Annotated in this window: 59 protein-coding genes and 2 pseudogenes (1 of these 61 only partly in view); 30 read left to right on the top strand and 31 right to left on the bottom strand. The window is 62.5% G+C overall.

Going from position 1 to position 52,902, the window contains the following annotated elements; genetic code table 11:
• Positions 1-1,697, bottom strand: partial view of an LTA synthase family protein gene (locus E8E75_RS21450; protein ID WP_120652144.1) — the 5' portion only. It extends 637 nt beyond the left edge of the window; the window shows 1,697 of its 2,334 coding nt (coding positions 1-1,697); it begins with the start codon at positions 1,695-1,697; its stop codon lies off the left edge, out of view.
• Between the two features lie 268 nt (positions 1,698-1,965).
• Between E8E75_RS21450 and E8E75_RS21445 the strand changes: the two genes are divergently transcribed.
• A complete protein-coding gene (locus tag E8E75_RS21445) occupies positions 1,966-2,802 on the top strand; it encodes a S1-like domain-containing RNA-binding protein (protein WP_120652142.1) in 837 nt (278 codons plus the stop codon).
• Positions 2,803-3,058: 256 nt separating this feature from the next.
• Complete coding sequence (locus E8E75_RS21440; RefSeq protein ID WP_120652140.1) at positions 3,059-3,319, top strand: DUF3509 domain-containing protein; 261 nt, start codon at positions 3,059-3,061, stop codon at positions 3,317-3,319.
• A gap of 46 nt (positions 3,320-3,365) precedes the next feature.
• Here the strand turns inward: E8E75_RS21440 and E8E75_RS21435 are convergent, their stop codons facing one another.
• A complete protein-coding gene (locus tag E8E75_RS21435) occupies positions 3,366-3,689 on the bottom strand; it encodes a hypothetical protein (protein WP_120652138.1) in 324 nt (107 codons plus the stop codon).
• A 284-nt stretch (positions 3,690-3,973) separates the two neighbouring features.
• On the opposite strand from E8E75_RS21435, the gene E8E75_RS21430 reads away from it, so the two are divergent.
• Complete coding sequence (locus tag E8E75_RS21430; RefSeq protein WP_120652135.1) at positions 3,974-4,888, top strand: c-type cytochrome domain-containing protein; 915 nt, start codon at positions 3,974-3,976, stop codon at positions 4,886-4,888.
• 32 nt (positions 4,889-4,920) lie between these two features.
• Here the strand turns inward: E8E75_RS21430 and E8E75_RS21425 are convergent, their stop codons facing one another.
• Positions 4,921-5,856, bottom strand: a complete 936-nt coding sequence (locus tag E8E75_RS21425) for a DMT family transporter (protein ID WP_120652134.1) — start codon at positions 5,854-5,856, stop codon at positions 4,921-4,923.
• A gap of 127 nt (positions 5,857-5,983) precedes the next feature.
• Between E8E75_RS21425 and E8E75_RS21420 the strand changes: the two genes are divergently transcribed.
• The gene (locus E8E75_RS21420) at positions 5,984-6,907 is read left to right on the top strand and encodes a LysR substrate-binding domain-containing protein (RefSeq protein ID WP_153917816.1); all 924 of its coding nucleotides are present in this window, start codon (positions 5,984-5,986) and stop codon (positions 6,905-6,907) included.
• 61 nt (positions 6,908-6,968) lie between these two features.
• On the opposite strand, the gene E8E75_RS21415 is transcribed toward E8E75_RS21420, so the two are convergent.
• The 4 genes from E8E75_RS21415 to E8E75_RS21400 all read right to left on the bottom strand — a co-directional run bounded on the left by E8E75_RS21415 (position 6,969) and on the right by E8E75_RS21400 (position 8,977).
• A complete protein-coding gene (locus E8E75_RS21415) occupies positions 6,969-7,523 on the bottom strand; it encodes a magnesium transporter (RefSeq protein WP_120652130.1) in 555 nt (184 codons plus the stop codon).
• Positions 7,524-7,709: 186 nt separating this feature from the next.
• On the bottom strand, positions 7,710-7,889 hold the full coding sequence (locus E8E75_RS21410; RefSeq protein WP_028626729.1) for a hypothetical protein: 180 nt from the start codon (positions 7,887-7,889) through the stop codon (positions 7,710-7,712).
• A gap of 94 nt (positions 7,890-7,983) precedes the next feature.
• Entirely contained in the window at positions 7,984-8,193 is a 210-nt protein-coding gene (locus E8E75_RS21405; RefSeq protein ID WP_120652128.1) for a cold-shock protein, read from the bottom strand.
• Positions 8,194-8,470: 277 nt separating this feature from the next.
• The gene (locus E8E75_RS21400; RefSeq protein ID WP_256672686.1) at positions 8,471-8,977 is read right to left on the bottom strand and encodes a cytochrome C; all 507 of its coding nucleotides are present in this window, start codon (positions 8,975-8,977) and stop codon (positions 8,471-8,473) included.
• Between the two features lie 177 nt (positions 8,978-9,154).
• Between E8E75_RS21400 and E8E75_RS21395 the strand changes: the two genes are divergently transcribed.
• Positions 9,155-9,481 carry a diguanylate cyclase gene (locus tag E8E75_RS21395; protein WP_280359752.1) on the top strand — a complete coding sequence of 109 codons (327 nt, stop codon included), beginning with the start codon at positions 9,155-9,157 and terminating at the stop codon, positions 9,479-9,481.
• On the opposite strand, the gene E8E75_RS21390 is transcribed toward E8E75_RS21395, so the two are convergent.
• Entirely contained in the window at positions 9,469-10,377 is a 909-nt protein-coding gene (locus tag E8E75_RS21390) for a LysR family transcriptional regulator (protein ID WP_153917820.1), read from the bottom strand. The genes E8E75_RS21395 and E8E75_RS21390 overlap by 13 nt on opposite strands.
• 129 nt (positions 10,378-10,506) lie before the next feature.
• Here E8E75_RS21390 and E8E75_RS21385 point away from each other — a divergent pair, with 129 nt between their 5' ends.
• Positions 10,507-11,265, top strand: coding sequence for an SDR family oxidoreductase (locus E8E75_RS21385; protein WP_120652124.1), 759 nt, complete (start codon positions 10,507-10,509; stop codon positions 11,263-11,265).
• Positions 11,266-11,528: 263 nt separating this feature from the next.
• A complete protein-coding gene (locus E8E75_RS21380) occupies positions 11,529-12,398 on the top strand; it encodes a universal stress protein (protein ID WP_153917822.1) in 870 nt (289 codons plus the stop codon).
• Between the two features lie 57 nt (positions 12,399-12,455).
• On the opposite strand, the gene E8E75_RS21375 is transcribed toward E8E75_RS21380, so the two are convergent.
• On the bottom strand, positions 12,456-12,587 hold the full coding sequence (locus tag E8E75_RS21375; RefSeq protein ID WP_256660989.1) for a hypothetical protein: 132 nt from the start codon (positions 12,585-12,587) through the stop codon (positions 12,456-12,458).
• 251 nt (positions 12,588-12,838) lie between these two features.
• Here E8E75_RS21375 and E8E75_RS21370 point away from each other — a divergent pair, with 251 nt between their 5' ends.
• The 3 genes from E8E75_RS21370 (at position 12,839) to E8E75_RS21360 (ending at position 16,056) form a co-directional block, all read left to right on the top strand.
• Positions 12,839-13,606 (top strand): protein phosphatase 2C domain-containing protein, encoded by a 768-nt coding sequence (locus E8E75_RS21370; RefSeq protein WP_120652120.1) that lies wholly within the window; start codon positions 12,839-12,841, stop codon positions 13,604-13,606.
• Between the two features lie 2 nt (positions 13,607-13,608).
• Positions 13,609-15,138 carry a serine/threonine-protein kinase gene (locus E8E75_RS21365; protein ID WP_153917824.1) on the top strand — a complete coding sequence of 510 codons (1,530 nt, stop codon included), beginning with the start codon at positions 13,609-13,611 and terminating at the stop codon, positions 15,136-15,138.
• 75 nt (positions 15,139-15,213) lie between these two features.
• The gene (locus E8E75_RS21360) at positions 15,214-16,056 is read left to right on the top strand and encodes an FHA domain-containing protein (protein WP_120652116.1); all 843 of its coding nucleotides are present in this window, start codon (positions 15,214-15,216) and stop codon (positions 16,054-16,056) included.
• A gap of 136 nt (positions 16,057-16,192) precedes the next feature.
• Here E8E75_RS21360 and E8E75_RS21355 read toward each other — a convergent pair whose 3' ends face one another.
• Positions 16,193-16,783 carry an NAD(P)H-dependent oxidoreductase gene (locus tag E8E75_RS21355; RefSeq protein WP_153917826.1) on the bottom strand — a complete coding sequence of 197 codons (591 nt, stop codon included), beginning with the start codon at positions 16,781-16,783 and terminating at the stop codon, positions 16,193-16,195.
• A 160-nt stretch (positions 16,784-16,943) separates the two neighbouring features.
• Between E8E75_RS21355 and E8E75_RS21350 the strand changes: the two genes are divergently transcribed.
• Positions 16,944-17,258 (top strand): putative quinol monooxygenase, encoded by a 315-nt coding sequence (locus E8E75_RS21350; RefSeq protein ID WP_153917828.1) that lies wholly within the window; start codon positions 16,944-16,946, stop codon positions 17,256-17,258.
• Here E8E75_RS21350 and E8E75_RS21345 read toward each other — a convergent pair.
• Complete coding sequence (locus tag E8E75_RS21345) at positions 17,255-18,019, bottom strand: alpha/beta fold hydrolase (RefSeq protein ID WP_153917830.1); 765 nt, start codon at positions 18,017-18,019, stop codon at positions 17,255-17,257. The two genes, E8E75_RS21350 and E8E75_RS21345, sit on opposite strands and share 4 nt — an antisense overlap.
• Positions 18,020-18,154: 135 nt before the next feature.
• Between E8E75_RS21345 and E8E75_RS21340 the strand changes: the two genes are divergently transcribed.
• Positions 18,155-18,478: a carboxymuconolactone decarboxylase family protein gene (locus E8E75_RS21340; RefSeq protein WP_120652110.1), complete on the top strand. Its 324-nt coding sequence runs from the start codon at positions 18,155-18,157 to the stop codon at positions 18,476-18,478.
• Between the two features lie 77 nt (positions 18,479-18,555).
• Here the strand turns inward: E8E75_RS21340 and E8E75_RS21335 are convergent, their stop codons facing one another.
• Entirely contained in the window at positions 18,556-20,403 is a 1,848-nt protein-coding gene (locus E8E75_RS21335) for an ABC transporter ATP-binding protein/permease (protein ID WP_153917832.1), read from the bottom strand.
• Between the two features lie 75 nt (positions 20,404-20,478).
• Positions 20,479-21,396, bottom strand: a complete 918-nt coding sequence (locus E8E75_RS21330) for a LysR substrate-binding domain-containing protein (RefSeq protein ID WP_120652106.1) — start codon at positions 21,394-21,396, stop codon at positions 20,479-20,481.
• A 95-nt stretch (positions 21,397-21,491) separates the two neighbouring features.
• On the opposite strand from E8E75_RS21330, the gene E8E75_RS21325 reads away from it, so the two are divergent.
• Both E8E75_RS21325 and E8E75_RS21320 read left to right on the top strand, forming a co-directional pair.
• Positions 21,492-21,797: a putative quinol monooxygenase gene (locus tag E8E75_RS21325; RefSeq protein WP_120652103.1), complete on the top strand. Its 306-nt coding sequence runs from the start codon at positions 21,492-21,494 to the stop codon at positions 21,795-21,797.
• A gap of 14 nt (positions 21,798-21,811) precedes the next feature.
• A complete protein-coding gene (locus tag E8E75_RS21320; RefSeq protein ID WP_120652101.1) occupies positions 21,812-22,660 on the top strand; it encodes a type 1 glutamine amidotransferase domain-containing protein in 849 nt (282 codons plus the stop codon).
• 97 nt (positions 22,661-22,757) lie between these two features.
• Here the strand turns inward: E8E75_RS21320 and E8E75_RS21315 are convergent, their stop codons facing one another.
• Positions 22,758-23,195 (bottom strand): Lrp/AsnC family transcriptional regulator, encoded by a 438-nt coding sequence (locus E8E75_RS21315; protein WP_028630156.1) that lies wholly within the window; start codon positions 23,193-23,195, stop codon positions 22,758-22,760.
• Positions 23,196-23,325: 130 nt separating this feature from the next.
• On the opposite strand from E8E75_RS21315, the gene E8E75_RS21310 reads away from it, so the two are divergent.
• Positions 23,326-24,225: a DMT family transporter gene (locus E8E75_RS21310; protein WP_120652099.1), complete on the top strand. Its 900-nt coding sequence runs from the start codon at positions 23,326-23,328 to the stop codon at positions 24,223-24,225.
• A 54-nt stretch (positions 24,226-24,279) separates the two neighbouring features.
• On the opposite strand, the gene E8E75_RS21305 is transcribed toward E8E75_RS21310, so the two are convergent.
• Positions 24,280-24,531 (bottom strand): hypothetical protein, encoded by a 252-nt coding sequence (locus E8E75_RS21305; protein WP_120652097.1) that lies wholly within the window; start codon positions 24,529-24,531, stop codon positions 24,280-24,282.
• Positions 24,509-25,213, bottom strand: coding sequence for a YebC/PmpR family DNA-binding transcriptional regulator (locus tag E8E75_RS21300; RefSeq protein ID WP_120652095.1), 705 nt, complete (start codon positions 25,211-25,213; stop codon positions 24,509-24,511). Before E8E75_RS21300 ends, E8E75_RS21305 begins: the two co-directional genes overlap by 23 nt.
• A gap of 195 nt (positions 25,214-25,408) precedes the next feature.
• Here E8E75_RS21300 and E8E75_RS21295 point away from each other — a divergent pair, with 195 nt between their 5' ends.
• Entirely contained in the window at positions 25,409-27,169 is a 1,761-nt protein-coding gene (locus E8E75_RS21295; RefSeq protein WP_153917834.1) for a diguanylate cyclase, read from the top strand.
• A gap of 340 nt (positions 27,170-27,509) precedes the next feature.
• Entirely contained in the window at positions 27,510-28,361 is an 852-nt protein-coding gene (locus tag E8E75_RS21290; protein WP_120652092.1) for a CAP domain-containing protein, read from the top strand.
• A gap of 15 nt (positions 28,362-28,376) precedes the next feature.
• Here the strand turns inward: E8E75_RS21290 and E8E75_RS21285 are convergent, their stop codons facing one another.
• Both E8E75_RS21285 and E8E75_RS21280 read right to left on the bottom strand, forming a co-directional pair.
• Positions 28,377-29,759 (bottom strand): hypothetical protein, encoded by a 1,383-nt coding sequence (locus tag E8E75_RS21285; protein WP_153917836.1) that lies wholly within the window; start codon positions 29,757-29,759, stop codon positions 28,377-28,379.
• Between the two features lie 107 nt (positions 29,760-29,866).
• Complete coding sequence (locus tag E8E75_RS21280) at positions 29,867-30,649, bottom strand: NAD(P)H-dependent oxidoreductase (RefSeq protein WP_153917838.1); 783 nt, start codon at positions 30,647-30,649, stop codon at positions 29,867-29,869.
• A gap of 86 nt (positions 30,650-30,735) precedes the next feature.
• Between E8E75_RS21280 and E8E75_RS21275 the strand changes: the two genes are divergently transcribed.
• The gene (locus E8E75_RS21275; protein WP_120652087.1) at positions 30,736-31,629 is read left to right on the top strand and encodes a LysR family transcriptional regulator; all 894 of its coding nucleotides are present in this window, start codon (positions 30,736-30,738) and stop codon (positions 31,627-31,629) included.
• Between the two features lie 142 nt (positions 31,630-31,771).
• Here the strand turns inward: E8E75_RS21275 and E8E75_RS21270 are convergent, their stop codons facing one another.
• From E8E75_RS21270 to E8E75_RS21260, 3 genes are all read right to left on the bottom strand, one after another.
• Positions 31,772-32,608, bottom strand: coding sequence for a bifunctional allantoicase/(S)-ureidoglycine aminohydrolase (locus E8E75_RS21270; RefSeq protein ID WP_120652085.1), 837 nt, complete (start codon positions 32,606-32,608; stop codon positions 31,772-31,774).
• Positions 32,609-32,797: 189 nt separating this feature from the next.
• Positions 32,798-33,682 (bottom strand): LysR family transcriptional regulator, encoded by an 885-nt coding sequence (locus E8E75_RS21265; RefSeq protein WP_120652081.1) that lies wholly within the window; start codon positions 33,680-33,682, stop codon positions 32,798-32,800.
• 166 nt (positions 33,683-33,848) lie between these two features.
• Entirely contained in the window at positions 33,849-34,358 is a 510-nt protein-coding gene (locus tag E8E75_RS21260; RefSeq protein WP_120652080.1) for a DUF417 family protein, read from the bottom strand.
• 409 nt (positions 34,359-34,767) lie between these two features.
• On the opposite strand from E8E75_RS21260, the gene E8E75_RS21255 reads away from it, so the two are divergent.
• The gene (locus E8E75_RS21255) at positions 34,768-35,499 is read left to right on the top strand and encodes a hypothetical protein (RefSeq protein WP_153917840.1); all 732 of its coding nucleotides are present in this window, start codon (positions 34,768-34,770) and stop codon (positions 35,497-35,499) included.
• On the opposite strand, the gene E8E75_RS21250 is transcribed toward E8E75_RS21255, so the two are convergent.
• Both E8E75_RS21250 and E8E75_RS21245 read right to left on the bottom strand, forming a co-directional pair.
• Complete coding sequence (locus E8E75_RS21250) at positions 35,494-35,730, bottom strand: hypothetical protein (RefSeq protein WP_153917842.1); 237 nt, start codon at positions 35,728-35,730, stop codon at positions 35,494-35,496. The two genes, E8E75_RS21255 and E8E75_RS21250, sit on opposite strands and share 6 nt — an antisense overlap.
• 116 nt (positions 35,731-35,846) lie before the next feature.
• Positions 35,847-36,893 (bottom strand): GGDEF domain-containing protein, encoded by a 1,047-nt coding sequence (locus tag E8E75_RS21245; RefSeq protein ID WP_153917844.1) that lies wholly within the window; start codon positions 36,891-36,893, stop codon positions 35,847-35,849.
• A gap of 213 nt (positions 36,894-37,106) precedes the next feature.
• Here E8E75_RS21245 and E8E75_RS21240 point away from each other — a divergent pair, with 213 nt between their 5' ends.
• Positions 37,107-37,766, top strand: a complete 660-nt coding sequence (locus E8E75_RS21240; RefSeq protein WP_120652073.1) for a twin-arginine translocation pathway signal protein — start codon at positions 37,107-37,109, stop codon at positions 37,764-37,766.
• A 31-nt stretch (positions 37,767-37,797) separates the two neighbouring features.
• Here the strand turns inward: E8E75_RS21240 and E8E75_RS21235 are convergent, their stop codons facing one another.
• Complete coding sequence (locus E8E75_RS21235; protein WP_120652071.1) at positions 37,798-38,757, bottom strand: hypothetical protein; 960 nt, start codon at positions 38,755-38,757, stop codon at positions 37,798-37,800.
• Between the two features lie 296 nt (positions 38,758-39,053).
• Here E8E75_RS21235 and tenA point away from each other — a divergent pair, with 296 nt between their 5' ends.
• Positions 39,054-39,719 (top strand): thiaminase II, encoded by a 666-nt coding sequence (gene tenA, locus E8E75_RS21230; protein ID WP_120652069.1) that lies wholly within the window; start codon positions 39,054-39,056, stop codon positions 39,717-39,719.
• A 67-nt stretch (positions 39,720-39,786) separates the two neighbouring features.
• On the opposite strand, the gene E8E75_RS21225 is transcribed toward tenA, so the two are convergent.
• A complete protein-coding gene (locus E8E75_RS21225; RefSeq protein ID WP_153917846.1) occupies positions 39,787-40,230 on the bottom strand; it encodes a BRO family protein in 444 nt (147 codons plus the stop codon).
• 291 nt (positions 40,231-40,521) lie between these two features.
• Between E8E75_RS21225 and E8E75_RS21220 the strand changes: the two genes are divergently transcribed.
• On the top strand, positions 40,522-42,381 hold the full coding sequence (locus E8E75_RS21220; protein ID WP_153917848.1) for a multicopper oxidase domain-containing protein: 1,860 nt from the start codon (positions 40,522-40,524) through the stop codon (positions 42,379-42,381).
• A gap of 12 nt (positions 42,382-42,393) precedes the next feature.
• Complete coding sequence (locus tag E8E75_RS21215) at positions 42,394-43,053, top strand: SCO family protein (protein WP_120652066.1); 660 nt, start codon at positions 42,394-42,396, stop codon at positions 43,051-43,053.
• 132 nt (positions 43,054-43,185) lie between these two features.
• On the opposite strand, the gene E8E75_RS21210 is transcribed toward E8E75_RS21215, so the two are convergent.
• Positions 43,186-44,271 carry an NAD(P)/FAD-dependent oxidoreductase gene (locus E8E75_RS21210; RefSeq protein ID WP_120652064.1) on the bottom strand — a complete coding sequence of 362 codons (1,086 nt, stop codon included), beginning with the start codon at positions 44,269-44,271 and terminating at the stop codon, positions 43,186-43,188.
• Positions 44,272-44,311: 40 nt separating this feature from the next.
• Positions 44,312-44,659, bottom strand: a complete 348-nt coding sequence (locus E8E75_RS21205; protein ID WP_153917850.1) for a metalloregulator ArsR/SmtB family transcription factor — start codon at positions 44,657-44,659, stop codon at positions 44,312-44,314.
• A gap of 260 nt (positions 44,660-44,919) precedes the next feature.
• Between E8E75_RS21205 and E8E75_RS21200 the strand changes: the two genes are divergently transcribed.
• From E8E75_RS21200 to arsJ, 4 genes are read left to right on the top strand one after another with little or no spacing between them, the layout of a single operon-like run.
• A complete protein-coding gene (locus tag E8E75_RS21200; protein WP_120652060.1) occupies positions 44,920-45,276 on the top strand; it encodes a metalloregulator ArsR/SmtB family transcription factor in 357 nt (118 codons plus the stop codon).
• Positions 45,277-45,287: 11 nt separating this feature from the next.
• On the top strand, positions 45,288-46,004 hold the full coding sequence (gene arsH, locus E8E75_RS21195) for an arsenical resistance protein ArsH (protein ID WP_153917852.1): 717 nt from the start codon (positions 45,288-45,290) through the stop codon (positions 46,002-46,004).
• Positions 46,005-46,030: 26 nt separating this feature from the next.
• Positions 46,031-47,035 (top strand): ArsJ-associated glyceraldehyde-3-phosphate dehydrogenase, encoded by a 1,005-nt coding sequence (locus E8E75_RS21190; protein WP_153917854.1) that lies wholly within the window; start codon positions 46,031-46,033, stop codon positions 47,033-47,035.
• Positions 47,036-47,054: 19 nt separating this feature from the next.
• A complete protein-coding gene (arsJ, locus tag E8E75_RS21185) occupies positions 47,055-48,287 on the top strand; it encodes an organoarsenical effux MFS transporter ArsJ (RefSeq protein WP_153917856.1) in 1,233 nt (410 codons plus the stop codon).
• A gap of 18 nt (positions 48,288-48,305) precedes the next feature.
• On the opposite strand, the gene E8E75_RS21180 is transcribed toward arsJ, so the two are convergent.
• Positions 48,306-48,866 carry a Bro-N domain-containing protein gene (locus E8E75_RS21180; protein WP_256672703.1) on the bottom strand — a complete coding sequence of 187 codons (561 nt, stop codon included), beginning with the start codon at positions 48,864-48,866 and terminating at the stop codon, positions 48,306-48,308.
• 394 nt (positions 48,867-49,260) lie between these two features.
• On the opposite strand from E8E75_RS21180, the gene E8E75_RS21175 reads away from it, so the two are divergent.
• The 3 genes and pseudogenes from E8E75_RS21175 to E8E75_RS21165 all read left to right on the top strand — a co-directional run bounded on the left by E8E75_RS21175 (position 49,261) and on the right by E8E75_RS21165 (position 50,356).
• On the top strand, positions 49,261-49,563 hold the full coding sequence (locus tag E8E75_RS21175) for a hypothetical protein (protein ID WP_153917858.1): 303 nt from the start codon (positions 49,261-49,263) through the stop codon (positions 49,561-49,563).
• 12 nt (positions 49,564-49,575) lie between these two features.
• Positions 49,576-49,911: pseudogene (locus E8E75_RS21170) on the top strand (efflux RND transporter permease subunit); the annotation flags it as partial.
• A gap of 145 nt (positions 49,912-50,056) precedes the next feature.
• Positions 50,057-50,356: a hypothetical protein gene (locus E8E75_RS21165; RefSeq protein WP_153917860.1), complete on the top strand. Its 300-nt coding sequence runs from the start codon at positions 50,057-50,059 to the stop codon at positions 50,354-50,356.
• Between the two features lie 48 nt (positions 50,357-50,404).
• Here the strand turns inward: E8E75_RS21165 and E8E75_RS21160 are convergent, their stop codons facing one another.
• The 3 genes and pseudogenes from E8E75_RS21160 to E8E75_RS21150 all read right to left on the bottom strand — a co-directional run.
• Positions 50,405-51,124 (bottom strand): PA1136 family autoinducer-binding transcriptional regulator, encoded by a 720-nt coding sequence (locus E8E75_RS21160; protein WP_120652053.1) that lies wholly within the window; start codon positions 51,122-51,124, stop codon positions 50,405-50,407.
• Positions 51,121-51,999, bottom strand: a complete 879-nt coding sequence (gene hchA / locus E8E75_RS21155) for a glyoxalase III HchA (protein ID WP_153917862.1) — start codon at positions 51,997-51,999, stop codon at positions 51,121-51,123. Before hchA ends, E8E75_RS21160 begins: the two co-directional genes overlap by 4 nt.
• Positions 52,000-52,440: 441 nt before the next feature.
• A pseudogene (locus tag E8E75_RS21150) lies at positions 52,441-52,902 on the bottom strand (transposase); the annotation flags it as partial.

Raw genomic sequence — 52,902 nt, 5'->3', positions numbered from 1 at the left:
CTGCCCTGGTAGCGGGCCTCGTCGGCGATGAAACCCTCGCTCTGGTAGCGTCGGCAGACCTGACGGAAGTCGCACTCGGTGAAGGTCTGCTTGCCGTCGTGGTAGCGCAGCTTGCCGTTGGTGTAGGACATGATCTCGCGGCCTGTCTCGTAGTCGCGGAAGAGCGAGCGACCGGAGAGGTTCTGCGGTACCCGGTAGCCGAAGTAGTCGAGAATCGAGGCGGTCAGGTCGACATGCCCGTACACGCCGCTCTTGATTGGCGGTAGCGAGGCCTGCTCGGGAGCCAGCACCAGGTTGAAACCCCACGCCGAGGCGAGGCGGACGTTCTCGATGCCGTGGGATTCATCCGAGGTGACGATCACCAGGGTGTTCTTCAGGACACCCTGTTTCTCCAGACCTGTGAGGAATGCATCCACTGCGTCGTCCAGGTAGGCGATCGCCGCCTTCTTGGCGTCCGGATAGCGCATGAGGTATTCGGCCGGGGCGGAGTAGGGCTGGTGGGTGCCGACGGTAAGCAGGGTGAGCATCCACGGCTTCTTCTGCTGGCGCAGTTGCTTCACGTAAGTCTGCGCGCCTTCGAAGAAGGCCTTGTCGTCCATGCCCCAGGGGAATTCCAGATAGGCCTTGTTGCGGAACCAGTCGCGCCCCAGAGTCTTGTCGAAGCCCATCTGCGGCATGATCTTGTCTTTGGCCATGAAGCGCAGACCGGCCCCCTGGAGGAAGTGGGTGCTGAAGCCGTGCTGGTGCATTTGCGCGGGCAGGCAGGCCTTGGCCCGGGCCGGGTTGTTCAGCAGCTCCAGGCCCTTGGGCGTGCCCGAGTCCAGTTTGCTGTAGTCGCCGCAGAGCATGGCGTACAGACCGCGGATGGTCTGGTGGCTGTGCAGCACATAGTCCGGCGTGGTCATGGCGCGTTCGGCCCAGGCGCTGAGCTTGGGCATCAGCGAATCCTGGTAGCTGCTGTTGATCGCGGCACGGTTGGCAGCGATGTAGGTGCCGGGGATGCCTTCCAGGGTGATCACCAGCACGTTGCGCGCACGACCGGGGCCTGAGAGCAGCGGCGTGCCGCCCAGGTCCAGGCGCGCCAGCCCGGCGATGTCCGGCGGAACGTCGGGCTTGTCGCCATCGAGCCAGTCCTCGACGGCAAGCTGGCCGACATTCACCGCACTGGCCATGAGCTTGTGCGGCAGGTTGAATTGTTTCCACTGGTCGGCGTCGCTGGGCTGCACGGATTGCAGGGCGACGTGCCCCATCAGCAAGGCCGCTGGCGTGGCGAACCACTTCCAGTTCAGCGGGCGGTGCCCGCGTCGCCAGCACAATAGGCAGGCCAGCAGGCTGGCACCCAGCGCAAGGCCCAGGTACGGGTGGGTGATACCGCCGCCCTGGGTGGAGTGACTGACGAACTGCGGGTCGAGCAGGTATTTGAGGTCGCTCGTTTCCGGCATGCGCCCAACGGCGCCGATCAACTCGGCATTGCCGAGGATCAGCATGCACCAGAACAGCATCAACGGGAGTGCCAGCAACAGTGAACGGCCATAGAGCAGCACGATCAGGAAGCTGCCGAACGCGAGGTCGGAGAGATAGCCGAAGGGATTGGACCAGCCCAGCCAGTAGCGGCTGGCGAGGGGAATCACCAGAAAAAGCACGCCAAGTGTTGCGAGCGAAAGGGATTGCGACAGCCAACGGCTGAATGGGCGCACAGGAACTCCTGAGATGTGACAGTGAGAATCCGTCTAGTGATGCCGGAATACATGGTCGCGCTTGCGACGACACGATTTTGAAACATCGTTGTGCTAGCGACCAGTAGACAGTTTTGCAGAATGAAAATTCAGGGAGCTTTCTACGACGCATCGGGCGATGAAAGGCTGTTTTGCCTGGCTTCGTGGTGTCTGCTCCAGACTACGCCACTCGTGGTCCGGCGGCCGGCCAGCAGGTAGAATGCCGCCTCGACTTACAGAGGTTGCGAAGATGGCACTTATCGGGCGTTTCAATTCACTTCAGGTGGCCAAGCACACCGACTTCGGGCTGTACCTGGATGGCGGCCCGGACGGCGAAATCCTGCTGCCCAAACGCTACGTGCCCAAGGACCAACCCACCGAAGTGGGTGACTGGTTGAATGTCTTCCTTTATCTGGATAGCGAAGACCGCCCGGTAGCCACCACCCTCAAGCCCAAGGTGCAGGTCGGCGGTTTCGCCAGCCTCAAGGTGGCCGAGATCAATCGCATAGGCCTGTTCCTCGACTGGGGTCTGCCCAAGGACTTGCTGCTGCCCCACTCGGAAGAGAAGCGCCCGCTGCAGGTTGGCGACTACTGCGTGGTACACGTCTACCTCGACAAGCGTACCCGCCGCATCACCGCAACCGCCCGCCTGGATCGCTACCTGGACATCACCCCGCCACACTACAAGCCTGGCCAGGAAGTTGACCTGCTGGTGGTCGAGAAGACCGACCTGGGCTACAAGGCCATCATCGACGGCAAGCACTGGGGCCTGCTGCACAAGAACGAAGTCTTCAAGTTCGTGCGCAATGGCATGCGTGAGAAGGGCTACATCCGGGAGGTCCGTCCCGATGGCAAGATCAGCCTGAGCCTGCAACCGGTGGGCGTGGAGGCGGTCAGTGGCCTCGGTGAGCAGATCATCGCCGCGCTGCGCGCGGAGGGTGGGGTGCTGAAGCTTTCCGACAAGAGTCCGCCGGAACTGATCAGCCAGCGTTTCGGCGCCAGCAAGGGCAATTTCAAGAAGGCCATCGGCGGCCTTTACAAGCAGGGCCTGATCCGCATCGAAGACGACCGTATCGAGTTGCTCTGAATTACCCGGAGGCCGCGCTTGCAGCGGCCTTGAATACAAAGCCCCCGGTCAGGAGTTCGCTTCTGTCGGGGGCTTTGCATTTCAAGGGTCTTGCAAATTGCACGCTGAAATCCCCCCGAATCGTGCGCAATGCATGGAGAAAACTGTTCAAAAAAATTGCAACCGACTGATTTATTTCGTGTTTCCGTTGTCATAGCGCTGGCATGCACGCTGCAAACTGGGTGCAGGAGCAATCATTTTTTCTGGGAGAGAAGACATGGATCTGGATTTTGACAAGCTGATCGGCGCCTTTCCGGAATACGAATTGAGCACCAAGCCTCGGCCAGATGGGGGCTTTGTGCTGACGCTGGAGCGCGAGGGGAAATTTTTCCAGCGCGTGGTGGCGGCAACGGCGCAACTGGATTGGCTGGTCAGTACGCTCCGGCGCGACCTGGCGCTGGAGCATGGTGAAGTTCCGCCGGTGGAGTCACTGAAGGTACTTCATAGGAAGCCCTTGCCGCGCTACCTGCGCGCTTGAGGCCGGTAGGCCGCGACAGGGAAATCGCGGCCGGATTCGCCAGGGATCAGGTCTCGACGCCGGAGGGTGGCAACATGGCGTCCTCTTCCTTGCCCTCATTCTTGTTCGATGGCGCACGCGGTTGCTCTTCGCGGGCTTCGTCCTTCTTCGGTTCACCCAGCAACTCCTTTGCCGAGGCCTGGGCTTCGTCCACTTGCTTGTTCAATTCGTTGACCGCTTCGCCGATGGCTTCCCGGGCGATTTCCTGGGCGGCTGCCTCGGCTTTCTCCGCCAACTTGTTGGCCGACTCCTCGGCCAGCTCGCAGCCGGCGAGGCTGACCAGAAGTCCGGCACCGAGCAGCAGGGCGGTGAGGCGGGGGGCAGGTTTCATGCGATGTTTCTCCAATTGCGACACGCGGCGGCCATCATTGCCTACGGCACGCTCTGAGGAAACTAGCGGACCGGGCGAATCTGTATACGGACGTTTCTGACCTTTCGCGCAGGGGAAAGCCCCGGGGTCCACAGCGGCGACTGATTAGAGCCCGGGGCTTGGGGTCGGCACACGCCGGCCTCGAATAGACTGACCGGCGGATTGGGTCGGGGTTCCACGCGGCAGCGCAAAGTGGGTTGTTTCACTAGGCTTAGCGAGGCAACCAACGCTGAGGCTCGGTCGAGATGGGCAAGGTCCTGGGGCTGGTCAAGTTCTGCTCGCTGATGCTGGCTCCGCTCCTGGCCCAGGCACAGGAGGTGAGCTTCGACGATATCCAGCCCATCCTCCAGGCGCGCTGCGTGATGTGCCATTCCGGCGATGGAGCTCCGCTCGGCCTGCGCCTGACAAGCCTGGAAGAACTGCTCAAGGGCAGCAAAAGTCGGCAGGTGGTAGTCAGTGGCGATCCGGCAGGCAGCGAACTGATCCGCCGCCTCAAGGGGCAGAGCCAGCCGCGCATGCCGATGACCGGGCCGCCTTTCCTGAGTGACGGCGAGATTGCGCTGGTCGAGGGCTGGATCGTCGGCGGGTTGCAGCCTGGAAGCCGGCCGGCGGATTCGATGGTCGAGCCCGCGCCATTGCAGCGTCCGTCCGAAGGGCGGCCGGTGACCTACGAACATGTGGCACCGATCTTCGCCAGCCGCTGCGTCAAGTGTCATTCCCCCTACGGCCTGATGGGCTCTGCCCCGGAAGGCCTGCTACTGAACTCCTACGCCGCCATCCTCGATCGTCACGAGCGCTTGCGCGTGGTACCAGGCGCCTCGGGAGCCAGTGAGCTGGTACGGCGGGTTCGTGGCCAGTCGCAACCACAGATGCCCTACGACGGGCCGCCCTTTCTCAGCGATGAGGAAATCCAGTTGATCGTCGACTGGATCGACCAGGGTGCCCGCGATACCAACGGCCAGCCGGCACCCAGCCCGGTGGGTTCGCGGGTGCGGCTGCAGGGCGTGCTGGGAGAGGGTTGGACCCTGGATTCTTTGCAACTGGTCGTCGGACCTGGCACTCGTATCGACAAGTCGCCAGGTGTCGGGGACTTCGTGGAAGTGCGCGGGCGTCTGGGGCAGGACGGCCAGGTGCTGGTGGAACGCATCCGTCGGCGCTGAACGCCGTCTCGAAGCCGCTTTCCCAGCGGCAGTCAGGCCTCGGAAGTGGCCAACGCCTTGCGCTGCCGGCGACCGCGTAGCAACTCGGCGCCACTGACCAGCACGATGCCACCCAGCACCAGGGTGGCGCCAATGGCGAAGGACAGGTCGATCGTCTCCCCTAGTACCAGCACGCCGAAGGTCACGCCGAACAGCGGGGTCATGAAGGACAGCACCGACAGGCGGGTCGCCAGGTAGCGGCGAAGCAGCCAGAACCAGGCCAAGTAGCTCACCAGCGCGATAACCACCACTTGGAACGCCAGGCTGATGACTGCCTTATGGGTCAGTTGCAGATCGGTCTTGCCCGTACTGAAGGCCACGACAGTGAGCAACAGGACTGCGCCGAACAATTGGTAGAAGAGTGTTTTTACCGGGTTGGCCTCGGAAAGCGACGAACCACGGATCACCAGGGTCGTGGCACCCCAGGCGACGGCTCCACACAGCGCATACGCATCACCCAGCAATACGTTGCCGGGGGCTCCGGATGGCTGGCCGAGGAAGGCCGTGGCGATGCCGCCGAAGGCCACCATCACGCCGAGCCACTGTAAGGGGGAGAGGCGTTCCTCCGGCAGCATCAGATGCAGGCCGAGGGCGGCGAACATGGGGGCCGTATAGAGGAACACCGACAGGTGCGAGGCGCTGGTGTGGTTGAGCCCCTCGCCAATGAACAGGAATTCCAAGGCGAACAGCGTGCCAACCGCGATTCCGGGCAGCAGGGTTCCATCGGTGAAGGCGCCGCGACCTTCTTTCCACAACACCAGCGCGCCCAGCACCAGGGCAGCACCGCCGGAGCGGACGGCCAACTGCAGGATGGAGGGAACGTCGTCCAGGGTCAGCTTGATCGCCACCTGCTGGAAACCCCAGCAGATGCAAAGGACGAACATCAGTCCACAGGCGAACCAGTCCAGGGGAAGGCGGGAGGGTTTCATCGTTCGACTCACAAGGCAAAGGGGCACGGCAGAGGCCGCCAATGGGCGCAGGATCGGTCCTCGGGCGCCTTGCATTCAAACGATGATTTGTCATCATGCTTTGACTTGAACTCAAAGCGAAGCCGCCATGCGTCTCCCCTCGCTCATCGCCTTGCGCACCTTCGAGGTCGCCGCGCGAAGCCGCAATTTCACTGAGGCCGCCCAGGAGCTTTCCGTAACGCCGGGAGCGGTGAGCCGACAGATCCGGCTGCTGGAGAGTGAGCTGGGCGTGAGCCTGTTCGACCGCACGCGCAATACCGTCACGCTCAATGACAATGGACACCGCTTGGCCGCCACGGTCACCCAGGCGTTCGAGTTGCTCACCCGTGGCGCGGACGAGCTGCGCGGCCAGGACGAAGGCCCCATCCACATCACCTGTGCGCCGTCCATCGCCAGCCACTGGTTGATGCGTCGACTCAACCAGTTTGCCGCCAGCAATCCGGACATCACCCTCAGCCTGGAGGCTACCGAGCAACTGGTGGACCTGGAGCGCGGCGAGGCCACCCTGGCCATCCGCTTCACCTCCACCGATATGCCCATGCCCGCCAGCGAGTTGCTGTTTCTCGAAGAATTCTTCCCCGTCTGCAGCCCGGCTTACCTGGAGCAGTTCGGCCCGATACGCGAGCCTCGAGACATGCTGGGTGCAAGGCTTATCCACACCCACTGGAAAAACTCCGCCAATCTGCATCTGCCCAGTTGGGAAGACTGGTTCTCCACGTATGTTGGCGAGTCGGGGCCGATCAAGGGGGGAATGCGATTCGGCCTGATCGGCCACGCCATCCAGGGAGCAGTGAGTGGCCAGGGATTCGCCCTGGGGTCAACTGCTCTGGCTTGCGACGATATCGCCAACGGGCGGCTGGTACTGCCTTTCGGCGAGAGGGGGCGCTTGCCGACGCCCTGGGCCTATCGGCTGGCGTGGAGTCGCCGGTCGCCACCGGCGGAAAAGGTGCGGCGCCTGATCGACTGGCTACTGGCGGAAGCGCGCGCCAGCACGGTGCCGGATCAGGGCTGAAGGGATAAGGATTGAAGCGGCGGATGACGCCGAGCGTTGCATCCGCCGTCGCGAGGAAGGTTTACATCATCTTGCGCAACTGATGCAGACGGTGTTGCAGAACCTCGGCCCAATCCGGCGTGGCCTGGCCCGTGCCAGCGGTCCTGAGCATCGGGTGGTGGCTGACGACGCGGGCGAGGATGGGCTCCTGGGTGGGTTTCACGTCGACGAAGAACACATGCTTGCCTTCGTCCAGCGTGCGCTGGAAGCGCTTAACCACGGCATTGGGTGTCTGTATTCCGAACAGGCTGCCTTCCCAGACACTGAAGCCGAACAGCGCGATCGCGAGGAAGATGAAGGGAATCCACCCGGCCGCCGTACCGGTCCAGCCACTGAGCCAGGCCACCAGCATCACCAGGGCCGCAAGTGCGAGGCCGATGCCGACACCAATCAGGCCGGAGTGCACCATGTCACGCTTCATCACGGAGGAGACATCGTGCAAGTGGTAATGCTCCAGGTCGGCATCGCGTTCGCTGAGCACGTGGATCTGCTCGTGGTCGATGCCCTGGGCCTCGAGCTCGTCTTCGACCTTTTCCAGGTCCTTGAGGTTGTCGCTGATGTAGTAGTGCCGCTGCATGGGACACCTCCCATCTGGCTGGCGCCGGGCCCCCGTCCGACCGTTACCCCCGGTTTCCGGCCGCTGCCGGCCTGTCTGGAAGTTTAGTCGGGTGAGTCTTGCTGCAAGCGGCATCCGCCCATCGGCAGGGCGGTGGCGCCGGGCGGAAGGTCTTGCACCTGTCCGCCCCGGGGCGCCCAGAGGGTCTTACTTGTTGCCGATGCGGATATGGCGGCTCGGCGCGACCTGGGCGCTGACACCCTTGGCGATTTCCTGGATCTCGCCACCCTTGTTCAGGAAGGCGGCAATCTGAGCTTCCAGGGCTTCGCTGCTGGTGGTTGCTGCCGGCGGCTTGGGGGTGCTGCTATGGGAGGTCTTGATGCGCATTTCACTTTCTCTGTACGTGGTGGCCGATGGTTGGCCATTCGGAACGACTGAAAAAAAAACCGGCCCGAAGGCCGGTTCTTTTATCGGCTTGTGCTTACAGCACTTGCACTTCGTCGGCTTGCATGCCTTTTTGGCCCTGCACAGCGATGAAGGAGACCTTCTGGCCTTCCTTCAGGCTTTTGAAACCGGCGCTTTGGATAGAACGGTAGTGAACGAACAGGTCCGGACCGTTATCGGTGGTAATGAAGCCGAAGCCCTTTTCATCGTTGAACCACTTGACGGTACCGGTTTGGCGCTCGGACATTGGAATGTCTCCTAGAAACTGAGTTATTGCTGGGCTGGACCGTTCCAGCCTGTCACTGAGTGCAGAGAGTCGGCAACCGATGAAGAAGGGACCGCTAAAGTACAGACCGTTTCCCGGTGACACATGCATCACAGCGCTCGACACAATACCTGTGCTTTCGAGGAATGCCTAACCTTTTATTCGCCAGCCGTCTGATCAGGTCGCCCAGGCAACCCTTCTGCGAACACGCAAGGATCGATCGACGAATGGCACAACATCCGCAGGTGTCGCAAATCCGTCACTCCACTCCGGGGAACTCTGCGTAGGGCATCTGCGGTGCCTGCCCTGGTGGCACGTAGGCCGGCGCCACGCTGCCGGCCGGGCCCAGGTTGCGGATGTAATGGAAGATCGCCGTGAGGTCGCGGTCCTCCATCCGGCGCAGGTTGAACCAGGGCATCGGAGGTCGCCATTCCCGCCGGGCATGTTCCAGCCACTGTGCCTCGCTGAGATTCTGCGCCACCAGGCGCAGGTTGGACGCATAGGTGGTGCCCCAGGGACCGCGCCAGCCCAGTGGGCTACCGGTCAGCCACTGGCCTTCGGCCACTTGCCCGGACGATTCCATCCAGCCTGCCGTATGGCAGTCGTTGCAGCCGGAAACCTGGATCAGGTAGCGCCCGCGAGCGACGTCATCGCTCTCGGCCATGGTCGGAAACACCAGGAAGGCGAGCGCGGTGGCGAACCATCTAATGAGACGAACGCCCAAGGCGCCGAACTGCGCCCAGGGAGTGGCGAAGGGCAGGGACATGATGGCATCCACAGGAGAAAAGCGACCCCGAAAACGATAGCAGCACCGATGTGGTTGCGATGGACGGCATCGCACCGGGCGGGTTGCTTGATCCGCATCAAGGCAATCGGGCCTTGGCTGATCGAGGGCATTCCCGATGACCTGTAGCCGCTCTGGTTGACCCTGAGCGCTTCTTGCGTGGTCTTCTTCTTCGCCTCAGAGCTGCCGCACAACAACTTCAGATTCATTGTTCGCGAAGCGCTTGGAGAGTTCGAATTCGCCCGCCTCGGCGGTGAAGGGTTTGGTGTCAACCTCTGGGACATCACGCATGAAGAGGTCCAGAGGCGCATGCAGGTGCTCCTGACGACGGTGCGGGAAGCACCGGCAGCCCACCCGGTGATGATTAGTGTCGGCGTGGGCAGGCTGGACGCCAGCGACAGCCTCAATCAGGCGCTCATCAAGGCCGACCAGACCCTCTACGACTCCAAGCACAACGGTCGCAGCCGCTTTACCTACGCCCCCTGAGGCGCGGCCTGTTCCTGAACCACCAGTTCCAGCCACTCCATGAACGCGCGCACGCGCCGGGGGAGCCGGCGGTGGGCGTAGAGCAGGGTCACTTCCAGTGGCGGCGCCTGGAATTCCGGCAGGAACGGTACCAGTTCGCCGCTTTCCAGGAATTCGCGCACACCATGCAGCGGCACCTGGATCAGCCCCAGCCCGCCCAGGCAGGCGGCGCTGTAAGCTTCAGCGTTGTTCACCGTCAGGCTGCCGGCCATGGGCAGGTAGTGGACCCTGCCACTGGCGAGGTACTCGAAGCCCGGGGGCCGACTGCCCAATATCGACACGTAATGCACCAGCCGATGGCCGGCGAGATCTTCCAGCGAGTGCGGTACGCCATGGGTGGCGAGGTAGGCACGGCTGGCGACATTCACCACCGGGAAGGCTCCCAGAGGGCGCGCTACCAGCGATGTGTCCAGCAGAGGCCCGACTCGCAGCACCAGGTCGAAGCCTTCGCGCACAAGGTCCACCCGGCGGTCGGTACTGCTGACTTCCAGCTCGACTCCCGGATGCAGGTCGGTGAACTCGACCAGGCGCGGCATCACCACCTTGCGTGCAAGAACAGTGGGCATGTCCACCCGGATACGGCCAGATAATGCTGTGGCGTCCTGGCGGAACAAGCCCTCCAGTTCGTCCATCTGCGCCAGCAGCTCGCGACTGCGTTCATGCAGCAGAAGACCGTCCTGGGTCGCCCGGACCTTGCGTGTGGTGCGTTGCAGCAAGCGCGTGCCCAGGAGTTCTTCCAGCGCCTGTATCTGGTCAGACACGGTGGAACGGGGCAGGCCAAGGCTGTCTGCGGCCTGGGTAAAACTTGACAGTTCGCTGACCCGTACGAAGGTTCTCAGTAGCTCCAGCTTGTTCATCCGTGTGGCGCCTCTTTCCGGATTATTCGGGTTTGCCGCTCAGTGATTCCGATAGCGGATTATTTATCGCATGTAAGCCGGACAATAAGCTCCTCACCACATCCACCACCTGCAACCAGGAGCACTGCAATGACCCGCAAGATCGCACTCATCACCGGAGCCAGCCGAGGCCTCGGCAAAAGTATGGCGCAGCACCTGGCGGCCCAGGGTATCGACATCATCGGCACCTACCACAGCAAGCTGGAGGACGCCGAATCCCTCAGCCGAGAAATCATGGACCTCGGCGGACACGCCGCCATGCTCCAGCTGGACGTGAGCAAGAGCGCCACCTTCGAAACCTTCACCGCCAGCCTGGGGCGCTTGCTGAAGACCGAGTTCGGCCGCGACAATTTCGACTTCCTGGTGAACAACGCGGGCATCGGCATCCATGCCAGCTTTGCCGAAACCACCGAGGAACAGTTCGACCAACTGGTGAACGTCCAGCTCAAGGGGCCGTTCTTCCTCACCCAGAAGCTCCTGCCTCTGATCGCCGACGGTGGACGCATCCTGAATATTTCCACGGGGCTGGCGCGCTTCGCGCTGCCGGGCTATGCCGCCTACGCGGCGATGAAGGGCGGCATCGAAGTGCTGACCCGCTACCAGGCCAAGGAGCTGGGCGCGCGTGGGATTTCCGTGAACGTGCTGGCCCCCGGCGCCATCGAGACCGACTTCGGCGGCGGCGTGGTGCGCGACAACTCCCAGGTCAATGCCTTCATCGCCGGCAATACCGCTCTCGGCCGCGTCGGCCTGCCGGAAGACATTGGCGCAGCCGTGGCCATGCTGCTCTCTGACGCGGGGCGCTGGATCAATGGGCAGCGGGTGGAAGCGTCGGGTGGGATGTTCCTCTGAGGGCGTGCGGCGCAGCGGCTCATCATGGGAGAAGGCCTCGCCCGGCAACTTGAATCGGCTCAATGCGTGCTTATTCCTTCCGGGCCTTGATCAGGAATCAATCGGACTTTTCCCCGCGATGACCTGCCTTGCCCGGCGAGGCAGGGAGGCCATACTCCTGACCACTGAGGACGTCGGCAGCCCCGGCTGCCGGGCGTTCGTCCCATGACTCGGCAATAGAGATCAGCCCGCACTGGCGTTTCCGCAACCGGAGGACGATTGCCATGCGTTCGGTTAAGAAAATCCTGGTCGTCATCCCCCTCGATTCCGAGTCCGAAGCCCTCGAGCGGGGACTGCAGATTGCTCAGAAGCTTGACGCAACCCTCAACCTTCTGCTTTGCGATCCAAGCGATAGCTCCTCCGGGGTACTCGACCAATACCTGGTCGGGCTCCTGCGCTCGGGCGTGCATGCGCGAGGTACGGTGGCACGGGTAGATTTTGATCGTGCGAGTAACGCCATCCTGGAAGCCTGTCGCACCCAATCGTGCGACCTGGTAATCAAGCAACACCGTTCCGCTGGACGCCTGAGCCAACTGCTGATGACTCCCGATGATTGGCAGCTGTTGCGCCAGGTACCCACACCGCTGCTCCTGATCCGGGGGGGACGCGTCTGGGAAGGCGGCACCGTTCTCGCTGGCATGGATGTCGAGCACCAGGACGCGGCACACGTCGCGTTGCAGGGCAATGTAATGGAACACGCCAACTTCCTCCGCGTCCTGTTCGGTGCCGCCTTGCATGTGGTGAGCGCCTATTCGCCGGCCAGGCTGCCCCAGGCCGACCCGGAGCAGACCCTCGACCAGGTCATCGCCCGCCATTGCCATGAGCAGTGCCGCTGGTTCATGGAGGAGTACGAGCTGCCCGAGCATTGCCTGCATCTTGGCGAAGGCCCGGCCCGAACATTGATTCCGCAGATTGCCCACCAACTCGAGGCGGGGCTTACCGTGCTGGGCACCGTCGCCCGTCAGGGGCTGGCAGGCGCGCTGGTGGGCAACACGGCGGAGGCCGTGCTCGATCGGTTGGAGGGCGATCTGCTGGTGATCAAGCCAGAGGCTGCGTTGGAGGAGGCGGCGCCCGACGGCCATCGCGCAGCCTGACCCAACCCATAAAACGACGCCCTCCATCAGGAGGGCGTCTTCGTTGCGCTGGAGGGTTCAAGGATTCGGCGCATGACTGCCGAGCAGGCCGGCACCGGATTTCTTGCTGCGCTTGGCAGAGCGTTTTTCCAGAAGGGTCTTTTGCGGCTTTTTCTTCGCCGCGCGTTTTGCATCGAGACCTTTGCTCATGATGGTTACTCCGCGAGAGGGTGAATGGATCAGCGCATCCCTGCCTTGAAGCGCTCAATGGCCATTACCACCTCCTGGGCTGCACGAGCCGGTTGGTTTACGGAACCGATGAAAACAGCATAGCCGCCTGGCACTCGGCTGCATGCCTTGGAAAATGTTCGACTGCTTAACACTTCATCTACCGGGCGGTGACATCGACCGGCCGCCGCCGCATCATGCGGGACCAACGCTTGCCGGCAACCGAGAGCCCAATGTCCGAACGACTGGGATACGCCGCGCAGTCCATCACCGGCTGCGTGCGTGAACACAACGAAGATGCACTGCTTTGCGCCCCGGAGCTGGGGCTCTGGGCCGTCGCCGATGGTATGGGCGGCCACCAGCGCGGCGAAGTGGCCAGCGCCGTGGCGGTTTCCACGTTGCGGGACGCAACCTCCGCTGGGCAGGACCTGGAGGCTGCGGTGCAGCTCGCCCACGCCGCCGTCGTGGCGGCAGCTGGCGGTTCTGGCATGGGTACCACCCTGGTCGCAGTGAAATTCGACGGAACGGCATTCGACCTGGTCTGGGCCGGCGATAGCCGCGCCTACCGGGTGAGCGCTGCCGGAATCGTGCGACTGAGTCACGACCATAGCCTGGTGCAGGCGCTGGTGGACGCCGGCGAACTGACCGTACAGCAGGCTCGCCAGCATCCTCGGCGCAATGTCGTGACCCAATGTCTGGGCCAGGTGCACCAGGATCTTGAAGTCGGTCGCGTGCTGGGCACGTTGGCGCCCGGCGAATTGCTGCTGCTGTGCAGCGACGGCCTGAGCGGCGAACTGGACGACGAACAGATCCAGGCCCGATGCGCCCACGCCGAAACCCTCGACGAACTGGTCGCGCAATTGCTGGAGCAGGCGTGCGATGCCGGTGGTCGGGATAATATCTCCTGCATCGTGATCGGCCTGATGCCGCCGGAAACCTCTTTGCCTGCAAGCAGGTCCAATTCGTTCCTGAGCCGGTTGCTCAAATCCCGAAGACCCTGAACATGACTGACAATCTTCTCGATATCCCCGGCTATCTTGTGCACGGACGCCTGGGCAAAGGTGGGATGGCCGAGGTCTACCTCGCCACCCAGGAGTCCCTCAATCGCAAGGTTGCGGTGAAAGTACTGGACCGGCTGGACGACGAAGCCCTGGTTGATCGCTTCGTCAGGGAGGCGCGCATGCTGGCCTCCCTGCGCCATCCGTCCATCGTCACCATCCACGATATCGACCACCTGCCCGATGGCCGGCCCTATCTCGCCATGGAGTTCCTTGCCGGTGGCGACCTCGGCCGCCACAAGGGGCACGAGCTGGAGCCCCTGGAGGCCCTGCGCATCGTCCGACAGATCGCCGGCGCCCTGGCGGTCGTCCACGACAAGGGGCTGGTACACCGCGACATCAAGCCGGCCAACATCCTCTTTCGCGACGATGGCACGGCGGTGCTCACCGATTTCGGTATCGCCAAGGACCTCGAGCTGGATACCGAGCTGACCCAGTTCAACGTCGCCGTCGGTAGCCCTGCCTACAGCAGCCCGGAGCAGGCCCAGTGCCAGCCGCTGGACGCTCGCAGCGATATCTACAGCCTGGGCGTGATCCTCCTGGAGCTGCTGACCGGAGAGAACCCGTATCGCGGCGCAAGCTACGCCGATACCGTGCTCAACCACGTGCAGATGGACCCGCCATTGCTGCGCCGGGGGCTGTCCGACTACCAGCACGTGATCGATCGCATGCTCGCCAAGGACCCGGAAGAGCGTTTCGCCGACTGCCGGGTGTTGCTGGAAAGCCTGACCGAACTGTGCGATCTCGACCTCGATTTCACCCGCATTGCACCCGTTGTATCCGTAGGCGCATCTGCGAAAAAGTCAGCAGCACGCCAGCGCTACCGCGGCCTGCTCTGGGGGCTGGCCGGCCTCATGCTGCTGGTAGTCTCCACGGGGGGCGGTTATTACGTCGTTCTGCGCATGAAGATCGCCGACCTGCTGGAGCTGGGGGAGCAGCGACTGGCCGAAGGCAAGCTGATGGAGCCGACGGCCGACAACGCCGACTTCTACTTCCATGAAGTGCTGCGCCTGGACAACGACAATGCCAAGGCCGGTGACGGCCTGCAGCGTGTGCTTGCCGCGCGCGTCGCCAACATCCTGGCCCTGGCCGAGCAGCGCCTGGCCGAGGACCAACTGGTGCAACCCGAGCAGGACAACGCGGTGTTCTATTACCAGCAGGTGCTGACTTTGGCTCCTGGCAACGAACAGGCGCTGGCTGGGCTGGAGAAGGTCGCACAGCGCTTCGTCGATCACAGCGAAGAAGCCTACCAGCGACGTGAGTTCGCCCTCGCGCTGGAATACATCGATGCCGGACTGCAGGTCGCGCCGACGAACCCGACGCTGCTGGAGTTGCGTGCCGTTCACGACCAACGCGTGCGCAAGGCCAAGGCAGCTCGTGTGGCCGCGAGCCGCCAGACCCGGCCGCAACAGCAGGCGCGCCAGCAGGAAGAGAGCAACCCCATCAAGAAGTTCTGGAACCGTCTTTTCAACTAACTGCCAACTCCAGCAAGGTCAGGATTGCAGGCACATGGCTATCATTGCCCTGTGCCCTGCTTCCAAGGACCTCAAATGCTACGAATTCACTTCGCGGATAACCGCCAGGCGCCCATCTGGCTGGTGGATGAGCGCTTCACCATCGGTCAGGACAGTCGCAACAGCCTGGTGCTGGCGGACCCGGAGATCAGCCTGTTCCATGCGGAGATCCGCCAGGATCACGGCCAGTACTACCTGAGCGATTGCGGCACGCCTGGCGGCACCTTCGTCAATGGCGAGCGTATCGGTGCACGCTTCCAGTTGCGCTCCGACGACCTCGTGCGTATCGGCCAACTCGAACTCCTGCTGGTGGACCCGGCCAAGGCCAGCCCCAAGGCGCAAGCCTCGGCACGCTGGTTCCTGCAGGTGATCAAGGGGGAGCACGAAGGGCAGAAGTACCACGTCACCGGCTCCCTGACCTTCGGGCGCTCGGTGAAGTGTGAGCTGTGCTTCAGCGATCAGGAACTATCGCGCCGGCACTGCGAGTTCTTCCTCAAGGACGATGTGCTGGAGGTCAAGGACCTCGCTTCCGCCAACGGCGTTTTCGTCAACCAGCAGAAGGTCAGCACCGCCGTGTTGCAGCCGGGTGATCAGATTCGCATGGGCTCTGTGACCCTGCTGGTGATCGGCCCCAAGGTGGCTGCACCGCAGGTGGTGGACGAGGACGCCACGCTGTTCATGCCCGTGGCGCAGATCCCGAAGGCTACGCTGCCACGCCCGGCAGCTCGTCAACAGGTGGCCAACCCACTGCGCGCGGCGGCACAGAACAATGTCGCCCCCTCTGAAGCCGTGCGACAGTCGCCGAACAAGGTGCTGATTGGCCTGTTGGTGCTGGTGATCGCTGCAGCCGCGGCCTATGCCGGCAAGGTGCTGCTGTAGGGGCGCATTCATCCGCCAAGGGCCGCACAGCGGCCCGGTAGGTTGGCGCTGAGCCTGCGAAGCCCAACGCGTCGGTTGCCTTGGGCGACGTTGGGCCGCGCAGCACTTGGCGCCAACCTACGAACGTCTGCGCGGATCAGGCGGTGATGCCAAACACTTTGGCCAGGTGCTCTTCATAGCGCTTCACATCCTCCTCGATGCTCGGACGCTTCATCACATCCACGCAGAGGAAGGTGGGCAGGGTGCTCATGCCGAGGAACTGGTTGGCCTTGTGGAAGGGGAAGTAGACGGCGTCCACACCCTTGGCCTCGAAGAAGTCGGTGGGGTCGTCAAAGGCCTGTTGTGGTGCGTTCCAGGTCAGCGACAGCATGTACTGTTTGCCATGGATGAGGCCGCCGCTGCCGTACTTCTGCGAAGCGTCCGAGCGGGTGCGGCCGTCGTTGGCATAGAGGCTGCCGTGACCGGCAGTGAACACCTCGTCCAGATAGCGCTTCACGGTCCAGGGAGCGCCCATCCACCAGCCGGGCATCTGGTAGATCACGACGTCGGCCCAGAGGATCTTCTGCACCTCTTCGGCAACGTCGTAACCGGAGTCAATCTGGGTTTCCTTGATGTCGAAGCCGGCGCGGTCGAAGAAGGCCAGCGCGGCATCGTGCAGGGTGGCGTTGTAGCGGCCGTCCGAGTGGGCGAACTTCTTGCCGCCGTTGAGCAACAGAATCTTTTTCATGGCAGTAGCCTCCGTAAGTCGATGTGGCGGCAGACTACCGGTCGCACCCTTGCGGAAACACCGCCCGGGGCGCAATTGATACTTGCGGTAAAGTCATGAATTGATGGGTGTGCTTTGCGGTAGGGTTGATAAAAATCACGTCACCCGCGAGGCCGATGCCATGAGCCAATCCCACGCTTTTATCCTGCATGCCCATACACGTCCCGAGAAAGCCGACGAGTTCGAATCGCTATTCCGCGCTTATGTCGAACCCAGCCGGGCGGAGGAGGGCTGCGTCGAGTACCACATGCTGCGTGATGCCCAGGATCCGAGCCTGTTCATCTTCTTCGAGGTCTGGCAGAGCCGCGCCGCCTTCGACTTTCATTGCGCGTTACCGCACATGCAGAGCTTCCACGAAAACCGCATGGACTACCTTGAGCGGGACTTCGATGTCCGAGAAATCAAGATGCTCAGTCCGTCGTCCGCCAAAGCCTAGATTCCGCTGCGAATCAAACTGAGGTACTCCGGTCGGCCGCCAATGTCGTTGTGGCCGGCCCCAACGATCACTTCCCTCCGAGCCACGCCCGAGCGGAACTGGGCGAAGAGTTTTTCGCTGCTCCAGCGCGGGATGACTTCGTCGCGCTCCGCGACGATCAGCAGGGTGGGCACGGCGATGGCCGGGACGTAGCGCCAGGACTCGTACTTGTCCTGAAGCATCCAGCGCACCGGGAAGATCGGGAATTGCCGCTGGGCCAGCTCCAGGATGCTGTTGTAGGGCGTGACCAGTACCAGCCGCGCGACCCGGCGCTGGCTGGCGAGGTGAATGGCCACGCCGCTGCCCAGGCTGCGGCCGACCACGGCCACTTCGCTGTGCAAGGCGCTGACCTTGTCGAACAGCTCCAGGGCATCGTGCAGGTTGGCGGCTTCCGTGGGCCGTCCGGTGCTGTCGCCGAACCCCCGGTAATGCAGCAGGTAGAGCGCGTGATCGGGAAAGGCTTCGGCGAAGTCCGGCAGGCTGCGGGACACGTCCTCGGCATTGCCGCCGAAGTAGATCAGCGCCTTGGAGCTGGCGAGCGGACGCACCGTGACGGCGATCTGCTGGTCCGTTACAGGCAGCATCAGGAGCCGGTCCGGACCGCCAATGGCACGGGGTTGCGGGAAATACAGCAGCGAACGCTGGAATGCGAACAGCAGCGTGCCGGCTCCCAGATAGAGCGCAATGGCGAGCAGGACGACGCCGATCAGGCTGCGCGGCATGCTGATGTCGGAACGCGATCGGCGATGGGGCTCTTGAACACAGTGGATGTCCTCTCTGCCGCGGGGCGGGTTCATTCACCTTAGTCGAGGCAGGCTTGCCTAAGCTGAAAGGGCATGCCCACGCGAGGTATTCCCATGGAACGCAAACACGGTCTTGAAACCTACAAGCGCCTGAAGAAACAACACCCGGCGTATTTCCAGGCGGTGGAAACCCTCGGCGCTGTGGTGCGCCAGGCCGGCCCCCTGGATGAACTCAGCCTGCAACTGATCCAGCTCGCCGCAGCAGCGGCGATCCATTCCGAAGGGGCTGTCCACAGCCATACCCGGCGGGCCCTGGAGGCCGGCGCCAGTCCGGCGCATATCCACCATGCCTTGCTCGCGCTGACCAGCACCATCGGTTTTCCTACCGTGGTCGCGGCCCTGAGCTGGGCGGGGGATGTGCTGGAAAGCGAGGAATAGGGCGCATTGCTTCAGGTAGGAGCGAGCTTGCTCGCGAAAGAGCAGACTCAGCAAGCTCGCTCCTACAAATGCTGCCTCTATGGGGTGGGGCTCACCTCCGGCTCCTGCTGCTGCAACATCCACATCTGCGCATAGGTGCCGCCGGCTTCCAGCAGCTCGCGGTGAGTGCCTTTTTCTAGCACGCGGCCGGCGTCGATCACGAGAATCTGGTCGGCATCCATCACCGTGGACAGACGGTGGGCGATGACCAGCGTGGTGCGGCCGACCTGGATGCGGTCCAGGGCGGTCTGGATGGCCTTTTCCGACTTGGAGTCCAGTGCCGAGGTGGCCTCGTCGAAGATCAGGATGGCGGGGTTCTTCAGCAGGGCGCGGGCGATGGCCACACGTTGCTTTTCGCCGCCGGAGAGCTTGAGGCCGCGCTCACCCACGGGGGTCTCGTAGCCATCGGGCAGGCGCAGGATGAAGTCGTGGATATGCGCGGCGCGGGCGGCGGCCTCCACCTCCTCGCGGCTGGCGCCGGGGCGGCCGTAGCTGATGTTGTAGTAGATGCTGTCGTTGAACAGCACGGTGTCCTGGGGAACGATGCCGATGGCGCTGCGCACCGAGCCCTGGGTCAGTTCGCGCAGGTCGTGGCCGTCGATGCGGATGTGCCCGGCATCGATGTCGTAGAAGCGGTAGAGCAGCCGGGCGAGGGTGGACTTGCCAGACCCTGAATGGCCGACCACTGCCACGGTGCCACCGGGGGGAATCTCGAAGTCCACGCCGTGGAGTATCTCCCGGCGCGGGTCATAGCCGAAGTGCACGTTCTCGAAGCGCACCCGTGGCTGGGTGGTTTGCAGCGGGGTGGCGCCCGGCGCGTCCTGCACGTCCTGGCGCTCGTCCAGCAGACCGAACAGCCGCTCCATGTTGGTCAGCGCCTGCTTCACCTCGCGGTACATCATGCCGAGCATGAACAACGGGGCGGACAGCTGCAGCAGGTAGGTGTTCACCAGCACCAGGTCGCCGATGGTGAGTTCGCCGGCCACGACGCCCGCGGCGGCACGCCACATCATGGCCGTGACACCCATGGCGACGATGGAGGTCTGGCCCAGGTTGAGCAGCGCCAGGGACTTGGTGGCCTTGACCTTGGCGTTCTCCAGGTGGCGCAGGTTCTCGTCGTAGCGTGTCGACTCGTGGGCTTCGTTGTTGAAGTACTTCACCGTCTCGTAGTTGAGCAGCGAATCCACCGCGCGCTCATTGGCGCGGGTGTCCGCCTCCACCGCTGCGCGGTAGTAGCGGGTGCGCCATTCGGTGATGGCGAACGTCCAGATGCCATAGGCAACCAGGGTGGCGAGGGTGATGAAGGCGAAGCCCCAGTCGTACGCCCAGACCAGCACTGCAGTGACCAGCAGCACTTCGAGCAGGGTCGGGACAATGGTGTACAGCGTCCAGTCCAGCAGGTCGGAGATGGCACTCCCGCCACGCTCGACGTCACGGGCGACGCCGCCGGTGCGCCGGCCCAGGTGGAACTTCAGGCTCAGCCCGTGGAGGTGCTGGAACACCTTGAGGGTGATCTGCCGCGAGGCCCGCGCCATGACCCGGGCGAATACCACCTGGCGCAGTTCGGTGAACAGGGTGACGCCGATGCGCGAGGCGCCATAGGCCAGCAACAGGGCAACCGGCAGCACCAGGAGGCTGGGCTCGACATTGAGCCCATCGACGATCTGCTTGAGGGCGATCGGCACGTAGAGGTTGATCAGTTTGGCGGCGAAAATCAGCCCCAGCGCCAGGGCGATGCGGCCGGTGTAGGGCTTGAGGTAGGGCAGCAAGGTGGCGATCACGGCGGCATCGCCACGGGTGCCGGCCTTGCGCGCAATGGGAGCGGAACCGTCGTTCTTGTTACCGGTCGCGTCCTGCGGAGCCGGGTTGTCATCCAGGGCTGCCATCGCCCACCTGCCTTCTGTGATCAAGATCTGGCGACGATACTCCAGAGCCGGGTCTGGCGCGAAGCCACCCGAGGGCTAGCGCGCGATGGAATCGGCCACCTGCTGGACCTGTTTGCGGAACCAGCGGCGCAGCCGGTCGGCGTCGGTCCGTTCATGCCAGATCTGCATAACCTCCACCCGTGGCAGCGTCAACGGCAGCGGGTGCATGCGCAGGTCGGGGTCGCGATCCACGGCTTCTTCGGCCAGTGAGCGCAGGCAGGTGAGCAGCAGGTCGGTGCCGCGAATCAGCCGGGTCGGTGCGATGAAGCTGGACAGCCCGGCGGCGACCCGGCGGCTCAGTCCCCTGGCCTGCAGGGCCCGATCCACCAGGCCATCGAGGTCACCGGTAAGGGTAGTGAGAAGGTGCTCGCAGGCGAGGAACGCGTCCAGGTCCAGACCGTTGGCCAGGCGCGCGTTGCCTTGGGAGGCCAGGACCACGAAGTCCTCGCTCAGCAGGCGCTGCTGGTGAAAGGTGCCTGGGAGGTCGGTGTAGAAGCCGGCAATCGCCAGGTCGCAGGTGCCTTTCTCCAGCTCGTCGCGAGGGAGCTGGCCACGGGTGTTGTGGGTGACCAGAACCAGGTTCGGCGCCTGGCTGCGCAGCTTCGGCAGAAGCTTCGGCAGCAGCGTCTGTTCCACATAGTCCGTGCTGTAGAGATGGAGGCGCTCGGCGCGGCCGAGGAAGTCCTGTCCGTCGCAGAGCTCGTAGAAGGCTTCCAGCTCGCCCACCAGGCGCTGCACCTGGGGCGCCAGCTCATGGGCGCGGGGCGTGGGCGTGAGACCGCGGGGGGCGCGGACGAAAAGCGGGTCGCCGAACTGGTGGCGCAGCTTGTTCAGCTTGTGACTCAAGGCCGGTTGGCTGAGGGCCATGCGCTCGGCCGCCAGCGACGCATTGCGTTCCTGGTAGAGCACGTGGAAGACCAGCAGCAGGTTCAGGTCCTTCTTGGTGATATTCATTTTTTGGATGCCAGAAATAGAAGCTTTCGAATTATCGAATCTTAGTGCCTTGCCTAGGATGGCGGCCACTGACGCGCTGATATCCAGGAGACCCCATGACCATCAGCATCTTCGCCACCATCAGCCCCAGACCCGAGCACCGCGACGCGGTGGAGCGGGCCCTGCGAGTGATGGTCGAGCGCTCCCGGGCTGAGCCCGGCAACCTGCGTTACGACCTGTTCATCCACGAGGGCGAGGTGCTGGCTTTCGACCTCTTCGAGCTATACGCCGATGAGGCTGCCGTCGAAGCCCATCGCCAGAGCGCCCATTACCAGGCGTATCGCGCCGCCACTGCCGACTGGCTGGCCGCGCCCACCCAGGTACGCCTCGCCCGTCCGCTGGACTTGGCACCGTTCAACTGATCAGGAGATTCAACATGACCAAGGTTTCCACCCTGGCGCTGGCCCTTGCCGGCGCGATGCTGGCCGGCACGGCCAATGCGGCGCCCAAGGGCGAGGTGCTGGTGCTGCTTTCCAGCGAGAACCAGTTGCCACTCAAGGACGGCAAGCAGTACCCCACCGGCTTCTACCTCAACGAGTTCGGCGTACCCGCGGACCACTTGCTCAAGGCGGGCTACGCGCTGGTACTGGTGACCCCCAGGGGCAACGCACCGAGCGTGGATAAACGCTCCATCGATCCGCAGTACTTCGGCGGAGACGCAGCGGAAATGAAGCGCATCCAGAATGTGGTCGAAGGCCTGCCAGGCATGAACGACAGCCTGTCGCTGCAAGAAGTGCTCGCCGGAGACCTGGACCGCTATGCCGGGTTGCTGATTCCCGGTGGCCACGCGCCGCTGATCGACCTGGCCAACAACCCCGAAGTGGGAGCGCTATTGCGTCACTTCCACCAGGCCGGCAAGCCCACCGCTGCCATTTGCCACGGGCCCATTGCGTTGCTCTCGGCCCAGGACGATCCCGCCAGCTACCAGGCGGCCCTCGCCCGTGGCGAGAAGCCGGCGGCGAGCAACTGGCTCTACCAGGGCTACCGCATGACGATCTTCGCCGACCCGGAAGAGCAGGTATTCGAAAGCTCCCTCAACGGCGACCGCATCCTCTTCTACCCGGCCAAGGCGATGGCAGGTGCTGGCGGCGACATGGCCTACGCTACGGCCTGGAGTCCCAACGTGGTGGTGGATCGCGAGTTGATCACCGGCCAGAACCCGTTCTCCGACCATGCGCTGGCCAAGGCGTTGGTGGAAAAGCTGGGGGTGCGGAAGAGCGAGTAACGCGCTACGCCGCTCTGGCCAGTTGGCGCCGGGCACCGACTTGCCGGGCAGCGTTCCTCAATGGAGCGCCGCGCGGCAAAACCTGCTGCGCGGTGTTTCACGCCATCGGCGGCAGCCGTCGCTTCACCGGGGTTTTCTTGACGATGGCGGTGCTGGTTTCGGCATAGACGTTGATGCGGTCCAGCAGCGTGTCGAGCTGTTCCATGGAGCGCACGCACAGCCGTGCGATGAAGCAGTCGTCGCCGGTCACCTTGTCGCACTCGGTGAACTCCGGAATGTCCTGGATCTTGCGTTCCACCACCTGCAACTGGCCGGGCAGGGGACGGATTCGCACGATGGCTTGGAGCTGGTAGCCAAAGGCCTTCGGGTCCACCTCCACCGTGTAGCCCGTGAGCACACCGCGTTCTTCCAGCTTGCGCAGTCGCTCCGCGACGCTGGGGGAGGAAAGGCCGCTGATCTGCGCCAGGGCCTTGAGGGAACGGCGCGAGTCTTCCATCAAGGCGGAGATCAGCAACTGGTCGATGTCGTCGGTCATGGCGGCCTCGTTAGGTGAACGGATAAAAGTGCCTTGATAGTAAAGGTAGATGGCGAAATTAGCCTTTTCTATCGCATGGAATCTGCCCGTTGTGGCTCGTCATACTGTGCGCCACACAGAGGAGCCCATCATGGACAAATCAATACATCGCGGTTCGTTGGAAATGGTCGCCGCCATGCTCATCTCCGGCACCATTGGCTGGTTGGTGATGCTTTCCGGGCAGCCGGTGCTGGATGTGGTGTTCTGGCGCTGCCTGTTCGGCGCATTGACCTTGCTGGTCATCTGCGCGGCGATGGGCTTCCTGCGCCCCGGCATCCTTACCCGAGCCACCTTCCTCCTTGCGGTACTCAGCGGCGTGGCCATCGTCGGCAACTGGGTATTGCTCTTCGCCTCCTACTCGCGAGCGTCTATCTCCATCGGCACGGCGATCTACAACGTCCAGCCGTTCATGCTGGTCGGGCTGGCAGCACTGTTCCTCGGTGAGAAGATCACCGTGCAGAAGCTGGCTTGGCTTGCCGTGTCGTTCTTGGGAATGCTGGCCATCGTCAGCGCCCACGGCGGGCAGGGCGAAAGTGGCGGTGATTACCTGGCGGGCATTGCCCTGGCCCTGGGCGCGGCGTTGCTCTATGCGATTGCGGCGCTGATCATCAAGCGGCTGAGCGGGGTGCCACCGCACCTGATCGCGCTGATTCAGGTCACCACCGGGGTGCTGTTGCTGGCGCCCGTGGCGAATCTGTCCAGCCTGCCGCAGGGCACTGATTCCTGGTCCATCCTGCTGACACTCGGCGTGATCCACACCGGCGTGATGTATGTGCTGCTCTACGGCGCCATACAGAAACTGCCGACGGCCCTGACTGGCGCACTGTCGTTCATCTATCCGATCGCGGCGATCTTCGTCGACTGGTTCGCCTTCGGCCGACACCTCGAACTGTTGCAGTGGGTGGGCGTGGCGGCGATTCTCGTTGCGGCGTTGGGGATGCAGCAGGGCTGGAGCTTCAGCCTGCGCCGGGCGGTTCAAACCCAATCGTAGGCTGGCGCCAAGCGGAGCGCGGCCCAACGTCGGATTCGTTGGGCGCCGATGCGCTCAATGCAGCTCTTTCGATGCCTGGCCGAACTGGAGGTCCGCCGTATTCAGGCGTTCCAGCTCACGACGCACCATATTGGCGAAGGCCGACGGCTTGAGGTGGTACAGCTCTGTGGCTACCCAGGCGAGCCAGCGCGGGCCCATGGCGTCGCGCTGCGCCAATAGACGCAGCGCTTCGTCACGGGCCTGCCCGGCATGCTCCTCGTGGAACTGCCGGCGGCTTGCCGGATCAGTTGGCTTGCAGGCCGACATAGACGTTCTGCACGTCGTCGTGGTTGTCCAGCGCGTCGAGGAAGGCTTCCACTTCTTCCAGCTCGGCACCGGACAGGCTCACCGGGTTCTTCGCCTTGTAGCCCAGGTTGGCCGACTGCACGGTGAAGCCGAATTCCGGCAGCGCCTTGCACACGGCGTCCAGGTCAGTCGGGTCGGTGTAGAACAGGGTGGCGCCTTCATCGGCGGCTTCGAAGTCCTGGGCACCGGCCTCGATGGCGGCCACTTCCACGTCGGCATCGGCGCTGGCAGGTTCTGCCTCGATCATGCCCAGGTGGTCGAAGTCCCAGGCAACCGAGCCGGAGGTGCCCAGTTGGCCCTTGCGGAACAGCACCCGCACTTCGGCGACGGTACGGTTCACGTTATCGGTCAGGCACTCGACGATTACTGGCACGCGGTGCGGGGCGAAACCTTCGTAGAGGGTACGCTCGTAGTTGACCACTTCACCGGAAAGGCCAGCGCCTTTCTTGATGGCGCGCTCCAGGGTGTCTTTCGGCATGGAGGCCTTCTTGGCCTGGTGCACGGCGAGACGCAGCTTGGGGTTCATGTCCGGATCGGCGCCGTTACGCGCGGCGATCATGATCTCTTTCACCAGTTTGCCGAAGATCTTTCCTCGGGCGTTGGCGGCGGCTTCTTTGGGTTTGGCTTTCCACTGGGCGCCCATGGCGGCTCTCTCGCTGGTTCGTTGGGGGAAACGGGTGGCGATTCTACTGGGGCGACGGGGGAGGCTGCCAGCCAACTCGTCAGCCCGCCCGACCGTGCGGAGAATCTGGCACCAATTGGCCATTATGGTTAGATTGCATATCACCAGGCCAATAGGCGCCAGGCGGCGTAGCAGCCCCTGCGAGGCGGAGTCCGAATGCAGTTGCCCAGCAGTTCCAACGCGCCGGAAGGCGCCAGAGATGAGCGATTCGACGGCCTGGTCCGCATGGCCAGGCGACATTTCGGCGTCAGGGCCGCCCTCCTGACCACTGGCAACAGGGACCGCCAGCAGGTTTGCGCCTGTGACGGCTGGACACTGGTCGACCCATTGCCGGATGGCCACCTGCCTCTTTTTCACGTCACCCAAACCGATGCGCTGCTCGTGGTGCCTGATATCCACAGGGACGAGCACTTGCGCAATCACGACCTGGTGAAAGTCTTGCCCGGCCTGCGCTTTCTCGCTGCCTGCTCTTTGCCGGGGGCGGATGGCGCCCTGTTCGGCGTGCTCTACCTGTTGCACGACCAGCCCCGAGATCTGGATGTCGAGCAGCACCAGGGGCTGCGCGATCTCGCTGAACTTGCAGCTGGGGTGCTGGTACGTGAGGAGTCGGATCGACGGGAGCTGGAGCGTCTGCAGGAAAGCGAGCGGCGCCTGGCGCCAGCCATCGCCGGAAGTGGAACCGGAATCTGGGATCGCAATGCGGTGACCGGCGAAATCCACTACTCCACCGGCTGGAAAGCCTTGCTGGGGTACGCGGACCACGAGGTCGGCAATCGCATCGAGGAGAGCTACACCCGCGTCCACCCGGACGATCTGGCTTACGTGCAGGCAACCATTCAGGCCCACTTCGAGCGACGTACCGAAGCCTACGAAGTGGAACACCGGCTGCGTTGCCGGGACGGAAGCTACAAGTGGGTGTGCAGTCGCGGCAAGGTGGTTGAGCGCGATGAGTTCGGCAAACCGCTGCGCATGGTAGGCACGACCACCGACATTACCGCCATGCGGGCACTGTCCGAAAAGATGCAGCAGACCGCTGCGTTGATGACAGACCTGACCAACGAGATTCCGGGCATGGTCTTCCAGTACCGGCGACGGCTGGATGGGCACTCGTACTTTTCCTATGTCAGCGCCGGGGTTCGCGAAATCTACGGGCTGACGCCGGAGCAACTGGAGCAGAGCGCGGACGCGCTGCACGCGATCATCCACCCGGACGACCTCGCGCTTTACCTCGGATCGCTTGAGACTTCCGCGCGGGACCTCAAGCCGTGGCACCTGGAATACCGGGTTCAGCTCCCGGGCTGTGGCGCGTCCTGGCGGCAGGGTGATGCGCGGCCCAGGCCCCTGGCGGACGGCAGCGTGCTCTGGCACGGATTTATCACCGATATTACCGAGCGAAAGCTGATCGAAGCCGAACTGCAGGTATTCGCTACCACCGATTCGCTGACCCAGCTCTCCAATCGCCGACATTTCATGCAGCAGCTCGAGAGCGAACTGGCGCGTGTGCAGCGCTCGGTCGGCTATTGCGCGGCAATCCTGATGTTCGACCTCGATCACTTCAAGTCAATCAATGATCGTTGGGGCCATTCCGTGGGAGACCTCGCGCTGCGGCACTTCTCGGCGATTCTCTGTGCCCAGTTGCGTCGCACTGACGCCGCCGGGCGTATGGGCGGCGAAGAGTTCGCGGTGGCGCTGAGCAATGCCTCCGTAGGCGAAGCCATGATCTTCGCCCAACGTGTCCAGCAGGAGCTGGACCGCACACCGCTGCCTCACGGCGACGAGCGCCTGGCCCTGGCCGTCAGCGTTGGTATTGCCACTATCCACCCCACCGATGTCAGCGCCGAGGCCACCTTGTCACGCAGCGACATGGCGCTCTATCGCGCCAAGCGGGGCGGTCGTAACCGCATCGAATGCCATTGAAAGATGCGGGCCCGTCGCGGCGACCAGGATCCTGGCCAGCTGCCGGTCCCCTCTCTCTGCAAGCTCGCGCTTCTGTCGAATGCCACCTCCTGATTTCATCTCCCCAGCTCCGCCATTCTCGGTGTGCCCAGTCTTCATGCTCTGGAGCCGGCGCACGGCTGCTTGAAAAGGGGGAACTGGAGGGCGGCATCGAGTAACAAACCCTTATTCAGGGCATTGCAGGACGAGTAACCACATGGCGGATTTTCTTTTACCTGCGCGCCGCTAATTGCCACGGAGAGTGCACAGGATGGGGTGGAATCGCGCATCATTGAGCGCAATCAGCTTGAGGGAGGTTTCCATGGAGGTCATGTCATCCGTTCTGCGCCTTGGTGTGCTGTCGCTGGGACTGGCGCTGGCCAGCACCGCGGTGGCGAGTGAGGAGACGCAACTGGTCGATTCCATCAATGTCTATCGCGGCCAGGTACAGCCTTGTGCCGGCCAGGCGTCGATGGAGCTACCCCCGCTCAAGGCCGACCCGCGCCTGATCCTGCCGGCCGGCAGCATTGGCGACCTCCAGCAAGCGCTGTCGCGAACGGCTTATCCCCTGGTCAACGTGCAGGCCATCAACCTCTCCGGCCCGCGTGACGCCTCGGCGGCCATGAAGGCCTTGAAGGAAAGCTTTTGCCAGGTGGTGCTGGACCCGCAGTTCGTCGATGTCGGTGTGAGCCGCGAGGGTCAGGACTGGCGCATCGTGCTGGCGCGGCCATTGCTGGCCGGCGGGCTGGGCGACTGGCAGGCTGAAGGGCAGAAGCTGCTGGCGCAGATCAACACCGCTCGCAACCAGGCCCGCCAATGCGGCACCCAATCCTTCGCCGCCGCACCGCCGCTGACGTGGAATGCCACCCTGGCCGGTGCCGCGCTGGAACATACCCGCGCCATGGCCAACCAGAACTTCTTCGACCACAAGGACCGCGATGGCCGTACCCCCGGCGACCGCGCCGAGCTGGCCGGCTACTCCGCCCAACTGATCGGCGAGAACATAGCCGCCGGCCTGGACACCTCCAGCAAGGTGGTAGACGGCTGGCTGGCCAGCCCCGGCCACTGCGCCAATCTCATGAACCCGCAATTCCGCGAACTCGGCGCCGCGTACGCGGTGGACCCGAAGAGTGACGCGGGCATCTACTGGACGACGATGTTCGGAGCGCAGTGAGTGCGGAGGCGGGTATCAGTTCAGGCTGTTCTTGATGCGCTCGCCGAGAATGAAAGCCTTGCCCAGGTCGGGGGCGACCACCACCGGTAGCAGCGAGTAACTGTCTTGCGGATAGTTGCCGCCGCCGCCGGCGCCATACTGAATGACCAGCATCACCTGATAGCGACCGTTTACGCCTTCCTCTTTGAGATCCGAGCCATCGGGTGCCTTGGCTATCCATGCAGTGATGGGGATTTTCGGATCGCCGTGGGGCTGAAACGCACTCGCCATATCGCCGTCATGAATCTCGACAACCGGCTCCCCGTTGCCCTCGTATTCGTAGGTGCCCTTGATGGGGGCCGGCAGACTGGGGCTCACGCTGTAATCCACACCATTGACCGTTTTAGTGAGCAGGCCATTGGCCTGAGCCGGGGCAGCAGGCGTCGCGGCCGGCGCCGGGTCGTCGGTGCTTGCGGGCGCCGGTGGGCTGGCGGCGTTCTCTCGCTCGACCTGGGCCAGTATCTCGGCGGCCTGGGCATTCACTTCTTCCTCGATGCCCATCTCCTGGATCATGGCTGTGTGCTGGGCCATCAAGGCGGCCACCTGGACGTCTTGTGCTGCGCTGTCCGTGCTGTCGGCAACAGCTGAACTGGCCTGGGTTTCGGCCGATACCGAAGGCGCGGATTTGACGGCGGTTGTAGCGGCGGTCAGGGCTGAATGAACTTGATCTGCGGAGGGGGTCGATTGCCCTGTGCTGGTCGCTGTCGGGGGCGGGGCAGCGTGTTCAGCGGTGGGCTGCTGCGCGGCAGGTGCCGGCGGGGTCGTTTGGGCAGTCGACTGCGTGGGGGCGTTCTCCTGCGGATAGGGCGTGGAGAACAGGACTTTCGTCACCTTGCCCTCTGCGCTCGCTTCGACGATCTCATGCACATAGGCGCCATCGGGGGACTGACGGATGCGGTAGGGCGCGACACCGAGAAACAGCACGGAACCATCGGCTTCGAGGGTGCCCTCCCATTCGACGCCGTTCAGGTTGCTGATCAATTGTCCCGCGCGGGCGCCGCGGCGAACGGTGCGGCTGAACAGCACGTCGCCGGCGGAGCTTCGCGCCGTCTCGCGGATTTCCTGGCCAGGCGTGCTCCAGGAAAGCTCGTAGCCAGGTACGTCCTGCTGTTGAGGCGTGTAGCGATGCCCCACGAGTGAGGCGTACGCGCCCCACACGGCGGGGTCTGCGTTGAACTGGATACTGAAGTCCGCCGGAGGCACCGCTTGCGTGAAGTTGGATTGGGGCGGCAGGGGCGCACAACCCGCCAGCAGGCTGACCACGAGCGAGAGGGCAAGGCCGGATGCAGCACGGGCCGGTAGGAAGGCCCGTAGCGATGTCGTGGTTTTCATTGTTGTTATTTCGCTCCTGTCCATCATCGGGGGTGCTCCACGCTACCCGAGTGTTTTTACCGGAAGCCTCGATGGATGGACAGGGGCAGTTCAGGGCGCAGCAAGCGCCCCTTCATCAGTCTTGCAGAGGCGATTCAGTCCTGGCCGAGATGGGCTGCGAAACCGCTCTGGCTCGGGGCGAGATCGGGGCGCAGGGTGAGGGCGGGTATTTCGTAATCGCCGGCGTTCTGTTTGCGGTAGGGGATGGGAGTCGTCTGCCAGAGCGTGTCCAGGCGCTCACCCAGTTCCTCGCGCACGGCGGCGAAGCGGGCTTCGTCCATGCGGCTGGTGCGGTAGACCAGGTAGGGCGGCAGTACATCAAAGCCAGGGTAGTGGAGGATTCCATGCTGGATGGGGAACAGCAGGTCATCAATGGGGCCGTTGATCCCGCGTGAACTGTAGTGGGAGTCCCAACCGCCGGTGGTGACGATCAGCATGGCGCGCTTGCCGGCCAGATTACCCTCGCCATAGCGATTGCCCCAACGGCTGTCGGAGTGCTCGCCCACGCCGTAGGCGAAACCATAGGCGTAGACGCGTTCGACCCAGCCCTTGAGGATCGCCGGCATGGTGAACCACCACATCGGAAACTGCAGGATCAGCGCATCGGCCCAGCGCAGTTTTTCCTGCTCACGGGCGATGTCGTCGCTCTGCCGGCCATTGGCGAACGCCTGCCGGGAGTCCCCGGACGGGGAGAACGGCACGCCCGGCTGGTAGTCGAGGTGATCATCGGCATCCAGCGTGGCCTTCCAGCCCATTGCATAGAGGTCGCTGACCTGCACCCGGTGGCCAGCGGCTTCGAGGCGTTGCACGGCGAAATCCCGAAGGGCGCCGTTGAGGGAGCGAGGTTCAGGGTGGGCGAATACGATCAGGACATTCATGGGGAAAACCTCCAGTGCGGGATGGGCGCAGGATGGTGCTCTGCCAGGTATATTGGAAATGAATATCCAGTATTCCAGGTATTGCAATGAATAATCTCAGGCGGCTGGACCTCAACCTGCTGGTGACCCTCGACGTGCTGCTGGCCGAGCACAACGTGACCCGCGCGGCGGAGCGGCTGAACTTCTCCCAGCCTTCGGTGAGCGTGCATCTGGCCAAACTGCGTGAGGTCTTCGACGATCCGCTGCTGCTGCCCGGGCCACGTGGAATGCGCCCGACGGCGCGCGCCGAGGAATTGCGCGAGCCCTTGCGGCAGGCGCTGGAGTCCTTGGAACGGGCGGTGGCACCGGCCACTGCCTTCGACCCGGCCGAGGCTCAGCAGACCTGGCGTGTGGCGGCCACCGACTACGGTGAGTCGTCCATCTTGCTGCCGGCCCTGGCCGGGCTACGGGCGCGGGCACCGGGTACCCGGCTGGCCGTGGTGGAAATGGCGCCGACGCGCATCGCTCGGCAGGCGGAGCAAGGGGAAATCGACCTGGCCTTCCATACGGTCGAAGGCTCGCCGCACAACCTGCGACGCCGCACACTGTTTGCCGAACGCTATGTGCTGGCGGGTCGTATCGACCATCCGGGGCTAAAGCGACGACCGACGTTGAAACAGTTCTGCGCCCTGGAGCAGGTGATCGTCTCGCCTGATGGTGGCGGCTTCCATGGCATCACCGACGAGACCTTGGCGGAGCATGGGCTGGAGCGGAGGGTGGTGCTGTCGGTGCCGCATTTTCTCTTCCTGCGCTCTGTGCTGGAGAGCACCGACCTGGTGGCCATGCTGCCCGAGCGTCTGGTGCGGGGCAGCACCGCCCTGCAGGTAGTGGAGGCCCCCCTGGAAGTACCGGGCTACGAGATGGCCATGTTGTGGCACGAACGCTCCCATCGCGACCCGGCGCACCAGTGGTTGCGGGAGCAGATCGTTCAGGCGGTTTGAAACTTGTAGGAGCGAGCTTGCCCGCGAACCTTCTGAGCCGACCTTTCGCGAGCAAGCTCGCTCCTACACAAAGTGCAGTTATGCAATTCATTGAAGGCAGAAACGACGACGGGAGCCCTTGGGCTCCCGTCGAGGTGAATCATCAATGCGGCTGGTTCAGGGTCAGACGCATGTGGCGGTTCACATCCTTGTACAGCAGGTAGCGGAAGCGACCAGGGCCACCGGAGTAGCAGGCCTGCGGGCAGAAGGCGCGCAGCCACATGAAGTCGCCGGCTTCGACTTCGACCCAGTCCTGGTTCAGGCGATACACCGCCTTGCCTTCCAGCACGTACAGGCCGTGTTCCATCACGTGGGTTTCGGCGAAGGGGATCACGCCGCCCGGCTCGAAATTGACGATGTTGACGTGCATGTCATGGCGCATGTCGGCCATGTCGACGAAGCGGGTGGTGCTCCAGCGGCCTTCGGTATCCGGCATCACCTTCGGCTCGATGTCCTGCTCGTTGGTGACGAAGGCTTCCGGCAGCGGTACGCCATCGACTCTCTGGTAGTGCTTGCGAATCCAGTGGAAGCGAGTGTGCTGGCCGCTAGTGTTGCGCAGTTTCCAGTCGGCACCCGGCGGGATGAAGGCATAGCCGCCCGGTTGCATGGTGTGGACCTGGCCCTGCAGGGTCAGGCTCAGCTCGCCTTCCACGATGAACAGCACCGCTTCGGCGTTGATGTCCTGCTCAGGCTTGTCGCTGCCGCCGTTGGGGGCGAGTTCGACGATGTACTGGGAGAAGGTTTCGGCGAAACCGGACAGCGGGCGGGCGATGACCCACATGCGCATGTTGTCCCAGAAGGGCAGGTGGCTGGTGACGATGTCACGCATCACGCCTTTGGGGATAACGGCATAGGCTTCGGTGAACATCGCGCGATCGGTAAGCAGCTCGGTCTGTGCCGGGTGCCCGCCGTGCGGCGCGTAGTAGCTGGATTTGGACATGGGGCATTTCCTCATTGTTGTCTTGCTGCCTGGCGCGCATGGCGCCGAGGTGACAATTCGTGCAGATCGGTGCGCTCCGGGGAGGGTGCGACCGTCGCTGAAAACCACGATATCCAGTGGCGTGTTCATGCACAAATTAAATGTTGGAATCCGCCGTATTCATATTTCGAATGTGAATTCGGCCGCCGCTCAGCCTCGAGTGTCCTGGGCCAGGACCCGAGTCAGCACGCGGGCGAGCTCCTGCACCATCGGGTCCGCCGCAGGACGATGGAGCAGGGCGACTTCGAACACATCCACCGATGGCAACCCAGTGTTCTTCGGCACTACGGCATGGCCTGCCGTCACCGCGCGCAGTGGCAGCAGGCCGATGCCCATGCCGTCGGCGATGGCCGACTGGATGCCGGAGAGGCTCGAGCTGGTGAAGCTGATGTGCCAGCGCCGGCCCACGGATTCCAGGGCGCTGATCATCTCGTCGCGGTATACCCCGCGCGGCGGGAAGGTGACGATCGGCAGCGGGTCGAGGTCGATGCAGGGGTTGTTGGCGCTGTCCACCCAGCGCGTTTTCTCCGGCCAGCAGGCCACCGCCTCGCGGCTGTTCTGGCGCTGCTTGAGGAGCACCAGGTCCAGCTCACCACGGTCGTAGCTGGCGCTGAGATCACGGCTGAGACCGCTGGTGACCTCCAGCTTCACCTGCGGGTAGCGCCGGTTGAAGGCGGCCAATTGCTCGGTGGTACGCCCGGTGGCGAAGTCGTCCGGCACGCCGATGCGCACCGTCAGTGCAACCGTGGCGCCGGACAGCGCCTCGGCCATTTCGTCGTTGAGAGCCAGCAGGCGCCGTGCATAACCCAGCAGGGTTTCCCCGGCATCGGTGGGCAGCACATCTCGGTTGCCGCGTTCCAGCAAGCGATGCCCGGCCATTTCTTCCAGGCGGCGAATCTTCTGGCTGATGGTGGATTGGGTCGAATGCAGACGGGCGGCAGCGGTGGTGAAGCTGCCGCAGTCGGCCACCGTGACGATGGCCCTCAGCAGGTCGAGGTCGAACAGGCGGCTATTCGATTTTTCACTTTCGCTCATGGCGGTATCGGCTTTCTGAATGACGATTCCGCTTTTAGCAGCTCACCTTCGCCTGGGCAATCCACTTCGCGCAGAGTGCTCGGAGGCAGGTGAATGGGGCACGGTTTTAGGGGGAAACAGCGAAGGCCTGGGCACCTTGGTGCTCCAGGCCTTGGTTCCGGCAAGCTCAGCGGGATTCGATTCTGGTGAGCGAGTGGCCGGCGACGAAGATGGAGGCAGCGAGCAGTCCGATGTCCTTGAGGAGGAACTGGCCAGGCGCGACGCTGATGCCGGGGAAGCCGACGCTGGGCTCGATCACACCGGGGGTCGAGAACATGAAGCTCAGCGTGGTGAAGAACAATCCGGCGGAGAGGGCGCCGCCCACCAGCGAAAGCTTTGGCGACAGCAAGCGTCCCGCAATCAGCAAGCCGATGGACACTTCGAGGAACCCGAGCAGGGTGGAGAAGGTTCGCACGCTGAACACGTCATAGAGCCAGCCCAGTAGCGGGCTGTTGCTCACGAGTGGTACCAGTCCTTCTGCTTCGTATTGCGTGAACTTCATGCCACCGAACCAGAAGTAGATGACGGCGAGTGCGAAATAGATGCCGTAGATGCCGACCGCCGTGATGGAGGTCCCGAGCGAAAGATTGGTCGTTTGGGTGTGGTTTGCTTGGCTGGTGATATCGAGAGTTTTCATTGATCTGGCTTTCCGTAACTTGGCTAAGGGCGTCCCGGCGAATCTGATTGAGTGGCCATGGGACGAGGGTTCAACGTGCAACCTGCGTGAGAACAACCGAGTCGTTGTTCCGTGCCCCTCACGCCAGGGGCCATCAGTTTCCGATCACATTCGAGCCGTTGATGAGTCATCTCCTCCTGATCCCTCGCGGACTGCGTGGGGTGTGGAGATAGTGTTGCCGCCGGCGCTTGTCCTTTGGGTACAGAACGTACGAATTTCGATGCAGATCGTCTAAAGCCGCCCGTGATTTCCCCGCCTTCTGGTTGGAAGCCCCAAACCGGCAAAACCTCCTGGCGCAGTGCCCGGCCCTGGTCTTCGCTTTCCATCAATGGGACCGGCGGATCGGCCCCGTATTGAGAGGACCATTGTCATGAATGGGCAGGACAGCGAATTGCTGGAGCGGGTATTGACGGCCCATGGCGGGCGGGAGCGCTGGCGCGAATTCACCAGGGTGGATACCAGCATCGTGACCGGTGGATTGCTCTGGGGCATGAAGGGGCTCACCCAGGACAGCGAGCCGCGCCGCATGACCGTCTGGTTGCATGAGCAGAGAGCGTCGGTGATACCGTTCGGTGCGCCGAACCAGCGCACGGCGTATGTGCCGAGCCGGATCGCGATTGAAACCACCGATGGGCAGTTGCGGGCGGAGCGTCTCGATCCTCGGGCTTCGTTCCAGGACCACGGGGAAACGACAGTCTGGGACCCGCTTCACCGCGCCTACTTCAATGGCTATGCGCTGTGGAATTACCTGACCATGCCATTTCTCTTCACGCTTCCGGGGGTGAAGGTTGAAGAGGTCGCGCCCTGGGATGAGGGCGGCGAGCAATGGCGGCGCTTGCGGGTGCACTTCCCTGGGGGCGTCGCCACCCACTGCCCGCTACAGGACTTCTATTTCGGTGAAGACTTCCTGCTGCGTCGCCACGACTATCAAGTCGACGTGAGTGGCGCATTACCCGCCGCCCAGTACGTCCACGATTACATCGAGGCCCAGGGGCTGCGCATGCCCGGCAAGCGAAGGGCCTACCGTCGCGATGCGAACAACCGGGCCATCGAAGAGCAGCTGCTGGTCGCCATCGATATCAGCGAGTTGCGCTACTCATGAGAAGTCGATGCTCTGGTCCCAGGGGTCGCTGCTCTTGCCGCGTCTGTTGGTTTGCCGGCGGTCCTCCTCGAAGCGGATGGACTCGCGGCGCTCCCCCATCTTGCGTCGATCACCGCCTTGACGCGTTTCGATCTGGAACTTCGCCTTGCCCCTTGCGGACGGCGTTGGTTCCGATGGATCGATGGGTTTCAGGCTGAGCTTGTCGAGGTTCGGTTTTTCGTTCGTATTCATCGCTTCACTCCGGTGGATCGACAACAACCAGAGGTTAGATCGGGTACTGCCCCCACACTTGGGGGATGGAACGAACGGCCATAGATCGCAGGATGGGTGGAGCTGCTCAACGTGTCTCAGGTGGCGGCGAGGGGTTGCTCGTGGCCGTCTTCGGTGACGACCCGATTGCGTCCGGTGCGCTTGGCGGAATAGGTGCGTCGGTCCGCCACCTGCATCAGTTCGTCGAGCAATTCGCCGTCTTCGCCAAAGCTGGCAACGCCGGCGCTGAGGGTCATGGGCAGCGGCCGACCTTCCAGTTCCAAAGGCGTGGCAGCCAGGCGTTCGCACAGGCTGTGGGCGATGGTTGCGGCTTGCTCGGCGCTGGTGTTGGGCAGCAGCACGGCGAACTCCTCGCCGCCCAGGCGACAGAACAGGTCTCCGCTGCGCAACCGCCCTGACAAGAGTTGGGCGAAATGGCACAGGGCCTTGTCGCCTGCCTTGTGGCCATAGCGGTCGTTGATCAGCTTGAAGTGGTCGATATCCAGGAATACCAGCGCGAGCGGTGTGCGATTGCGCTTGGCGCGGTTGATTTCGCGTTCGAATACATCGGCCAATCTCATCCGGTTGGCCAGTCCGGTCAGACTGTCAGTGGTAGCCAACTCGGTCAGGCGCTGCTCATTGCGCAGGCGGCTGCGCTCGTAGATGTGTGAGAACAGCGTTACTGACAGGGCGGCCGCGCCGAGGTTGGCGAGGATCAGGATGTTGGTCACCTGGTTGTCCGAGGTGAAGCGCTGGCTGAAGGCGAACAGACCTATGCCGATGAACAGCAGCGACCCCCACAGGCCCAGGCGCAGGCCGAGCAACAGATAGAAGATGATCGGAATGGTCTGGATCCAGGCGAATACAGAGAAGGACGTGCGCGGCTGGAAAAGGATCACCATCATCAAGGTAAAGAACGGCACGAGGTAGATGATCGTCAGCGTGCGCAGATTCTCGCTGCGGTTGATGACCAGCAGGCAGTACAGCGAGATGAAGGAGTAGGAGAGCTCTAGCACGGCGAGTATCCAGTTCTCGCGCATGATGTTGATCGCCGAGAAGCACACGCCACCGAACAGGGTGAGCCAAAGCAACGCCTTGAGCACCAGGCGCCGGTGTTGATCGCTGTGATGATGGGAACTGGACATCGAGACGTTCCTTCTTGTGGTTTTGGCGATGCTGCAAGGTGGCAAGGGTATCGTCCCGGCAAGGCGCTGTGCAGTCGTGATTCCGTTCAGGCCCGGGGTCGCAATTTTTTCATCTGGCGGGGTACTGGCCGATGGCTAGACTCTTCAGGTACACGCCTCGTCCCCTGGCGTGCCGTCGTCACTACGACCGGGCCATACCGGGAGGAGGCGGGCGTGAAGAAACATTCATCAGCAGGCATCTCGCGGCGACATTTTCTCGGCGGCGGCGCGGTGCTGCTGGGAGGCGGGTTGCTGGCAAGGTCTGTCTTCGCCGAGCAGGGCTGCCCGGTGACCCAGGGCGATATTCTCGGCCCCTACTACCGCTTCGGTGCGCCGTTCCAATCGAAGCTGGCTGGGCCAGAGGAGCCAGGGGAGCGCCTGGTGGTGACTGGTACGGTGTTCAGCGCCGATTGCCGTACTCCCATCCCGAACGCGCTGGTGGAGGTCTGGCAGGCCAACGGTGCCGGCCTGTACGACACCGAGAAGCCCGGCAACTACACCGACAAGGGCAACTTCAAACTGCGCGGCATGCTCTATACCGACGCGCAGGGCAAGTACCGCATCGAGACCGTCATGCCCGGTCGCTACCCCGTGCCGCCAAACCTGCCGGGGTTGGAAAAATACGGCGGGATCATGCGGCCCGCACACATCCACTTCCGGATCATGGAATCGCTCCATGTACCGGTCACCCTGCAGCTTTACTTCAAGGGCGACCCCTTTATTGCCGGCGACCCCTGGGCCCACGATCGCTTCACCAACACCATCGAGCTGGAACAGGACGGCGAGCTGCGGCGTGGCGTGTTCGATATCGTGCTGGCGCGGGGCTTTGCGTGACTGATGACCTGGGGACGTCCCATCGACAGGCTCACCAACCGCCCCATGCCTTGATCTTGAGCGGGCCGATCATGTCGAACAGCAGATCCAGGTCTATCGTCACGCCCTGTCCGGCCATGAACTCGACGAGCCAGTTTTCAAACCGGCCATCCTCGTACAGTGCGTTCCAGTTGCCGATCCCCTTGTTGGTCATCAAGTCGAACAGACCTGCGTAGCCAGCCTTGTCCTTGATGGCGTCGGGACTGAAGTCGCACTCGCCGAGGAACGGGCTGAAAATGCCCTTCGCGAGCCTGGTTACCCGTTCCAGATTGCGTATTCCCCTGCTAAACGCCGCAGTGTTGGCGTCGTTCTCCTTCCGGAATAGCACCAGACCCGCGCCGAAGCCGAGTGGCCGGTCGTCGTCTCCGATGACCTTCAGAAAGGAACGGAAACCCAGGTAGCGGTACTTGGCAAAGTCGGATTCCTCCCCGGAACGGTCTGCGCCAATGGTTTCGCCGAAGATGCCGTGGTGGTTCAGACGTCCCCAGACCTCGTCGTAAGGGAAGTTGGAGTCGGGGCCCTCGGTGATGCCCATGTAGTCCTTGCAGAGCACTACGTTGTAGCGGGAGGTGGTGGAGCGTAGCCAGTCGGTCGTACCCGCACAGACGAAGCAGAGCCGCTTCCTGATGTTGGGCGTTCGCGGGTCGTACACGTGGTAGCGCCGACCCGGCAACGCATTTTCCCAAAACCCTTCCTCATAGCCGTCGACAGCCAGACGGACGCCAGGCATGTGGGGGGCCGTTCCCTGGGTAAGCTCGTTGATGAGGGTGTCGTAGTTGACGCCCTTGCCCATTTCCGGATCGACGAGGTAGAAGGCGTCGCACTTGTGCCAGAACAGCCAGAGCGAACAGCCAAGGTCATTGCCCGCCGCCAGATACAGCATCCGGCGTTCCACCCCGGAATAGACGCGAAGCAAGGTATTGCGGGCCACCGAGAGCCTTTGGGTCTCCATGGGTTCTCCTCCTTGAGTGACATCCATGCGGACTCGCTGAGCTGTCCGACGCTCTATCCGCGACTCGGAAGTGTAGTCACAGCTCGCGGACTCGGATGGGACCACTCATAGGATGGCGCGGGCGGCGTCCCGCTAGGGTAGAAGCCAAACCATCGTGATTTGGCTGATGGGTACCGCAGGCTCCACCCAACCTGCGTGCTGGTTCGATGAAGCGGTCGCGGGCTGTCACACAATTACGTACCGTGGCGCTCGAACTCGAGTAGTTTGACGCCGTTTATGAAATCGAGAGTTGAACCATGGATATCTTCGACCGTTTGAAAGCCGCCGCGACAGCCGACTGGAACAGCTATGTGGATCACGCATTCGTGCGTCAGATGGCAGCGGGGGCACTGCCACAAGCTGCGTTTCAGACGTATCTGGTGCAGGACTATCTGTTCCTGATCCAGTTCGCCCGGGCCTGGGCGCTGGCCGCATACAAGAGCCGTACCCCGGCGGACATTCGGGCGGCTCAGGCGGGGCTGGCGGCAATCCTCGACGAGACCGACCTGCATGTGCGGTTGTGCGCGCGGTGGGGCCTCTCGCAGAAAGACATCGAGTCGGCGCCGGAGCATCAGGCGACCGTGGCGTATACCCGTTTCGTGCTTGATTGTGGTGCTGCAGGAGACCTGCTGGAACTTCATGTGGCCCTGGCCCCCTGCGTGATCGGCTATGCCGAGATCGGCCGCAACCTGACGCCCGATGGCGTTGCGGCGCTGGGTGATCATCCCTATCGCGAGTGGATTGGCGAGTACGCAGGCGAGGCGTATCAGGGCGTGGCCGCAGCGGCACGCAAACACCTCGACGAACTCGCGGCGCGCAGCATGACGGAGCGGCGTTTCGAGGAGTTGGTGGAAGTGTTCGCCACTGCGTCGCGCCTGGAAGCGGACTTCTGGCAGATGGGCTTGGCGAGCGCAAAAGCCTGACCGTTGCACCAGGAGGCCCAACGACTTGTCATCGTTGGGCCTCGCTTCGCTCGGACCAACCTACGGTTTAGCCAATCACCAAAAGCAGGTGTCGGAGGAGGTCCGGGCAATCGCCCAGGTGCAGCCAGGCCTTGCCCTGACAGTGCAGCACTTGCAGCTGCCGCTCCTGCCACTGGATCACCTCGCGATAGGGGCGCTGGGCGTCGAAGCGTTCCTCTTCCCGCAAGCGTGGAATCATCTCGCGGGTGAGCCATTGGCGTATGCAGCGGTTTTCCGGGTGGTAGTCGAGGATCAGCACGGCGTAGACGCCGGACTCGCTGATCAATAGTTCCTGCTCGAAATCGCCATGGCTGTTGCGCATCCAGGCTCGTTGCAGCTCGTCCTTAGCCAGGTTGCGCGACACCCGTTCGGGCAGTGGCGAGTGGTTGATCAGCCGAGCGAAATCACTGCCGGCAAACCAGGGTTCCTCGTCCAGTAGTACGGCACGCAGTTGGCGCTTGTGGAGGCACATTCGGACATTTGATTAATTGGGCGTCATAAAAATGGCAATAAGTTTTTAATGTTATTGATTTCTCTATAACTAATTGATTTGTTTCCTGATATTGCTGAGTGGCACATTGCCAGACAGGCGGTCTGTCCCACGCCGGTAAAGCTGCTTTTACTGAATGATGAGACATCATTCGCTCAACAAGAAGCGAACATGCAGTGCTGAGATTTGGCGCAGGGGAGAGGATATTCAACTAACCGTGGCTAGGGCGGTAAGAGAGGGCGTGCGTTGAGGATGGGGTGATGGAACAACCAAATGCGAACCAGCAAACGGAGCAACAAGGGCAATTTCCCAGGACAGCAGAACAAGGGCGACACAGCCCGGCGAACTTTTCTCAAACTATCAGCGGCTGCCTTGGCGGCGCCATGGCTCCCGGCCAGTCAGTCTGGCCAGGCGGTCGAATGGGTGACCACGCCACAGCCGATCTTTCCGCCCAGCCCAGCGACCCGGCCCTGGATGGAGGAGCTGCCGCCGGTCATCGTGCCGGTGGCGCATACCGAGGCGTTCACTCCTGCGCCGACCATCGAGCCCAACACCGAGGCAGGCGAGGCAGGACGTGACGCGCATCAGCGTTACGAAGAGTTGACCGGTGTTCTAGGGGCTCCCGAGTTGTACGAGCTGCGCGTGGTACAGAACGCTGAATGGGTAACCCACCCCGATTTGCCCAAACAGAAAGTCTGGGCGTATCGGGGGAGCAATCCCGACGCCACCGTTCCCGCAACCATCTTCGCCACTTACGGGCATCCGGTGATATGCCGCATCTATAACGATCTGCCTCAAAATCATGTCGGCTTCGGTACGCCGGAGATTTCCACTCACCTGCACAATGGACACACGCCCTCGGAGAGCGATGGATTTCCGGGGGATTACTACAGCCGGTATGAGGCGGGGCCGACGCTGAGCAGGTCAGGTTCCAGGCAGGGGAGAGGGACGTTCAAGGATCATTTCTACCCCAACATCTACGCTGGGTACGATGAGTTGCAGAACGGTATCGGTGACTATCGAGAGGCGCTGGGAACGCTCTTCTACCATGACCACACCTTGGACTACACCGCCCCCAACGTGTATCGAGGGCTGATCGGCTTCTACCTGCTGTTCGATCATATCGACTCAGGCAATGAACGCGATCCAAGCCCCAGTGCCCTGAGACTTCCCAGCCACCCTTACGACTATCCATTGGCCTTCGGCGACCGTCGCTTCACGCCGATGCCTGACGGGCAGCTGTTCTACGACCAACTCCATGCCGAAGGCGTGTTGGGCGACAAGGTGGTGATCAACGGGAAGATCGAGCCGGTACTGCGGGTTGCGGCCCGCAAGTACCGGCTGCGCTTGCTCAACAGTGGCCCCAGCCGGTTCTACGACCTCTACCTGGTGAATTCGAGCAATGTCGTCCAGCGGTTCACCTATATCGCCAACGACGGCAACCTGCTGCCCGAAGCGCTGTTCAATTTCACTCATGTCAGGCTGGGGGTGGCCGAGCGGGCCGATATTGTTGTCGACTTTTCCCGGTACCCCATCGGCACCGAACTCTATCTGACCAACCGGCTTCGCCAGGACAGTACGCGAAAGCCCAGGGACTCCAGAGCGCCCGGCACCCGCGTGATGAAGTTCATCGTTGATCGCCACCCGCCCGAGCAGGACCTCAGCCAGGTACCCCGGTTCTTACGACCGCTACCGGATATCCCTTCACCCGAAGAATTGGAGAAGCTGCCTGTAAGGCGGTGGGAGTTTGATCGGCGCAATGGGCTGTGGCAGGTCAATCGGCAACTGGTAGACGTCAACCGTCCCAGGGCGCGGGTTCGCCAGGGGAGCGCGGAAATCTGGGAGTTCGCTAGCACGGGAGGTGGGTGGTCTCACCCGATTCACTCGCACTTAGAGGAAGGGATCATGCTCAAGAAGCTGGTCGATGGCGTCCAGGTGCCGATTCCCATACATGAGCGAGGTCGCAAGGATTCCTTCGTGCTCGATCAAACCATGACCATGGTCGTGCTGTTTCGCTTCCGGGATTTCAAGGGCAAGTACGTCATGCACTGCCACAACGTGATCCATGAGGACCACGCCATGATGGTCCGCTGGGACCTTGAAGACGACCAGGACGAAGAGCCAAATGCTTAGGAGTGTCGCCTCATGAACACGAGAAGAAATCTGCTGGTAAGCGCCGGGCTCCTGGGCGTGGTTGGCGTGGGAACAGCGCTCGGCTTGAGTGTTTCCAGTGGCGGGAGGACCGATCGCCCCAACCGTACCGCCAGCCAGCTGCCCAACGTGCTGCTCACTAATCAATACGGCAAGTCAGTGCGTTTCTACGATGACCTGATTCGCGGAAAGGTGGTGGCGATCAACATGATGTACACCTCCTGCGCCGGCATCTGCCCTACCGCCACCGCGAACCTGCTGCAGGTGCAGCGGCTTCTGGGCGCGCGTCTCGGACGACAGGTGCATCTGTACTCCATCACCCTGGCGCCCGAGCTGGATACACCACAAACCCTTCGGGAGTACGCCGCGCGACATGGTGTGGGGCCTGGCTGGTGGTTCCTGACGGGGGCGCCGGCAGACATCGAGCGGGTACGTTTCAGTCTGGGCTTCTACGACCCGGAGCCGGAAGTGGATCGGGACAAGAACTCGCACTCCGGCATGCTGCGCATCGGCAATGATCGCATTGAGCGCTGGACCATGGCGCCGGCACTGGGTTCGCCCGAGCAGATCCTGGGCACTATCGATCATGTGGATCCGGAGTTTTCCTATCGGCATCAGGCGCTGCAGAGTCCAGGCTCGAGGTTCTTTACCTAGGCAAAATGAGCTGGTGCGTCATCCGTCCCGGTCAAGCAATTCACGTGTTCAGATCGGAGAGTTTGAGGGTGGCGCGCCACAAGCCCGATCAATGCCAGAGGCTGCTGGCTGCCAGTGAGATCAGGCAGTTCGCTAACTCAGTTCAGCTGCCGCACCTACGCACGTGGACAAGCCCAGGTGACGCAGCAGCGACGGAAGGATATGCGCGGCGTCCGTTCCGACGCCGCGCAGGGTGGCGGACGCGAAGTTGCGCTGTCGAGGCAGTCCCACGAAGTACAGGCCGGGCACTTCAAGCGCCATGCCTTGGCGCTGGAGGATGTGGCCGTCCTGAGACAGCACCGGTAGTCCATCCAGAAACGGCACATTTGGACGGTAGCCCGTGGCGAAGATCAGGCTATCGATTGCTTCATGTTGTCCGTCTGCCCACGTCACCCCATCAGGAACAACGGCAGTGAACATCGGCTTCCGGTGTAACAAGCCCGTTCTCAAGGCCCTGCGGTAGGTGCCGTCATCCAGTACCGGCGTGCTCTGGTCGCTCAGCCAGCGGGTCTTCTCCAGGCCTGTCCACTTCAACCAGGCGTGGAAATCGATCCCCAGGAATCGCTGGGGGACGAAGCGGATTGCCTCGCGTGTCGCCAGCGTGGTGTTGGCTACCTGAGCCAGCTCGTAGGCAATCTGCACGGCCGAGTTTGCCGCGCCGATCACTACCACCCGCTGACCTCCCAGGGGCTCGGCTTTTCGATAGTCGGCGCTGTGCATCTGGCGGCCTTGAAAGCTGTCGAGCCCCGGTATGGCAGGGGTGTACGGGCGGCTGAATGCCCCTGAGGCAACGATGACGGCTTTCGCGCTGAAGCACTCATGCTCTGCTGACCTCACCTCGAATTCGTCTCCCAAGCGCTGCACCTGCCTCACCTCGGTGTTCTGTCGAATGGGCAGCTGGAACCGATTCGCATAGTGCTCCAGGTAGTGCACCACTTCGTCCCGGCTCGGGTAGCGCGTGGGGGTGCCAGGAAATGGCAGGCCAGGCAGAGACGAATAGGCCGCTGGCGAAAAGAGCTCCAGGCTGTCGTAGTAGTTGCGCCAGTTGCCGCCAGGGTGCTGCTGCTGATCGAGAATGAGGAACTTGAGTCCCCGCTGTTGCAGGTGCCATCCGCATGCCAATCCCGCCTGTCCTGCACCGATGACGATCACGTCCTGAGTTGAAATCTTTGTGTTCATGTATGCGTACTCATGCACCTATTGATGCAAATAGAAAGGCCTACGATCCACCAGGGCAGCACAGCGACGTAATGCCTCGGGTGTGTTGGAGGATGGTTTCCAGGCGAGTGACGATGGCCGGGCCGTCTACCTCGTAGAACACCTGCCGTCCGGCCTTAGTCGCCCGTACGATATTTGCGTCCAGAAGTACCTGGAGATGGCGGGATACCACCGAGCGTTCCTGGGGAAGGTCAGCGGCGATCTCGCTGACGTCTGCGCGGCCAAGTTGCATCACGCGCTTGAGCACGGCCACCCTGGAAGGTTCGCAGAGGGCTTTGAAGAAGGCGCCATCCAGCGACTCGATGGCTGCTTCGATGGCATGGGAGCGGGTGATAGTGGGCGTTTGCATGCCGAGAATATATGTGCACAACCATGCACATGTAAAGCTGTGACAGCTCATGAGAAGTGCGCATGGCTCCCACGCATTCCGTCCTGTAAGTCTTTACCGAATATTCGAAAAATCATATATTCGAAAAAACATATATGAACAGGGTATGGCCATGAGATCCAGGACCCGCGTGCTGTTCGTCTGTGTCGCTAACGCCGCCCGTGAAATCAACGAACGCATCAAGGTGTTCGTTCTGGTGAAAACCAAACGTTGAGAGCGCCATGACCGACCATCTGACCCCGACCACCGTTTTCAAATGCCTTGCCGACGAGACCCGAGTGCGCGTGATGCTGCTCATTACCCGCGAGGAAGAACTGTGTGTCTGCGAACTCACCTGTGCCCTGGATGAGAGCCAACCGAAGATTTCTCGTCACCTGGCCCAGCTCCGCACCTGTGGGTTGCTGGCGGATCGCCGCCAGGGCCAGTGGGTGTACTACCGCCTTCATCCCAATTTGCCCGATTGGGTGCATCGCGTGCTTACCACGGTGCTGGACGCCAACAGGCAATGGCTGAGCCCTGACTCGGAGCGCCTGGAAGGCATGGGCGACCGCCCCGAACGCGTTGCTGCTTGTTGCTGAGGATTAGATCCATGACCGACGACCACATACCGAACCTCGATGCCGACCTGGTTGACCTGCCGACCCTGGACAAGCTAGGCAGCACGCTGTCGGCCACACATAAGCCGCGCATCCTGCTGCTCTACGGATCGACCCGCGAGCGCTCCTTCAGCCGCCTGTTGACGGAGGAGGCCGCGCGCCTGCTCCAGCACTTCGGCGCCGAGACACGCATCTTCGACCCGTCCGGGCTGCCGCTGCCCGATGACGTGCCGGACAGCCACCCCAAGGTGCAGGAGTTGCGTGAACTCGTGCTCTGGTCGGAGGGGCAGGTGTGGTGCTCGCCAGAGCGCCACGGTTCGATGAGCGCGGTGTTCAAGGCACAGATCGACTGGATTCCGCTGGCCATGGGCGCGGTGCGTCCGACCCAGGGCAAGACCCTGGCGGTGATGCAGGTCTGCGGCGGCTCGCAGTCGTTCAACGTGGTAAACCAGCTGCGCGTGCTGGGTCGCTGGATGCGCATGTTCACCATCCCCAACCAGTCCTCGGTGCCCAAGGCCTACCTGGAGTTCGATGAGGCGGGGAGGATGAAGCCGTCCTCTTTCTACGACCGTGTGGTGGACGTCATGGAGGAGCTGGTGAAGTTCACCCTCTTGCTGCGTGAGCGCTCGGACTACCTGGTCGACCGCTACTCCGAGCGCAAGGAGTCGGCTGAAGAGCTGTCCAAACGCGTCAACCAACGTTCCATCTGATCCAGCATTCATACGAGAGCACGAGCATGAGCATCAAAGTCGGTATCAACGGTTTCGGTCGTATCGGTCGCCTGGCGCTGCGGGCGGCCTGGGACTGGCCGGAGTTTGAGTTCGTCCGCATCAATGACGTTGCGGGCGACGCCGCCACCCATGCCCATTTGATCAACTTCGACTCGGTACATGGTCGCTGGCAGCGCGAAGCCAGCGCCGAGGGCGACGGTGTGATGATCGACGGCAAGCGCATCCAGGTCACTGCCAACAAGGCCATCTCCGACACCGATTGGTCCGACTGCGATCTGGTGATCGAGGCCAGTGGCAAGATGAAGACCGTCGCTGTGCTCCAGGCTTACCTGGATCAGGGCGTGAAGCGCGTAGTAGTGTGCGCGCCGGTGAAGGAGCAAGGCGCGCTGAATGTGGTCATGGGTGTCAACCAGCATCTGTTCGACCCGGCGCAGCATCGCATCGTCACCGCCGCGTCCTGCACCACCAACTGCCTGGCCCCGGTGGTCAAGGTGATCCACGGGAACCTCGGTATCCGTCACGGCTCGATCACCACCATCCACGATCTGACCAACACCCAGAGCATTCTCGACCAGCCACACAAGGATCTGCGCCGCGCCCGTGCTTCGGGGATGAGCCTGATCCCCACCACGACGGGTTCGGCCACCGCCATCGCTGAAATCTTCCCCGAGCTGCGTGGTCGCCTGAATGGTCACGCAGTACGTGTACCGCTGGCCAACGCATCCTTGACCGATTGTGTATTCGAAGTGGAGCGGGCGACTTCGGTGGAGGAGGTCAACCAACTGCTCAAGGCGGCTGCCGAGCATGAGCTGAAGGGCATCCTCGGCTACGAGGAACGTCCGCTGGTATCCATCGATTACCGCACCGACCCGCGTTCCTCGATCATCGACGCGCTATCGACCATGGTGGTCAACGGCACTCAGGTGAAGCTCTATGCCTGGTATGACAACGAATGGGGCTACGCCAACCGGGCCGTTGAACTGGCGAAGTTGGTTGGTCTGGCAGGTTAAGAGGGAGCAAACGGTGATCATGAAGGTGCTGTCAGGCCTCTCCACTGAAGTCCGCCAGTACCTGCTGGTGACCGGCAACTACTGGGCATTCACCCTCACCGATGGCGCGCTGCGCATGTTGGTGGTGCTGCACTTCCACACGCTGGGCTACACGCCACTCCAGATCGCCGCGCTGTTCTTGTTCTACGAGATCTTCGGCGTCATCACCAACCTGGTGGGTGGCTACCTGGGTGCCCGCCTGGGCCTTAACCGCACCATGAACATCGGCCTCGGCATGCAGGTCATCGCGCTGCTGATGCTCGCGGTGCCGCCGGTCTGGCTCACCATCCCCTGGGTGATGGGCGCCCAGGCGTTGTCGGGTATTGCCAAGGACCTCAACAAGATGAGCGCCAAGAGCACGATCAGGCTCCTGGTGCCGGACAGCCAGCAGGGCACGTTGTACAGGTGGGTGGCGATCCTCACCGGCTCGAAGAATGCCCTGAAGGGCGTGGGGTTCTTCCTTGGCGGGGCGCTGTTGGCCCTGTTGGGGTTCGCGGGGGCGGTACTGGCCATGGCGACGGTGCTGGCGCTGATCTGGCTCGGTAGCCTGGTCATGCTGAAAAGGGACCTGGGCAAGGCCAAGGCCAAGCCGAAGTTTCGCGACATCCTCTCCAAGAGCCGGGCGATCAACATTCTCTCGGCCGCGCGGCTGTTCCTGTTCGGTGCCCGCGATGTCTGGTTCGTGGTGGCACTGCCGGTCTACCTGAGTACGGTATTCGGCTGGGACTTCTGGCTGGTCGGTGGCTTCCTTGCCGCCTGGATCATCGGCTATGGCATCGTCCAGTCGCTCGCCCCGGCGATCACTGGCAAGCAGCATGGTCACGTGCCGGATGGCCGCGCTGCCTTTGTCTGGGCCAGCATGCTGGCAGCGATGCCGGCAGCCATCGCCATCGGCCTTTCGGCAGGCTGGTCAGCGCAGCCGGTGCTGCTTGGCGGCCTGATGCTGTTTGGGGTGCTGTTCGCGGTGAACTCCTCGCTGCACAGCTATCTGATCGTCTCCTACGCCAAGGAGGATGGTGTGTCGCTGGACGTGGGCTTCTACTACATGTCCAACGCCCTCGGTCGTTTGCTGGGCACGCTGCTTTCCGGCTGGATCTTCCAGGCCTATGGGCTGGAGGCCTGTCTGTGGGTATCTACAGCCTTTGTGCTGCTGGCTGCCCTGATTTCCATCGGCCTGCCCAGGCATGCTGAGGTCATGGATCCATCAGCCTGAGGAGTTCTTGGCGTCGCATTAGGCGGGCGACGCCGATTGAATGCCTCGCCAGTCGCTTCGATTAGCGGAAAGTGTGGTCTGTTTCGGAACTGGTGGGCAGGTAGTCAAAGAGTGATGGAGTGCCGTTGTTCCGGCAGGCATCTCCGGTCTCTGCGAGCAGTCCGCTCCTGCCCCTGGATCACTTCGCGATAGGGTCGCTGGGCGTGGAAGCGTTCCTCTTCCCGCAGGCGAGGAATCACCTCGCGGGTGAGCCATTGGCGGATGCAGCGATTCTTCCCGGTGGTAGAAGAGGATCAGCACGGTGTACACGCCGGACTCGCTGATCAGCAACTCCTGCTCGAAGTCGCCATGGCTATTGCGCATCCAGACGCGCTGCAATTGATCTTCATCCAGGTTGCGAGACACCCGCTCGGGCAACGGCGCGTGGTTGATCAGTCGGGCCAGATCGCTAGCGGAAAACCAGGGTTCTTCATCCAGCAGCACGGCTCGTAGCTGGCGCTTGTGACGGATGAAGGTGGCGGGCAGGAGGACTTCGGCGTCCGGGGGAGGGGCGGGGTGAAACTGGGGAAACTCGGGCATATCCATTACCTCTGTGTGAGCAGCTTTCTTAAGGCTGTTGGCGTCGGGAGTTAAGAAACCCACACAGAGGCCGGGCGTATTCCCCTTACGGGTCTTGTATTAGCCCACTCCCGACAGAGCAGAGGTTTTGTGCGGGTGCGAGTATGCCGCGAGCACAAAAAAGCCGCTGAGCTTTCGGGAGCGGTTGGTCCGCTGTAAGCGTTTCTTAGGCGCCGGGGACAGAGGCTATGGACAGGGTGGGGAAGCGGCAATGCAGTTGGGGTGTGGGATTTGGCTGAGTGGAGTTGGAGAAGTGTGACCCTGCAAGGGTGGATGACGCTCTTTTCATCCACCAATGCGCCGGGCTTCATCCCCCCGTTCACTCCCTCCAACGCCCGCCCTCGGCGTCCGATTCATGCCCTGCCCAATCCGCCGGATAAATCCCGTCTTTCACCGCGCGATCGAAACTCGAAAACGGCCAATCCTGCGCATGCCGCACATGGCCATGCTTCACCGGGTTGAAGTGGATGCAATCGAAGTGCCGTTGGTCATTGAGGTCGTCGCGGATCAGGTGTTCCCAATAGCGCCGCTGCCAGATGCCGCGTTCCCCACGCTTTTGTTGGGTATCGGTGCGAGGTTCGGCGTTGGTCAGGCGTTTGGGGAAGGCGAACTTGATGGCTTTCCAGCGTTCGGCATAGGCCCGATCGCCGGGAGGTAAGTGAATCGCCCTGGGGGGATGATCATGCGTAACTCGGTGATTCTGATCGACCAGGTGCAGATCGAGATTTCGCAGGGCCGTGACCCGTGGAATGCGGTGCTGGATGCTGCCATCTGCCGGGCCCGCCCGGTGATGCTGACGGCGCTGGCTACCGTGCTGGCAATGATCCCGCTGACGCGCAGCGTGTTCTGGGGGCCGATGGCGATTGCGATCATGGGCGGCCTCACCGTGGCGACATTGCTGACAATCTTCTTTGTCCCAGCGCTGTATGCCGCCTGGTTCAAAGTGCGCCGCCATGCGGGTGCCGGTGACCAGCAGATGACGGCCGATGCCGCGCTCAATTCCTGAGTGACGGCGCGGCGGCATTACGCCTCAACCTCCGCGACAAAGGCTGATCGGGTGTGATCAGCCTTTGTCGCCTCGAGGCCGGGGCTTGGCCGTGACATTGCTGAGTTGCGTTCGACTGGCAGCCAGCCAATTGCGGATTCCACCGATGGATGCAACGGATTGGCTAAAGCATTCAGCGGGGCTTTGCGTCGACCAATTGAATCCACAGCCGAAAGCTGCCAGTCCCGAATGTCAGCTACCGGCCGATTCTGTTGAAAAAGTGGGTGTCGTCCAGGCTCGCTCACGCAAAGCCGAAAATCGCACGATTGACGTGTCGCTACGCAAAAACTGGGGAAGTTCAGTGCCGGAATTTGGCTCAGATTTCAACGTAAGGAGCCTACTTTCTCGGGCAAAAATTAAGGTTGGACTTTTCCAACAGAATTGGCCAAAAGCGGACATGGCATAAGGCAGGCTGCTCCGGTTATCAGCGCACACGCGCTCATCCTAGCCCCTCCTAGCCCTCCAGATCACCGTTGCGTATGGCAAAGCTGATGGCCTGGGCCGTTGTTGCAACGCCAAGACGGCGACGCGCCGAACGCAAATGGTTTTCCACCGTACGCTCCGACAGACCGAGCGTTGCGGCAATATCCGCCTGACGTTTTCCTGCAGCAATCCACGCTAGGACTTCGCGCTCACGCTCGGAAAGTTTTCTGTATACCTCGCCCACTGGCGACTCCAGCAACCGGCGAGCGGAGAAAAACGCAGCCGTGGCCACGATGCTCAGCGCTAGGCGAACTCGATGAGTCGCATCCACCCGCTCTCCGCCAAGGCTCATGGCACCTTCAAGCCCCAGTGGACCGAATACAGGTATTTGCAACCCATGAATGCCGGGGCCCACCGGAGTGCGAACCACCCGGTAAAGCTCGCCACCGTTGCCCTTCACCTTGCTCCAGTAAAAGGGCTCACGGGCCTCAAGGATATGGCGCGTTACCGGACAACGCCGGACATAGGTCTGTGCGTCGACCGTAGCCTGGTCATCGAACCAGTTACCCTCGACCCAGTAGATGCGTTCGACCACTTCGTCTCGTGCCGATGTAGCGGAAAACAGGACGAAGCGGTCGTAACCAAACGGCATGGCAGAGGCGCGGACTGACTCCTGGATCACCGAAAGCGTTTGAGCACTCTCGATCGCAAGGGCGGCTCGAAATGCCGCCTCGGCCATGTCCTGAGTCACCCCGCTGCGACCTCTTTCAGCAACGCGGCGGCCGCCAGCTTACCCAGAGCGTTGCCCGCGAGCGGGCTGTCGCCGGTGAGCAGTTTCCGGTCCTGGTGGGTTGCACCCGAGATGTCCTTGTTGATGATCTCAAGACCCAGCGCCTTCAGTTCCTCCCCGAATTTCCAAGTCAGATGGCCGGGCATGTAACCGATGTCAGGGGTCTTCGCGTCCAGATCATCGGGAAACGCGCAGATCTTGTAGCCGTTGTAGATGCAGGTGTCCCGGCTTTCACCGATGCCTGCTGCGAGCAGAGCCGCAGGGCCATGACAAAGGGAGATCACGAACTTGTCGTTTGCCGAAGCCCATTGAAGGACCTTTTTCACATCTTCGCTCCTGGGCAGACCGATCAAGGCCCCGTGTCCGCCAGGAATGAACACGCCGATATAGTCGGAGTCTTCGCCCAGCTTCTGCTCGATCACATCAGCCAGTTTGAGCGGGGTCTTGAACTGGTCGCGATACTTGGCGTACTGCCCTTTCACCTCGGCGTCTTCGGAGGGCATGGCCCAGAACTCGAATTTGACCGGGTTTCCGGACAGGGTCGCGATGTCGAAGGCAAACCCGGCTTTATCCATATGGTACATGGGCAGCAATGTCTCTACGGGGTGGTTTCCCGTCGAAAACTGGGTGCCGTTGTCCGTCAGCAAATAGCGCTCATCGGCCCCGATCATCAAGACCTTCCAACGCCCTCCGCGATAGGGGGTCGGATAGTCGGCTCCACTGAGGTCGGATTTGGATGACGTGAACTGGCTGAGAGAGTACGGCGAAGGGAAAAAAGCATTGTCCTCGGCCGGGTCAGGGGTCGGGCGCTTGTCGTCAGTCGGTACGGTAGTCATGATTCTTCTCCGTCGATCGGGTCGATTACCGAGAGCAATGCTAGAAAGGTGCAACACCGCCAGACAATGAGGGATTTCCCTCAACGCCTACGCTGAGCACGCGAGGCGGATGCCAATCTGAAGTTCAATCAGTAAGACTAGTCGCTCAGCCTAAAGTCCTTCAGGCTGATAGGTCTCTCGATGACGTGAAGGCTAGGCCTCCCCAAACAGTCGGGGGCAGACCGCGACAATGAGGCTGCTGAGGGGCAATTGCTTCCGCTGCTGAGAGGCAGCTCCCGGCCGATTCTGTTGAAAAAGGCGGTTCTGCGGCAGCCAGCCGGCGAGGTGTGCCAGCGTTCGAAGCGGCTACCAGCCACTCCAAGTTGCCTTTCGGCGTTTCACTGAGCCACCGGGCTCAGGTTTGCGGGTTAATTCGAGGGTTTCTGCTCGCAGTAGGCGTACCTATCCCGTGAGCGGTGGCCCTTGAGGCAAAAGCTTTGCCATGCGTCGCAGGTTTTGCACCGTCGCGGCCAAGGTGAACTCGTCAGTCGCACCCGTCAGGCCACGCAGCCGTATGTGGTCGAGTTTCATGATCCGTTTGAGGTGGGCAAAGAGCATCTCCACCTTCTTGCGCTCGCAGCGGGAGCGGAGTTATTCCGGCGTCTTGGCGATGCGTCGCGCTACGTCGCGGGCAGCTTCATGGATGCTGCGCACGACCTTGCGGATCAGCGTATTGGGACAGCACTTGGCTTTCAGTGGGCAGGTGGCGCAGTCGGCTCGGCTGGAGTGGTAGATGATGGTGTTGGCCTTGGTCACCCGCGATCTCTGTTGGGTGAAGGTGCGCCATTCACTGCGTAGCGGTTTGCCGGTTGGGCAGCGGTATTCATTGGCCTCCTGATTCCAGTGAAAGTCGTTGCTGGAGAG

This window comes from Pseudomonas sp. BN606 (genome assembly GCF_029873115.1).
GTDB lineage: Bacteria > Pseudomonadota > Gammaproteobacteria > Pseudomonadales > Pseudomonadaceae > Metapseudomonas.
Note: the sequence above shows the minus strand (reverse complement) of the source record. Positions and strands in the feature narration are given on the sequence as shown.

What these genes read in the sequence shown, in the direction of transcription:
- E8E75_RS21445 (WP_120652142.1), top strand. Translation starts at nt 1,966, where the DNA reads ATGGCACTTATCGGGCGTTTCAATTCACTTCAGGTGGCCAAGCACACC.
- E8E75_RS21440 (WP_120652140.1), top strand. Translation starts at nt 3,059, where the DNA reads ATGGATCTGGATTTTGACAAGCTGATCGGCGCCTTTCCGGAATACGAA.
- E8E75_RS21435 (WP_120652138.1), bottom strand. Translation starts at nt 3,689, where the DNA reads ATGAAACCTGCCCCCCGCCTCACCGCCCTGCTGCTCGGTGCCGGACTT.
- E8E75_RS21430 (WP_120652135.1), top strand. Translation starts at nt 3,974, where the DNA reads ATGGGCAAGGTCCTGGGGCTGGTCAAGTTCTGCTCGCTGATGCTGGCT.
- E8E75_RS21425 (WP_120652134.1), bottom strand. Translation starts at nt 5,856, where the DNA reads ATGAAACCCTCCCGCCTTCCCCTGGACTGGTTCGCCTGTGGACTGATG.
- E8E75_RS21420 (WP_153917816.1), top strand. Translation starts at nt 5,984, where the DNA reads ATGCGTCTCCCCTCGCTCATCGCCTTGCGCACCTTCGAGGTCGCCGCG.
- E8E75_RS21415 (WP_120652130.1), bottom strand. Translation starts at nt 7,523, where the DNA reads ATGCAGCGGCACTACTACATCAGCGACAACCTCAAGGACCTGGAAAAG.
- E8E75_RS21410 (WP_028626729.1), bottom strand. Translation starts at nt 7,889, where the DNA reads ATGCGCATCAAGACCTCCCATAGCAGCACCCCCAAGCCGCCGGCAGCA.
- E8E75_RS21405 (WP_120652128.1), bottom strand. Translation starts at nt 8,193, where the DNA reads ATGTCCGAGCGCCAAACCGGTACCGTCAAGTGGTTCAACGATGAAAAG.
- E8E75_RS21400 (WP_256672686.1), bottom strand. Translation starts at nt 8,977, where the DNA reads ATGTCCCTGCCCTTCGCCACTCCCTGGGCGCAGTTCGGCGCCTTGGGC.
- E8E75_RS21390 (WP_153917820.1), bottom strand. Translation starts at nt 10,377, where the DNA reads ATGAACAAGCTGGAGCTACTGAGAACCTTCGTACGGGTCAGCGAACTG.
- E8E75_RS21385 (WP_120652124.1), top strand. Translation starts at nt 10,507, where the DNA reads ATGACCCGCAAGATCGCACTCATCACCGGAGCCAGCCGAGGCCTCGGC.
- E8E75_RS21380 (WP_153917822.1), top strand. Translation starts at nt 11,529, where the DNA reads ATGCGTTCGGTTAAGAAAATCCTGGTCGTCATCCCCCTCGATTCCGAG.
- E8E75_RS21375 (WP_256660989.1), bottom strand. Translation starts at nt 12,587, where the DNA reads ATGAGCAAAGGTCTCGATGCAAAACGCGCGGCGAAGAAAAAGCCGCAA.
- E8E75_RS21370 (WP_120652120.1), top strand. Translation starts at nt 12,839, where the DNA reads ATGTCCGAACGACTGGGATACGCCGCGCAGTCCATCACCGGCTGCGTG.
- E8E75_RS21365 (WP_153917824.1), top strand. Translation starts at nt 13,609, where the DNA reads ATGACTGACAATCTTCTCGATATCCCCGGCTATCTTGTGCACGGACGC.
- E8E75_RS21360 (WP_120652116.1), top strand. Translation starts at nt 15,214, where the DNA reads ATGCTACGAATTCACTTCGCGGATAACCGCCAGGCGCCCATCTGGCTG.
- E8E75_RS21355 (WP_153917826.1), bottom strand. Translation starts at nt 16,783, where the DNA reads ATGAAAAAGATTCTGTTGCTCAACGGCGGCAAGAAGTTCGCCCACTCG.
- E8E75_RS21350 (WP_153917828.1), top strand. Translation starts at nt 16,944, where the DNA reads ATGAGCCAATCCCACGCTTTTATCCTGCATGCCCATACACGTCCCGAG.
- E8E75_RS21345 (WP_153917830.1), bottom strand. Translation starts at nt 18,019, where the DNA reads ATGCCGCGCAGCCTGATCGGCGTCGTCCTGCTCGCCATTGCGCTCTAT.
- E8E75_RS21340 (WP_120652110.1), top strand. Translation starts at nt 18,155, where the DNA reads ATGGAACGCAAACACGGTCTTGAAACCTACAAGCGCCTGAAGAAACAA.
- E8E75_RS21335 (WP_153917832.1), bottom strand. Translation starts at nt 20,403, where the DNA reads ATGGCAGCCCTGGATGACAACCCGGCTCCGCAGGACGCGACCGGTAAC.
- E8E75_RS21330 (WP_120652106.1), bottom strand. Translation starts at nt 21,396, where the DNA reads ATGAATATCACCAAGAAGGACCTGAACCTGCTGCTGGTCTTCCACGTG.
- E8E75_RS21325 (WP_120652103.1), top strand. Translation starts at nt 21,492, where the DNA reads ATGACCATCAGCATCTTCGCCACCATCAGCCCCAGACCCGAGCACCGC.
- E8E75_RS21320 (WP_120652101.1), top strand. Translation starts at nt 21,812, where the DNA reads ATGACCAAGGTTTCCACCCTGGCGCTGGCCCTTGCCGGCGCGATGCTG.
- E8E75_RS21315 (WP_028630156.1), bottom strand. Translation starts at nt 23,195, where the DNA reads ATGACCGACGACATCGACCAGTTGCTGATCTCCGCCTTGATGGAAGAC.
- E8E75_RS21310 (WP_120652099.1), top strand. Translation starts at nt 23,326, where the DNA reads ATGGACAAATCAATACATCGCGGTTCGTTGGAAATGGTCGCCGCCATG.
- E8E75_RS21305 (WP_120652097.1), bottom strand. Translation starts at nt 24,531, where the DNA reads ATGTCGGCCTGCAAGCCAACTGATCCGGCAAGCCGCCGGCAGTTCCAC.
- E8E75_RS21300 (WP_120652095.1), bottom strand. Translation starts at nt 25,213, where the DNA reads ATGGGCGCCCAGTGGAAAGCCAAACCCAAAGAAGCCGCCGCCAACGCC.
- E8E75_RS21295 (WP_153917834.1), top strand. Translation starts at nt 25,409, where the DNA reads ATGCAGTTGCCCAGCAGTTCCAACGCGCCGGAAGGCGCCAGAGATGAG.
- E8E75_RS21290 (WP_120652092.1), top strand. Translation starts at nt 27,510, where the DNA reads ATGGAGGTCATGTCATCCGTTCTGCGCCTTGGTGTGCTGTCGCTGGGA.
- E8E75_RS21285 (WP_153917836.1), bottom strand. Translation starts at nt 29,759, where the DNA reads ATGATGGACAGGAGCGAAATAACAACAATGAAAACCACGACATCGCTA.
- E8E75_RS21280 (WP_153917838.1), bottom strand. Translation starts at nt 30,649, where the DNA reads ATGAATGTCCTGATCGTATTCGCCCACCCTGAACCTCGCTCCCTCAAC.
- E8E75_RS21275 (WP_120652087.1), top strand. Translation starts at nt 30,736, where the DNA reads ATGAATAATCTCAGGCGGCTGGACCTCAACCTGCTGGTGACCCTCGAC.
- E8E75_RS21270 (WP_120652085.1), bottom strand. Translation starts at nt 32,608, where the DNA reads ATGTCCAAATCCAGCTACTACGCGCCGCACGGCGGGCACCCGGCACAG.
- E8E75_RS21265 (WP_120652081.1), bottom strand. Translation starts at nt 33,682, where the DNA reads ATGAGCGAAAGTGAAAAATCGAATAGCCGCCTGTTCGACCTCGACCTG.
- E8E75_RS21260 (WP_120652080.1), bottom strand. Translation starts at nt 34,358, where the DNA reads ATGAAAACTCTCGATATCACCAGCCAAGCAAACCACACCCAAACGACC.
- E8E75_RS21255 (WP_153917840.1), top strand. Translation starts at nt 34,768, where the DNA reads ATGAATGGGCAGGACAGCGAATTGCTGGAGCGGGTATTGACGGCCCAT.
- E8E75_RS21250 (WP_153917842.1), bottom strand. Translation starts at nt 35,730, where the DNA reads ATGAATACGAACGAAAAACCGAACCTCGACAAGCTCAGCCTGAAACCC.
- E8E75_RS21245 (WP_153917844.1), bottom strand. Translation starts at nt 36,893, where the DNA reads ATGTCCAGTTCCCATCATCACAGCGATCAACACCGGCGCCTGGTGCTC.
- E8E75_RS21235 (WP_120652071.1), bottom strand. Translation starts at nt 38,757, where the DNA reads ATGGAGACCCAAAGGCTCTCGGTGGCCCGCAATACCTTGCTTCGCGTC.
- tenA (WP_120652069.1), top strand. Translation starts at nt 39,054, where the DNA reads ATGGATATCTTCGACCGTTTGAAAGCCGCCGCGACAGCCGACTGGAAC.
- E8E75_RS21225 (WP_153917846.1), bottom strand. Translation starts at nt 40,230, where the DNA reads ATGTGCCTCCACAAGCGCCAACTGCGTGCCGTACTACTGGACGAGGAA.
- E8E75_RS21220 (WP_153917848.1), top strand. Translation starts at nt 40,522, where the DNA reads ATGCGAACCAGCAAACGGAGCAACAAGGGCAATTTCCCAGGACAGCAG.
- E8E75_RS21215 (WP_120652066.1), top strand. Translation starts at nt 42,394, where the DNA reads ATGAACACGAGAAGAAATCTGCTGGTAAGCGCCGGGCTCCTGGGCGTG.
- E8E75_RS21210 (WP_120652064.1), bottom strand. Translation starts at nt 44,271, where the DNA reads ATGAACACAAAGATTTCAACTCAGGACGTGATCGTCATCGGTGCAGGA.
- E8E75_RS21205 (WP_153917850.1), bottom strand. Translation starts at nt 44,659, where the DNA reads ATGCAAACGCCCACTATCACCCGCTCCCATGCCATCGAAGCAGCCATC.
- E8E75_RS21200 (WP_120652060.1), top strand. Translation starts at nt 44,920, where the DNA reads ATGACCGACCATCTGACCCCGACCACCGTTTTCAAATGCCTTGCCGAC.
- arsH (WP_153917852.1), top strand. Translation starts at nt 45,288, where the DNA reads ATGACCGACGACCACATACCGAACCTCGATGCCGACCTGGTTGACCTG.
- E8E75_RS21190 (WP_153917854.1), top strand. Translation starts at nt 46,031, where the DNA reads ATGAGCATCAAAGTCGGTATCAACGGTTTCGGTCGTATCGGTCGCCTG.
- arsJ (WP_153917856.1), top strand. Translation starts at nt 47,055, where the DNA reads ATGAAGGTGCTGTCAGGCCTCTCCACTGAAGTCCGCCAGTACCTGCTG.
- E8E75_RS21180 (WP_256672703.1), bottom strand. Translation starts at nt 48,866, where the DNA reads ATGCCCGAGTTTCCCCAGTTTCACCCCGCCCCTCCCCCGGACGCCGAA.
- E8E75_RS21175 (WP_153917858.1), top strand. Translation starts at nt 49,261, where the DNA reads ATGCCCTGCCCAATCCGCCGGATAAATCCCGTCTTTCACCGCGCGATC.
- E8E75_RS21165 (WP_153917860.1), top strand. Translation starts at nt 50,057, where the DNA reads ATGGATGCAACGGATTGGCTAAAGCATTCAGCGGGGCTTTGCGTCGAC.
- hchA (WP_153917862.1), bottom strand. Translation starts at nt 51,999, where the DNA reads ATGACTACCGTACCGACTGACGACAAGCGCCCGACCCCTGACCCGGCC.